The sequence below is a fragment of the Lysinibacillus sp. genome, from assembly GCF_032093475.1.
Lineage (GTDB): Bacteria > Bacillota > Bacilli > Bacillales_A > Planococcaceae > Lysinibacillus > Lysinibacillus irui.
Window position 1 is genome coordinate 1 of the sequence record NZ_DAMDAY010000016.1, and the last position, 45,019, is coordinate 45,019.

The window sequence follows — 45,019 nt, forward strand, 5'->3', positions numbered from 1 at the left end:
GCTGGACTTGTGCTATTTATCATGTTACGTCCTGATCCTTTAGAAATTGCCAAAGCTATTGAAGCACACAAGCACAAAATTAAAGCAAATAAAACACCAGCCATGCAAACATCAGGCAATAAAAAAGGCCTAGCAGTAGGGGCAACGGTTATGGTTTTAACGCAAATTGTCATGGTTGCGATTATGACGATGACACCAGTACATATGAAACATCATGGCCATGGTTTAGCAGAGGTAGGCATTGTTATCGGGTTTCATGTAGGTTCCATGTATCTTCCTTCACTCATTACAGGTATCCTTGTCGATAAAATTGGACGGACAGCTATGAGTATTGCCTCAGGTATTACACTGCTATTTGCTGGTTTAGTGGCCGCGTTTGCACCGAGCGATTCGATGGTGTTACTCATTGTGGCACTTTCTTTACTCGGATTGGGTTGGAATTTCGGTTTAATTAGTGGGACAGCTCAAATCGTCGATGCGACAGAGCCTTCCATACGTGCAAAAACACAAGGAAAAATGGATGTCTTGGTTGCATTGGCAGGTGCATCAGGTGGGGCGCTATCCGGTATGGTAGTGGCGAATGCAAGCTATGCAGCATTATCCTTAGCGGGAGGGCTATTGTCTCTAGTACTTATTCCTGTAGTTATTTGGTCGAGAAGAGCGGCTTAAAAAGGAGAGAAGAAATTGGCATCTAATCTAATTATCATTCGAGGAAATTCTGGCAGTGGCAAAACGACAATCGCTAAAAGTCTTCAACATCATCTTGGACATGGCACGCTTGTGGTCCCACAGGATGTGGTCCGTCGTGATATGTTAAAAGTTCATGACAGAGAAGGGAACCTTTCCATTGAGTTAATTCGCCAAATCGCGGAATATGGGAAAGGTCGATGCAAATTTGTCATTGTAGAGGGAATATTGAATGAAAGTCGTTACGGAGATATGCTGAAAAACTTAATCCAATTTTATGATCAAAAAGCCTTTGCGTATTATTTCGATTTAACTTTTGAGGAAACTGTTAGTCGTCATCATTCTAGAGCCAAAAAGAATGAGTTCGGAGAAGATTCATTACGTACGTGGTGGCATCCGAAAGATTATCTTGGCGTCGCTGGTGAAACGCTGTTGACGAATGATATGTCACAGGAAGATATATTAAAACTAATTTTAAAGCAGCTACAGAAGTAATTAATATGGATAGAACGGTATTTAGGTCTTACCCTGATCATTCTTAGGGTAAGATTTTTTCAATTGGAACTACTTTGAAGGGAAAAGCGTCACAATGTTAAATCGTTAGAAAGCTCAGAGTAGGTATTGATGTGGATTTAATAACAGAAAAATTAATCATGATTGCTTTATTCATTTTAATCATTCATGCTATTGAAACGCTTGCTTATGCAGTACGTTTATCAGGAGCACGGGTCAGATTACTAGCGTCAGCTTTATCTCTTTTTAATGTGATGGTGATGGTGTCGAGACTAGCAAATATGATGCAACAGCCATTTACAGGAAGCCTAGTTGATACTGCACCTGTTGATACTGCTTTGACACATGTCGAATATCAGTTTCGAATGATTATAGGAGCGGCATCATTTGGCACACTAGTAGGAATCTTATTAATCCCTACCTTTGTAGCCATTTTTTCAAGGGCCATTGTCCATTTGGCTGACGAGAGGGGTTCAATCCCAGCATTGTTGAAAAAAGGCTTTACGCTTGAATATGTGCGACGAGGTGTAAAGCATATTCATAAACCTCGTTTTACCTATCTAAAAGGCATCAGCTTACGAGATATACCAATTAAATTATTTGTCATTAATATTATCATTACGGCCATCTATACTATTGGGGTTTTATCTGCTTTGTACGCCACTTTATTAGTACCTGAATTAAAGACCACTGCGGTTATGGCGTCTGGATTAATTAATGGCATAGCGACAATCCTTTTGATTTTATTCATTGACCCTAAAATTTCTATTCTTGCCGATGATGTCATCAATAAAAGAGGAAGTTATATTGATTTAAAGAAAGCTTCCGTTATGATGATGTTTTCCCGATTTTTAGGAACGATTGTGGCACAGTTATTATTGATTCCTGGTGCTCATTATGTTGCGTGGTTTGCCAAGCTGATTGCTTAACAAAAAAACACCCTCATACTACATGAAGAGCAGGTAAACACTCGAAAGTCATCACATAGGATGGGGACAATATTTACACCATACAAATCCACAAGAAATTGTAAGGACGTTTATGGAAAATTAAAGTAAAAAATCTTATCTCTTCATTTTTAGAGGTAAGATTTTTTGATTCTTACAAAATCTTTCATTTCCAGGGTAGGTACATAATTCAACTTGGCAAAACGATCCTGCAAGACACAATACTAGTGAGAGGCAGAATAATATTGTCATTAGTAATGGTCACCTAAAGTGATAATCTTGAACGCGACATTAAAAAGCAAGGGCAGTAACAAGCTACTACGCGGCTGTTTGGCTCTATAATATATCGCAATCCTCCTCTAAATATAAAAGTAATGCCATTCACAAAAACTTTAAAATGTAATCCATACTTCGATGAGTGTTGAAATACTATCTGTTTATAATTAGCATATAGCAAGATTAAATTATGTGAGGAGCTAGTTATGAAAAACTATCAATTTATTGCTTTATTAGTGATAACAACCTTTTTAATGGGTTCATCATTTGCCATCGTAAAAATAGGATTAGTGTATTCTTCGCCTTTATTATTGGCTGCCTTTCGATTTATACTGGCAGGTATAATTATGGCTGTTGTTGTTAGGATCTTTAAAAGGCCACATCCTGCTTCAAAGGAAGAATGGTTCAAGCTTTGTATCATTGGGTCGTTTCAAACAGCTGGTGTCATGGGGTGCATTTTTTTAAGTCTTCGCACGATTACAGCCAGTGAATCTTCTATTTTAACCTTTACAAATCCCTTATTCGTTGTGATATTTGCCACCATTTTTATGAAAGCACGTTACCGCTTCTATCAATGGATAGGCGTTTTGCTTGGCTTAATAGGGGTGATTATTACCATGGGGGCTCATTTTGAATTAAAGATGGGTATTCTTTTTGGGCTTCTTTCAGCAATTTTTTGGGCCATTGCGACCCTATTAGTGAAAAAATGGGGCGTATTATTTGATACTTGGGTTCTATCAGCCTATCAAATGCTATTTGGAGGAGTACTCCTTTTGCTAGGTAGCACCTTGCTAGAGCAACCATTCTTTATTGTTCATCAGCAGTCCATCTTACTTTTGTTATGGCTTAGCCTTCTTTCTTCCATCATTCAATTTGCAGGGTGGTACTATCTTCTTCAAAATAGTGATCCAGGGAAAACAAGTGCCTATTTATTTTTAGCTCCTTTTTTTGGCGTGTTAACAGGCTGGGTGTTATTAAACGAACCGCTAAAACAATCACTCGTTATGGGCGGGTTGTTTATCATTAGTGGCATTTATTTAGTCAATCGGACGTTTAGTAAAGAAAAGGGCTAGGAGATAACCTCTTAGCCCTCTATTTTGTTAGCAATCTATTTGGAATATCTCTTTAAAACCTGTCCTACCTTTCTCTGTCACTTTGATGGCGCGAATAGAAGGTACTCGTGTAAGCCAGCCGAGGCTCAATAATTGGTTTAATAGTTCGCTACCAAGTGCACCAGCCAAATGGTATCGTCGTTCACTCCAATCTAAGCAGGCATGAGAAAAGGAGCGTCTTTTTCTTTTTACAGCAGCTAAATCAAGCCCAAATGTAGTGAAAAATAAAGTGCCTTCATCTGTTAAGACAAATTGCTTATCCTCTAATTTTATATAACCTGCATCCGTCAAGGCTTCCGTTAATTGGACTCCTAATTTACCTGCTAAATGATCATAGCAAGTGCGAGCATCCTGTAATAATTTCATTTGGCTCGATTGTTTTAAAGAACGGACCTCTGGTGGAGGTGAGATGGCTAAGAAAGACTCCAAAAATTGAGCAATATCTTCACCAGCTAATTGAAAATAACGGTGTCGGCCCTGTTTTTCAACTTTTATCAGCTTACCTTCAATTAATTTAGCAAGATGAAAGCTAGCAGTTTGAGGTTTGATGGCAGCCATATATGCCAGTTCACTAGCAGTATGGAAACGGCCGTCCATCATACTAGCAAGGATGGTGGCTCTTGATGTATCGCCGAGTAGTGATGCAACTTCAGCCATGTTTGGATTAATTCCCATATGTCACAATCCTTTCAATTTTCTATATTATGATTTTAGTTAAAGTTATTATCGTTTACAATAAAAGTTATAGAGGAGGAGAAATAAATGGAAACGTACTATGCAGTAATTTTTACATCGCAAAGAACCGATCGAGATGGGGAGGGCTATGGCGAGATGGCGGAAATAATAAACACATTGGCACAGCAACAGCCTGGCTTCCTGCGTGTTGAAAGTGTAAGAAACGATGAAGGTAGAGGTATTACGGTGTCCTATTGGGAATCACTAGAAGCTATTCAAGCCTGGAAAGACAATGCCAAGCATTTGACTGCACAACAATTGGGTAAAGGTAAATGGTACACAAACTATCAAGTAGAAATCTGCCAAATAATAAAAGAGTATTCTTTTGTAAAATAGAAATAGTGAATGAGAAGGGGGCCTACTTTATAATGATAATCGCGGACAAATGGCATGAACTTAGAAAAAATTTTAATCCTTCCAATCCAATAACGATTAATGAAATGCATGCTTTCAAAGATCAAGTAAAGCAGGAGCCACAAACTGAAGAAACGTTAAGGATACTAGTAGAGGTTTATTGCTTACTAAGAATGTATCCAGAAGCTTATCAATTATTTACAACTATTATGAATAAAGCAGATAAGAAAGATCTGAAAAAATATGGCGTTCTCCAAACCTACATAAATAAACCAAATTCCGTTAATCCTCTGTTACCAAGAAAAATTAGAGACCATCGGCAATTAAAAACGAAAATCCCAACGTTTAAATATTTACCAAACCCTCTCGAAGCTAAAATTTTTGAAACAGATGAATTCGTTGTATGTGATTGTTGCCAGCAGGAGGTTGATGTCTATTATACTGGTGGTATTTATGCAATTGAGGATGTAGATTATCTTTGTCCTTCCTGCATACATAGTGGGGAAGCAGCTCAAAAATATGATGGTTCTTTCCAGCAAGACTTACTAGATGATGAACAGGTTACGAATCCTAAGTTTGCCGAGGAAGTGCTCTATCGAACGCCTGGCTATGTAAGCTGGCAGGGCAATAATTGGGTGGCTCATTGTTCGGACTATTGTGCGTTTATCGGCTATGTCGGCTGGAGTGATTTAGTGGAGCTAGGGATAGACAATGAATTTGACAATTACACAGGCTTTTCGAAAGATGAACTTTCTGCATCCTTAATGAACAATGGTCATCATCAAGGCTATTTATTTCAGTGCTTAGAATGTGACCGATATGTACTATATTCTGATTTTAGCTAATAGTTTTTGGTTTTAAGGAGGTAGAAAAATGGAACAATTTCTTCAACGATATTTGTATTCTTGGCGCTTAAATGGTTGGTTAATCCACGATATTTTTTTATATGTCATATTGGGCTTAGGATTATTACTAGTATTGTTTATCGTTATAAAACGGAAACGGCTCATCACGTCTAGCATTTTGCTCATTATTTTTTTATTGATCAGCAATTTCTTAATGATTATTTTTGGCTTAGCAGGGAGAGCTTTTCCAATCAAATCAGATTCCGCCATTTATACAGATGATTCACAAAGTATTGCTGTTCAAATGGTGCGAGGCTCTGAAAATAACGGAACATCGAATGGTATTACACATATAATTTCTCATTATCTCCTCGTTGCAGTGAATATCGAGACAGGAGAAAAGCAGTGGACACAATCTTCCTCTTCTAAAGAAACACTTATTGGGAAATTTATGGGTGGTCTCCTTATTCATCATCGTGACGATGAATTTGGCCAATTGTCATTGCTAGATATGACAACAGGCAAAGAAATACTCTCTGAAAAAGAATTTCGTCAGCAGCATCAGCCATTAATAGATGTGTTGAGCAATGGTGCCCATCAGATGGTAGCCTTAGAAAATAATTTATATTTGGAGGGTGTCGATGGCAAATTCTATCACTATGATGGGAAGACGTTAAGCGAGGAGCCAAAAGCTAAAGACTATCTTTCAGCACGCTTCTTTATTGAAGCATCTTTACCTGGTTATTTTGCCACGCATCAACAGCCAGTAGAAGACGATCAAGTAATCAATAATCTTAGTCAAGCTGTCCTAACAGAGCCTGCCATACAAGCTTATCAAAATTTAGAACCTAAAGTGATTGATGTGGATATAGCCCAAAAAACGGCGATCGTTTCTTATCGAAAAACACAGCGAGAAAGTGCGGATCATATTTTACTACTGTACGATATGAACAAACATCAAATAATATGGGAAGAAAATATAGGGATCATCAACCAAGAGCAACAACAGCCTGGTGTTCGCATATTAGAGAATACCTATGTCATTCAAGCGGGTGATAGGCTAGTTGTTTTAGATAAGGAAACAAGGAAGAAGACCGTTCACTATCATCTACGATGGAATCGACCGATCGATTAAACGTGAACATATTGAACAAGGCCCTTGTATTAAGGGAAGTAAATAATCAAGGAGAATCATAGTTCTTTTTTCGATTCTTGTAAAATAGCGTATAATTTAAATAGGAAGAAACACTACTTAAAAGGATGACGACGAATGAACGAGCAATTAGTAGAATGGATTATTCGCTTTCAAAGAGATAAAGATATAGAAGCTCTCGCCAACTTAAAAGACTATTGTTATGAGATGATTGAGCCCTTGATTATGGAATTTACAGCGGAGTATGGTGAAGAGGCAGGAGAGCTATTACGTTTAAAATGGGACAAACGATTTTATTTTATTTTTACTAAATATCAGGTCAATGTGGGACTCCCATTAGAGACATTTGTCCAAAATACGTATCGCTTTTATTTCATGCAGGTATTAAAAAAGGCTGGTTATAAGAAGTGATAAAAAACCCTTCATTTAGGAACTGCTCGCTTTTTTAAGACAGTCAGCCCAAATGAGGGGTATTTATTTTTCTCTTTATAAATAAATACGTTTAGATGAATTGGCTATGTTCATTTCTTTACGATATTTTGAAACTGTTCGACGTGAAATTCGAACACCCTCCGCTTCTAATTCTTCCGTTAGTTGTTGATCTGATAGAGGGAATTTCCTATTTTCATTTTCTACTAATTCTTTAATGCGGCGTTTGACAAATGATACAGAATCAAGTTTTCCAGCGTCATTGATTATGCCTTTTGTAAATAGAGACTGTAGTGCAAAGACGCCATGTTCTGTACGGATATATTTATTTTTAACCGCACGACTTATCGTGGATTCATGCATATTTAATGCTTGTGCAACATCTTTTAAACGCATTGGAGATAAGGCATTTATTCCATGCTCAAAGAATGAAGCTTGCATATCAAGAAGTAATCGTGTCAGGCTGTATAATGTTTTATCACGCTGAGCAATCCCTTGCGTTAAAACAATGATATCGTTCATGCATTGTTGGTAATAGGCATAATCTTCAACGGATTCTTTTAGTAGATCTACGTAATTTTGATTAATTTCTATTTTAGGTAAAAACCGATTATTAACTTCTATAATCCATTCCCCATTCAGTTTACTGATGATTACATCAGGTATAATATATTCGTTATTCGTATGACTATCCAGTGAAATTGGGATTGGTTGTAGGTTTCGTATATATTGTATGGTTCTTTGCGTTTCTTCTATAGAAATGTCATAAGTCGTACTTAACAATTTAATTGATAAATTAGCTACTTGCTCTAAATGATGTTGTATGAATTGAGCTGCAAAAGGTGGGGCTTCTAGATCATTGTATATTTGAATTAATAAATATTCCTTAAAATCTCTTGCTCCAACGCCAAGAGGTTCGAAGGTTTGTAATAGTTCTAGCAGTATTTTTATATGGTCTAAAGAGATGTTAAAAGATTCAGCAACTTTGGATAGGTCTACATTTAAAAATAAGTGTTCATCGAGGTTACATATGAAATATTTTAAAATATCTCTATCATGCGGTGTAATATCTGGGTGGAAGGGTATTTGATCAAGTAGTTGGGTAATGTATGAATGTTGCTGTGTTAGCCGAGTTTGAATAAAATCATAATGTTGTTTTTGCTTAGGTTGAATACCTTTTATAGACATTGTGGCAAGGTCTACAATGTCCTTTGTATGATTCATATTTTTCTCAATTACAGTTAATAAAGGGTTTTCATTTGATTTCTCATAAATATGTTGTTCTAATTCTGAGCTGGAGTATTGTAGTAGTTCCAATTGATGAATGAGTTCGGTTGTCAACGTTTGGGTAATTTGTTGTGAGACGTTTAAATTCATTTTCAAGGGAATCACCTCATTTTCTCTATGTAATGTTATTATTATCTAATCTAGATTTTTTGTCTATAATAGATCAAATAGTTAATAAAGATTATTTGTAGGAAGCGAATGAAGACTACAAACAGAACGGTATATCACATAGTTAATGGATCTTAGGTTATCTGGTAATTTTATGCTCCTAATGATAGAGGATTCAACCATGGAACCGACTTGACATGTTCCCCTCTAATGCACTAATGTTTCATAGATTACAATATAAATAATTAAATTAGCTACCCATGTACTGCCCCATTAAGTATTAAGTTTTACTTTTATAGGGCCTCAATTTTGGGTGGCTTTTTTGTTGTGAATCCTACCTACAAGTTTTCTAATTGGAAAGGGATTCTATATTATCCTTACTGACAGAAAATTTTAAAGGTAAGATGTAACTTTTGGCGAATTAAAAAAGAGAAGATAATTGGGCTTCCGTTCCATATAACATAGTTTAATTAGGAGCTATTTTTTACTATAACTAAATTAGTATTATTACTTTTTTGATGTATGTGGAGGGATATGATGTTGAATGCCGAAAAATTAGTGCAATCTATGCTGGATGCTTTTGGTGAACTATTACAATTAGAAATGGCCTATTTCACTTCAAATGGTGAAGTATTTCTAGCAACAGAAGAATATAGAAAGCAAAAAGGGATAACAGTACACCTGCCGTTCTTCCAAAAATATTATTCTAAGTCTGTTCAATATTTACAAAAGCCTGGCCAAATGAAAGTGTGTTCTGGTTGTAGATTCCAAAATAATTGTCCATCTAAAGTGGAAATGATGATGAATTTAGTAAAAGGAGATCGTCACTTCGGATATTTGACATTTGTCAGTTTTACAGAGGAGGGGGAGAAAAAACTTTCTTCTGAGCAGAAGATATATCAGAATTGGTTAACTAGGTTGGGAGATATGATTATCAATGCCTTGAACAGTGAAGGATCCTATTTATTACTTGAAAATAAAAAAGGAACTGACACGAAATATGTATTAGGCAACGCACCTCACTTACAACTTATCAAGAGTAAGTTAAGTAGTATTGCAAATAGCCCATCGTCAATTGTCATAACGGGAGAGACGGGGACGGGAAAAAGTTTATTAGCTAAATATATCCATTCAAATAGCATTACACATAAAGGGAAATTTATAGAGCTGAATTGTGCAAGTATTCCTGAAAACTTGTTTGAAAGTGAGTTATTTGGCTATGATGAAGGGGCGTTTACAGGGGCAAGAAGAAAAGGAAAAATGGGCTATTTTGAAGTGGCAGACAAGGGCACTTTATTCCTCGATGAAATTACAGAATTACCATTACATTTACAGGCAAAGCTGTTAACGGTATTGCAAGATGGACTTATTTATAGAGTCGGAGCAATTGAGCCTAGAAAAGTAAATGTAAGAATTATTGCTGCTACAAATAAATCTTTAGAAGATATGGTGAGAAAAGGTGAGTTTCGTTCGGACTTATATTATCGTCTAAATGTTATCCCTTTAACGTTGCCCCCTTTAAAGGAAAGAACGGATGAAATTGAATATTTGATTGAAAAGCTACTTGAAAAGATTCAGCATAAAACAGGGAAATTTATTAAAGATTTTTCAAATGAATTTTTGGAGGAGTTGAAATTATACTCTTGGCCAGGGAACATAAGAGAGTTAGAAAATGTATTAGAGTACAGTATGGTAATGGAAAATTCCCTACAATTAACTAAGGAAAGCTTACCCAAATATATTATCGAAAAGAATAAAGCGAAAAATCTTTATAGCAATTCTACTATATTAAAAGATACAGAAATGGAGGTCATCTACCAAATGCTCGCTCGATATGGAGATGATACTGCTGGAAAAGAACGAGTTGCCGAAGAATTAGGAATAAGTACAAGGACGCTTTATAGAAAACTAAAAAGTGTAAATTTATAGTATAAATTAGTTTGACACAAATACCAAGCTTGTGGAAGATTTTTAAATTCCTCACCTCCTTTGAGTAATTTAAAGTGAACTTCCTAGGTATTTGTGTTTTTTTATGGTTAATTTTAATGACAAAAGTGACAACAGAAATGACAAATATGGCAAAAGGAAAGTGAGTATATTGTTAACTCTCCTATTGATCGCATTATGAAAAAGTAGCTTTAACACCTGAAGTTTCTGACTTTTCTGCAGATTGAATAGCTTTGTGAAATTAAGTTTTCTACAGTTGGCACGTATTTTGCTAGATATATAGTAAGGAAATGAAAGGAGGAAGATGTATTTGGAAGACTACTTTGAATTAGAAGGTAAAGTGGCTGTGATTACAGGAGGGGCCTCGGGGATTGGTCTTGCTACAGCTAAATTATTAAGTGAGTTGGGAACGAAAACTGTGATTCTAGATATAGATCAACAAAAAGGTGAAGATACAGAAAAAAATTTAAAAGAGGCTGGTTTAGATGTTGAGTTTTTAAAATGCGATGTGACGAATACACAAGACTGCCAAAATGTGGCTGATTCTATCCAGAAAAGATACGGAAAAGTAGATGTACTTTTTAATAATGCGGGTATTATTCGCAGAAAAACAGTAGTGGATCTAGACGAAGCGGATTGGGATGCTGTTATTAATGTTTCACTTAAAGGGGTTTATCTACTTTCTAAATACTTAATCCCACTCATGAGAGATAACGGTGGCAGTATCATTAATACAGGTTCAGGATGGGGAATCAAAGGTGGAGACAAAGCTGCATCTTACTGTGCTGCAAAAGCAGGAGTTGTAAATTTAACAAAGGCTATGGCCATTGACCATGGCCCTGAAAATATACGCGTAAATTGCATTTGTCCTGGAGATACTGACACGCCATTACTACGTGGGGAGGCAAAACAATTAAACATAGACGAATCAAGTTTTTTACGTAGTTCGGCTGTAGATAGACCGTTAGCAAGACTAGGAACACCTGAAGATATTGCGAAAGGGGTTCTATTCCTTGCAAGTAATTTATCAGCTTGGGTTACAGGAACTACATTAACAGTTGATGGTGGCGGATTAGCCTAAAATTAATAATAGAGGGAGGCATTTTAAATGAGTAAAAAGGTTCATCCATATATTCCTAATATGGTATCTGAGGTCAAACAAGAAATGTTAGAGGAAATAGGAGTTCAATCCGTTGAGGAGCTTTATTCGTGCATTCCGGAAAATTTACATTTTAAAGGTACGATGGATATCCCGAAAGCTTTGAATGAATTAGAGTTACGACGCCATATTGATGGGCTTTTAAATAAAAATATAAGCTCCAATGAATACATTAATTTTCTAGGAGCAGGTTGCTGGCAACACTTCATTCCAGCCGTATGTGATGAAGTGAACCAACGTGCGGAGTTTTTAACAGCTTATGCAGGAGAGCCCTATGAGGATCATGGTCGCTTTCAAGCATTATTTGAATATCAAAGCTTGATGGCGGAGCTTGTGGATATGGAAGTTGTTAATGTTCCCACATTTGATTGGGCTCAAGCTGCATCTACGGCGATTCGTATGGCTAGTCGGATTACAAAGCGTACGAAGATTTTACTTGCTAATACACTTTCTCCAGAACGCAGAAAAGTTATAACAAACTATGGTACACCCCAATTATCATTTGAAGGGGTCAAATTTAATATTAATACAGGATTAATGGACTTAGCCGATTTAGAAGCAAAATTGTCAAACGAGGTTGCAGCTATTTACTTCGAAAATCCATCATATTTAGGCTTCATCGAGTCGCAAGGACAGGAAATTTCACAACTAGCTAAAAAATATGGCGTACTGATGATTGTTGGAGTTGATCCAAGTTCACTAGGGGTTTTGGCACCACCAAGTCAATATGGGGCTGATATTGTTTGTGGAGATCTTCAACCATTAGGTATGCACATGAATTATAGTGGAGGGCAAGCTGGATTTATTGCAACCTATAACGACCCGAAATTTGTGAATGAATATCCATCCCGCTTGTTCGGTATCATTCCGACTGTTAAGAAAGGTGAATATGGTTTCGGTGACATTGCCTATGATCGTACTTCATTTGCGGATCGAGAAAATGGTAAGGAATCTGTAGGTACACAAACAGCTCTTTGGGGTATTACGGCAGGTGTGTATTTATCATTAATGGGACCTAATGGCATGTATGAGTTAGGTCAAGTTATCATGCAAAACAGTCAGTATGCAGTAATGCAATTGAATACGATTAAAAACATTCGAGGTTCAAGAATTACCTCACCATTTTTCAAAGAGTTCATTATAGATTTTAATGATACAGGATTAACAGTAGAAGAAATTAATTCACGATTACTAGAGCAAAAAATCTTTGGAGGTAAAGATTTATCGTTGGAGTTTCCTGAATATGGTCAAGCAGCACTCTATTGTGTAACCGAAGTTCACACAAAAGAGGATATCGATAAGCTAGTGAATGCTTTATCTACAATTACTGGAAATTAAATGGTGGAAAGGAGTTTTAACATGGATAAGATTGTAAGAGATAATGTAAATAAAGACTTTCATCAAGCTAAATGGAATGAACCTATTATTTTTGAGTTACATCAACCAGGAGAAGTCGGAGTAGAAGTTCCACAACCTTCAAATGAGGTAGTAGAAGCGGTCGGTGATGGTGTTTCATCTTTACCGCAAAATATGAAAAGGGTAGCTAAACTGAATTTACCAGAAATCGGTCAAGCACGTGTGCTACGACATTATGTAAGGCTTTCACAAGAAACATTAGGCTCTGATTTTAATGTTGAAATTGGGCAAGGTACTTGTACGATGAAGTATATTCCTAAAATTAATGAATTGCTTATTCGTAATCCTAAAATAATGGAACTTCACCCTTTACAAGATCCAAGTACTGTCCAAGGAATGCTCGAAATCATTCACAATATGGACTTAGCGATGCGTGAAATTTCCGGGATGGATCGCTTCTCCTTCCAACCAAGTGGTGGGACACAAGCATTGTTTGCCATGGCATCAATTGTACGCAAATATTTTGAAGTGAAAGGTGAGGCAGATCAACGTAATGAAATTATTACAACCATCTTCTCTCATCCATCTCAAGCAGCTACAGCAGTAGTAAAAGGTTACAAAATAATTACTATTCCCCCAGATGAAAATGGTTTCCCAGATATTAATAAATTGAAAGAAGTTGTATCAGAAAGAACTGCTGGATTTGTAGTAGCTAACCCTGAAGATACAGGAATTTATAATTCTAAAATTAAGGAATTTACGAAAATAGTACATGATGCAGGTGGAATTTGTTACTACGACCAGGCAAATGCCAATGGACTGTTAGGAATTACACGAGCAAGAGAAGCAGGCTTTGACATGTGTTTCTTCAATCTTCACAAAACATTTGCAGCACCTCACATGTGTGGAGGACCAGCAACAGGGGCGCTCGGGGTGACAGAAGAATTAAAGCCATATTTGCCAGGACCAATTGTTGAGAAGGTTGGAGACCAGTATGTGTTAAATGATCAATTAGAGCATTCGATTGGAAAAGTACGATCATTCCATGGGGTAGCACAAACTATTTTACGCTCTTATGCTTGGGTTAGAGCACTAGGAGCAGATGGTCTTAAAGCCGTGGCAGAAACAGCTGTATTAAATAATAATTATCTGTATAGTAAAGTATCAAAAATTCGTGGTGTAAGTGTGCCGTATATACAAGGGCAACGATTAGAGCAAGTTCGATATAGTTGGGAGCAACTGGAGAAAGAAACAGGTGTGACAACAGAGGATGTGCAGCGCCGAATGACTGACTTCGGTTTACATTACTGGACTAGTCATCATCCTTATATTGTTCCGCAACCATTTACACTTGAACCAACAGAATCCTATTCTAAAGCAGATTTAGATGAATATATTCAAGCGCTGGAGCAGATTTCTAAAGAAGCATACGAAACGCCAGAAATTGTTAAAGCAGCACCGCAAAATAGTACAATTCATCAATTAATTGAAGCAGATTATTTAGATGAGCCATCAAAATGGTGTATTTCATGGAGGGTATATCAACAAAAGATGAAAAATAAAAAGGAAGTATTAATAAATAATAGGTAGGGGGTGTTAGGATGAGAACCAATCATAGAAGTTTAAAAAATAAGAGAGTCGTCATCACGGGAGGCGCTAGTGGTATAGGATTAGCCACAGCACAACGTTTTATAGAAGAAGAATCGATAGTGGCTATTTTAGATATTAATAAAGAAGGTATTGAACAATCGATAAAAGAAAATCCCGGAATTGCTAAAGGATATGTAGTAGATGTTAGTAACCCTGAAAATGTAAATGCTGTTTTTGAGAATATAAAAAGAGATTTAGGTGGTGTAGATGTTTTTATTGCGAATGCAGGTATTAGCATTCGCAATAAGTTTCTTGATATTAGTCCTGAACAATGGAATAAAGTATTAAACATTAATCTAAACGGTGTATTTTATACTTCACAAGCAGCCGCAAAAATTATGGTGGAGCAGGGCAAGGGTGTCATACTTATGACAGCGTCTACAAATGGAGTGACAGGTCATCCATTCTATGCGGATTACAACGCTTCCAAAGCAGGTGTTAATCTATTAGCAAAAACAATGGCGTTAGAGCTTGCTCCAAATATCAGAGTAAATACGATATGTCCTGGATACGTGCTAACGCCAATGCAAATGGCTGAATATACACCAGCTATGTTGGAAGTTGTCAATGAAGGTATCCCCCTGAAACGACATGCAGATCCTCAAGAAGTCGGAGCATTATACGCTTTCCTTGCTTCGGATGATTCGTCCTATATTACCGGACAAGCCATTGCTATTGATGGTGGAGAACTAGCTTAATTAAATGGAAGGGGTTATTTGATGAAGAAAAATACATTCTATTTATTATTGGTGTTGGTCATTTCGTTGATGGCGGCATGTTCGGACAATAAAACAAATACACAAGTTGCGGCAACTGCGGATGCAAAAAGTGAGGATCAAGACAAAGGTGTAGCAACAGAAATGAAATTGGTTAAGGACGGAAAGTTAACATTTGCAATGAGTGGTTTACTAAAACCATTAAATTATAAGGAAAATCAAGAACTAGTCGGCTTTGATGTTGAGATCGGGAAAGAAATCTCAAAGAGGATTGGCCTTGAAGCAAATCCCGTAACCAATCCATGGGAAACGATTATTCAAGGGTTACGAGGAAATAAATATGATGCGATTATTGGTAGTATGACAGCAACTGAGGAAAGGTCTAAACAGGTTGATTTCTCAATCCCTTATTATGTTTCAGGTGCTACAGTATTTATCTCTAGTGAAAATAAGGATATTAAAACAGTAGAAGATTTAAAGGGAAAAACGATTGGTGTTATGCAAGCTAGTACTTATGTTGAAGATGCAAAGAATTATACAGATAAAATCAAAGAATTCCCTAGTGAAATTTATGCATTACAAGATCTTCCACCCGGTCGTCTAGATGCAGTGATTACAGATAGAATTGTAGGTATTTCAGCAATGCAAGAGTCAGGATTGAAGATTCAAGCCCTAGGAGAGGTCATTAAAAGAGAAGAAATAGCAGTGGCGATTAATAAAGATAACGAAGTTTTATTAGAGGCGATTAATAATGCGATTGAAGAGATGGTCGAAGATGGAACGTATAAAGAAATAAGTATGAAATGGTTTGGGAAAGACTTGTTAGAGTAACTGTTAAAAATAGCGTGCCTAGTATGCTAAAGATGTACTAGGCATAGAAAATAATTGAATTATAAACTAAGTAAATTGAAAATTCTTTCTATTTTACTTTCTAAATAAGTGTCTTTCATATCCACATCCTTAAAAGAGGTTAGGTGATTACTATGGATTTTCTCACAAATGTAACATCAATATTTCAAAAGCATGGCATGGAGTTTTTAAAAGCGACCGTTTTAACCATTGAGTTAACAATAGTTTCTTTATTTATTGCATGTGTGATTGGGTTAGTGTTTGCCTTTTTTAAAGTATCCAATATTAAAATCCTGGAAAGTATTGCCAATACTTATATTTTTGTTGTTCGTGGTATGCCTTTAATTGTACAACTTATGTTCTTATACTATGGAATTTCTAGTATCTTTACCTTAACAGACTTTGCAGCTGGGGCCATTGCGCTTGGAATCCATTCAGGAGCTTATATTGCAGAAATTTTCCGTGGATCCATTCAATCTATAGATAAAGGCCAAATGGAGGCTGGTCGATCTTTAGGAATGACCTATTTTAAAACAATGAGACGAATTATTTTGCCACAGAGTTTTAAAAGAGCTATTCCAGCATTAGCTAATCAATTCATCATAGGGTTAAAAGATTCGTCTTTAGTAGCCTACATTGCAGTATCTGAATTATTTAACCATGCACTATCAACCCAAGCTTACAATTATATGCCTCTTGAAACATACTTTGTTGTAGGAATTTATTATTTAATTTTAGTCTTATTATTCACATTGTTATTTAATAAACTTGAAAGTCGACTGGATGTTGGAAGGAGGAAAAAACGTGATAAAGTTGAAATCGCTTTCTAAATCATTTGGTGACTTGAAGGTTTTAAAAGATATAAACCTTGAAATTAATAAATCGGAAGTAGTTGTTCTCATAGGGGCTAGTGGCTCAGGGAAGAGCACTTTATTACGCTGTATGAATTTTTTGGAAATATTAGATTCAGGTACGATAAGCATTAATGATGAAATTATTGATGTAAAAAGAACTAATTTAAATCTTGTAAGAGAAAATATGGGTATGGTATTTCAACATTTCAATTTATTTCCCCATTTAAGTGTTTTACAAAATATAATAGAAGCACCTATTCAGGTAAAAAGGCAAAGTAAAGAAGAAGCAATTAAATTTGCTATGAGTTTGTTAGAACGAGTTGGTCTTGCGGATAAAGCTAATTACTATCCGGAACAACTATCTGGTGGTCAAAAACAACGAGTTGCTATTGCTAGGGCACTTGCAATGAATCCGAGTGTTATGTTATTTGATGAACCAACATCAGCATTGGATCCTGAGTTGGTAGGGGAAGTTCTAGAAACCATGAAAAGCCTTGCTAAAGACGGCATGACGATGGTCGTCGTCACACATGAAATGGGCTTCGCTAAGGAAGTAGCCGATAGGGTAATTATGTTAGCAGACGGTAAAATTATTGAAGAGGGCTCTCCAGTAGAAATTTTTAAAGCTCCAAAACAAGAAAGAACCATTAAGTTTTTACAGCAGGTTTTATAATTATTTCTGTAATTAGGGGATGATGATCGATGTTAAAAACGTATGAAGAAGTATTAAGGGTTACGAACGAGCTTGTAAATATTGAGAGCATTGTAAATACCGAAGGGGAAATTGATATTTCAAAGTCACTGGCTAAAACAATTTCTAGCCTACCTTATTTCCAGAAAAACTCCAGTTATGTATTTACTTCACGTACGATAGATGATGAGGTTGAAAGATACAATGTGTTTGCCTTTGTAAAAGGTACTAAAGGAGATAGTAATAAAACGGTTGTGTTAATGGGACATACAGATACGGTAGGTATCGATGATTATAATAGTTTGAAGGAGAAAGCTTGTTTACCTAATGAACTTCATGAAGCGTTAAAGAGTGAAAAAGTGCCGCCGTTGGTAAGAGAGCATTTAGAATCAAATGAATGGTTATTTGGTAGAGGAACACTTGATATGAAGAGTGGTGTTGCAAGCCATTATTATTTATTAAAATATTATTCTGAACATCCAGAGGAACTGAATGGAAACATTGTATTTTTTGCTGAGTGTGATGAGGAGGATAGTTCCCATGGAGTATTGTCTGGTTTAACGGATCTAAAAAGGTTAAAAGAAGAACATGGTTTTGATTACGCAGCATTAATTAACTCCGATTTTGTTGCTCCTAAGTATGAGGGGGATGAAAGTAGATATATATATAAAGGCAGCGTCGGTAAACTACTCCCTTCCTTTTATATTACTGGGGCGGAAAGTCATGTAGGTTCTAGTTTTGAAGGACTTGACCCTAACTATATTGCTGCAGAGTTAACTAGACAAATTGCATATAACCCAGAGTTATGTGATCAATCATTAGGAGAAACACCAATGCCACCTGTAAGTTTGAAGCAAACTGATTTTAAAGAAACATATACAGTACAGACAGCTCTTGCTTCCTATGTATATTATAATTTCTTTGTGCAATCCTGGTCACCTAAAGAGGTCTTAGAAAAGTTAAAAATCCATGCAGAAATGGCATTTGATAATGCAATCACTAATTTAAACAATCACTATAAGAGATATTGCGAAATAAGTGGTCAGGAATATGCAAAATTGCCATGGAAGACAAGGGTATTGTTCTATGAAGAATTAGAACAATCAATTATTGTAGAATATGGGGACGATTACAAAGAACATATAAAAATTTTTAAACAGGAACTATTAAAAAATAAAGCGTTAGATGTACGTATGTATTCTGCAAGAGTGGTAGAAGAAGTTTGGAAGTGGTCGAAAGATAAGAGTCCTGCAATAATTATTTTTTATTCTTCATTGTACTCACCATGTGTTGAAGTAACCGGGAAAAATGAAAAAGAAAAAAATTTACTAATGGCTTTAGACTATGCTGTTGAAAAAGTTCAACCATATTATGATAAGCCTATTGTTCAAAAAAACTATTTCCCTCATATTTGTGATATGAGTTGCGTCGCTATAAATGTCGATGAAGATAGTGTGAATTCAGTTATTAACAATAATCCTAGCTGGGGAAGCAAACATTATGTAAATTATGATGCCATTAGAGAATTAAATATCCCTGCAATCAATATTGGGCCATATGGATATGATGCACATAATAGATATGAAAGAACCGAATTGAAATATACTATGGAGATAATGCCCAATTTAACAAAGCTAGTAATAGATAAATTGCTAAATAATTAATGGATACATGCTCATGGTCATTCCTATTTTACTTCTTTTGATAGTTATCTAGCGACAGCCTTGATCTCTATGTAAGATACTCTTAATAGCTAATGATGTAGCTGAGAAATTGGCAGCTTACTCTTGTTCGCATAGAAAAAACACCTTCACGTTGATTGTTTGGTTAACCCATTATTCAACGAAAGGTGTTTTATTTGTCTCATTATATTACTGATAGAGTAAATCTTCTGCTAGGTGAGTAAACACTTCACCGATTATGGATTCCTCGGCATATACCGAGGAACCTGTATTTTCTTCAGGTTGAGCGAAAGGAATATGAGCTATTACATTGGTCTGCAATAAATCTGCTAGTTGCTCAGCGCCACCCTGTCCAAATAGATAATTTTTGTGACCATCGGGCCCTTCAAAATAAGCCATGTTTTCGACAACACCGAAAATGGTATGTTTCGTATGTTGGGCCATTAAGCCGGCACGTAAAGCGACATGAGAAGCGGCTAGATGGGGTGTTGTCACAATTAATTCCTGTGCCTGCGGAATCATCGCTGCCATATCAATCGCCACATCCCCTGTACCAGGTGGTAAATCTATCAGTAGATAATCTAAATCTCCCCATAGCGTGTTGACAAGAAAATTGCGAATCCACTTGTTCAGCATAGGTCCACGCCACATAACAGGCTGGTTATCCTTTGTAAAAAAGCCCATCGACATTATTTTAACGCCATGGCTCTCTACTGGAATAGCCGTTTGGTCAAGCATAGTAGGCTTTTGCTCAATATTCATCATGGCAGGAATACTAAAGCCATATATATCGGCATCTAAAATACCTACACGTTTCCCAAGACGGGCAAGTGCGACGGCTAAATTAATAGTCACAGTAGACTTTCCTACACCGCCTTTACCACTTGTTATAGCAATGAATTGAACGCCAGAATTAGGCAGTAACATATTCGGCATTCCTTGATCTGTTACATTTTTCGATTTTAACGTGGATGTTAATTCACCACGCTCTTGGTCCGACATAACCCCAAAGGTAATGGTAACATCGGAGGCACCAATTGCTTGTAGTGCCTTCTCGACATCTTGCTGGATAGTTGCTTTTAACGGACATCCTGGAATGGTTAACATAATATCCAGGGCTATTTGGGTGTCGTTTATTTGAATATTACGTACCATATTTAAATCTACAATACTCTGGTGCAGTTCAGGGTCTTCTACCTGTTTTAATGCGTTTATCACATCTTCTTTTACGAACATTAACGTAACCACCTTACTCTTTTAAGCCTTTACCAAGTCCTTTTAAGAAATGGACCCCGAAATTAAGTGCGCGATTGACATCTGGATCATTTAACATTTTTACGAGCTTAAAGGCACTTACTTTTTCATCGGACTCCAGTGCTTTGTTCGCTTCATCGACACCAGCGTTTAGGCCTTCAATTAGCTTTGTTGTTGTTTCAGGATTGAGGTCTGTCAATGCGCCTGCGACACCCATTAAATTGTTAATGATATTTGTGACTGGCTTGCGTGTTAATTGCCCAAGGGCAATATGAGCCACTTCCTCTTTTGCTTCTAATAGCTTAGTAGCTGCCTCTAATGCACCTATATCTTTTAATTCAGCCATAATGGTGAATACTTGATTGACTGCTTCTTCATGATCAGAAAGTAGTTGTTTTAAATTGTCTAATTTCTGTTCCTTCAGTTGTTCTTCTGTTAATTGTTGTTTTCTTATGTTTGTAATCGGTACAGCCATGCTCTCACTCTCTTTCGTTAGTAGTTGTTAAGTGAACGTAGCCAGGACGATTCCATTTCCGTTGTACCTCCACACCGTTTTGAGGATGACGTTTTTTATAGCGTGGATTTGTGCGTGGAAGTGGTGATTTTCCTTTTGCTTTTAACACTTCTACGCGTACCTTTGTTTGCTTATAGGCTGGTGTGGATGTATTCACATCTGCTGCAGGGCCCGTTAAGAAGTTGATGGCTGAATCTTTGCTTACCGAGTTCATTGGTAAAAATAATTCATTTCCTTGCACCCGATCTGTGACAAGAGCATTTAGCTTTAATGCACCATATGGAGACACTAATCGCAGTAGGGCGCCATCTGCAATGCCTCGTTCTTTCGCTAATTCTGGTGACACTTCCACGAAAATTTCAGGTACCTTCGATTGAATACCTTTCGATTTATTTGTTAGGTTCCCCTCATGGAAGTGCTCAAGCATACGACCATTGTTAATAAGACAATCATACTGTGCCTCAAACTCAACAGGTTGTACCCAATCATTTAAAGCAAAGCGAGCTTTTTTATCTGGGAAGTTAAAGCCATCTTCATATAATAAAGGTGTATCTTTTCCATCATGACTACCCCAACAGAAGCTACCCCAGCCTTCTAGAACATCATAGTTGGCTTGAGAGAATAGGGGAGACAAGCTAGCCATTTCATCAAAAATGTCACTTGGGTGGTTATATTGCCAATCTGCACCTAAACGACGAGCAACTGCTTGAAGAATTTCCCAATCGGCTTTTGATTCACCAAGTGTTGGTAAAGCTTGATATAGACGCTGCACGCGACGTTCCGTGTTCGTGAATGTACCTTCTTTTTCTAATGAAGGCGCAGCGGGTAATATGACATCCGCATATTGTGCTGTTCGTGAAAGGAAACAATCTTGAACCACAAAAAAGTCTAGTTGTGACAGCACCTCATCGACATGGTTGGCATTACAGTCTACAAGCGCCATATCCTCACCTACTAAATACATCGCTTTCATTTTCCCTTCCATGATCGCATCTAGCATTTGCATATTATTTCGACCTGGTTGTGATTGAATAGGGACACCATAGGCTTTTTCAAATTTTGCACGTGCCTCGTCATCCGTTACTTTTTGATAGCCTGGCAATAAATTTGGTAGTGTACCCATATCGCATGCACCTTGAACATTGTTATGACCACGAAGAGGGTAGGCACCTGCACCTGGTCGACGATAGTTACCAGTTGCTAATAATAGATTCGATATAGCGGCTGATGTATAAGAGCCACCTGTATTTTGTGTTACACCCATACCCCAAAGAACACAAGTGCCATCTGCATCACGAATCATTTCAGCAACCTGAATCAATGTTTCTTTAGAAATACCTGTCATTTCTTGTGCGTAATCGAGTGTGTATTTTTCCAGTACTTGTGTAAAATCACTAAAATGAAGGACGTTTTCTCGAATAAAGGCCTCATCGTGCCAACCTTGATCGATCATATATTTAGTAACAGCCATTAACCAAACTTGGTCAGTACCTTGTTTCGGACGCATAAAGATATCTGATCGTTCTGCCATTTCATGTTTACGAATATCCGCAACTATTAACTTCTGACCATGTAATTTATGTGCACGTTTCACACGTGTCGCCAGAACGGGATGTCCTTCAGCAGGGTTAGCGCCAACAATAATGACAAGACCAGCTTTGGCAATATCTTGAATAGTACCAGCGTCACCACCCATACCAACAGTACGTAATAAACCGTCAGTAGCAGGGGATTGACAATAGCGAGAACAGTTATCCACGTCGTTTGTTTCGAATAATTGACGCGCCATTTTTTGAATTAAGTAATTTTCCTCGTTCGTAATTTTAGACGAAGAAATAAAGCCAACAGAACCAGGGCCATATTGTTGCTGAATACCGCCGAGCTTAGAGGCAATTAAATCTAGTGCTTCATCCCATGACGATTCAACAAACTCTTCATTTTTACGGATAAGTGGTTTTGTAATACGCTCCTCTGAATTAATGAAGTCCCAGCCGAATTTACCTTTGACACAAGTAGAAATGGCATTAACTGGACCATCAGATGGTTGTACTTTTAAAATTTTACGTCCTTTTGTCCAAACTTCAAATGAGCAACCGACACCACAGAACGTGCAGACTGTTTTTGTTTTTTTAGTACGTTTACTGCGCATGGCTGCTTCAACTTCAGAAACGGCAAAAATACCACTATAGCCAGGTTCAACTTCCTTAATCAAATGAATCATGGGGTCCAACATATCCTGTTTAAGACCTGTCATAAATCCAGCTTCTCCAAGCATCGATTTTTCCATTAAGGCATTACATGGACAAACGGTTACACATTGACCGCAACTTACACAGGAAGAATCATTGATTGCAACACCCGTATCCCAAATAACGCGTGGTCTTTCAGCCTCCCAATCAAGAGATAATGTTTCGTTTACCTGTAAATTTTGACAAACCTCCACACATTGACCACAAGCAATACATTGGTTGGGATCGTAGCGGTAAAACGGATGTGACATGTCTACCTCATGAGGTTCAACTTTTGGCTTATAAGGATATTTCTGATGTTCGATTTCCATTAATTCAGCTGTGTTGTGTAACGCGCAATTCCCATTGTTGTTATCACAAACTGTACAGTACAATAAATGGTTTTCGAGTAGACGGTCCATTGCTTCTGTTTGTGCTGCTTTTGCTTTGTCTGAAGTTAAGTAAACATCCATGCCGTCTACTGCCTTTGTGGAGCAGGATCGAACTAATTGGCCATTGACCTCTACGATACATGTATCACATGTTTCAATTGGATCAACAGCTGGTACATGACATATTTGAGGATGTGGGATGTCATGTTGATTAATGGTATCAAGGATTGTAGCTCCTTCTTTTACATCATACGATACGCCATTAATTTTAATTTGAGTCAAGGTTACTTCCTCCTTTTGCACGTTGAGACTACTAGACAATATGTTACGCTTAAGACAAAAGGGAATAACAATTAGAGTTGGTTATTTCTGAAAAGTTTGTCTTGTTATCATTGTAATTCCCAATGGTTCTTAAAAGCTACCTCAAAATAGGTAAATTGCTAGATCGTAACAACTTAGCAAAGTCTTTGTTGTGAAAAAATAAAAAAATCCACCATGAAATCGCACGTCTAAGACATGCTAATGATTCATGGTGGATAAAATTCTTAGCAGGCCTTGCTAAAAACTCAATCTACTTTTATTTTTATACAATAGAATTCAAATATTAAAAACACTATGCTTTATATGACATAGGGAACAAAATACATCAATTCCATTTGTGATATAAATGATTATAGCCCTTTCCTTCAAAATGAACAATATTTATCATAAAATTTATTAAATGAGAATTGTTATCAAGAAATATTTTCTCTTTTATTTTTTTTCATGTTGCTATATCATTAACAAACTGTAAGGGTGACCCTCATCTCAATTTACTAAAAAATGTTAAAATACGATAGGAGAATCATTGCTATGTCTAAAAAAGTACATGAATTTAATGACATGATTCGAAAGTTGCGTAAGGAATTATTCGGTAAAGGACCAGAGCGTATCCATACCGTTTTTGTTGAAAATATGGCTGTATCTACTTTGTATGGAAATATTACCCCAACAGAAAAATTCATTGCCAGTACACCTGAAGGGTTAAAAATGGTACATGCTGCAAGAACAAGTATGATTCAAGATTTATATACGCAATCACCGCCAGAGGGAATGGAAGAATTGATGGGCAGTAAATTGCTTCACTTATTTTCAGATATAAAAATCGAAGAGGATTTTGCGATTTCCGTCTTTGTTTTTGAAAAGAACATCAGTGAGTAGGGGGAATGCCTGATGGATCGAGCGGTAACACGAAAAATTGTCCGTGTGGAAGGGCAGCAAGTAAAAGAAATAGATGATTTGATTGTCTCAGAATACGCTGTTACAGTAAAAATTAATCAGCAAGAATTTGTTACGATGGTGTGTACACCAGAGTATGTGGAAGATATGGTCATCGGTTATTTAGCTTCGGAGCGAGTTATTCGTAGCTATGAGGATATTGAGGAAATTTGGCATCAAGAGAAGGAAGGCTTTGTCCATATAAAAACTAAGCATGTCAATCCCTATTATCAGCAGACGCAAAACAAACGTTATATTACCTCTTGCTGTGGTATGAGTCGACAGGGCTTTGTGTTTACCAATGATGCATTAGTAGCGAAAAAAATGGAAGACGTTCATGTGCAAATAACAACAGAGGATTGCTTCCGTTTAATGCATGCGATGCAGGATGGGGCTGATATTTTTAAGAAAACAGGTGGTGTGCATAATGCCGCACTTTGTGATGTCCATGGCATCGTTTTAACCCGTATGGATATTGGACGACATAATGCTTTAGATAAAATTTACGGCTATTGTCTTCGCCATCATATTCGTATGCAAGATAAGGTTATCGTCTTTAGTGGGCGAATATCGTCGGAGATTCTTTTGAAAGTATCCAAAATTGGCTGTGAAATCGTTTTATCTAAATCAGCACCAACAGAATTAGCCTTGCAATTGGCCGAACAGCTAGGTATTACAACAGTGGGCTTTATTCGCCAGGATTCATTGAATATTTATACACATCCACAACGCATCCTATTACCAACTCAGAATGCACTGAAAGAAGGAGATTAGATGACGGATCTACAAGACCAACTTCACAGACCGTTAAGAGATTTAAGAATATCCGTGACAGATCGCTGTAATTTTCGCTGTCGCTATTGTATGCCAGCAGAAGTGTTTGGTCCAGATTACGCATTTTTACCGTCTGATAAAATATTAAATTTTGACGAGATTGAACGTTTAGTAAAAATTTTTGTGTCGTTAGGCGTTAAAAAGATACGTATTACAGGTGGAGAGCCACTGCTCAGACGGGATTTACCCGAATTAATCGCACGAATTAACCACATAGACGGTGTAGAAGATATTGCCTTAACAACAAATGGTTCATTATTAAAAAAATATGCCCAGCCACTGGCAAAGGCAGGATTATCCCGAGTTTCAATTAGTTTAGATTCACTCAATGATGAACGTTTTTTCGAGATGAATGGCCATCGAGGAAAGGTATTAACGGTGTTAGAGGGAATTGAAAAGGCAGCAGAAGCGGGTTTACAAGTAAAGATAAATATGGTTGTTCAAAAAGGCAAGAATGATCAAGATATTGTCACAATGGCTCAATTTTTTAAAGAAAAACAGCATATTCTACGCTTTATTGAATATATGGACGTAGGTAATTCGAATGGTTGGCGATTAGATGATGTAGTATCTAAAAAAGACATCATTGAGCAAATTCATTCGTTTTCTCCGATACAGCCAGTAGCTCCAAATTACAAAGGGGAAGTAGCAACGCGTTATCAGTATCAAGACGCACAGGGGGAAATTGGTGTCATCTCATCTGTGACGGATTCCTTCTGTTCCACATGTTCTCGTGCGCGTCTCTCTGCAGAAGGAACATTATACACTTGTTTATTTGCTACAGAAGGTACAGATTTAAGAGATTTATTGCGTTCAGGGCAAAATGATGCGGCCATTATGGACTGTATTACAACTGTTTGGACAAAAAGAAATGATCGCTATTCTGATGAACGCAATGAACAAACAATGGCAAAGAGGAAACATGCAAAAATCGAAATGTCTCATATAGGAGGGTAGAGCATAAAACAGAAAAAATCGGCAAAATGATGCCGAATTTTTCTGTTTATTTATGCACAAAAGTGCCACTTTTTCCACCTGTTTTTTCAACAAGGTAGGTTTCTTTAATGACCATTGTTTTATCAACGGCTTTACACATATCATAAAAAGTTAATGCAGCAATTGACACAGCAGTAAGGGCTTCCATTTCAACACCTGTTTTCCCGCTACATTTAACAGTAGCTTGAATATGGAGCTCATAGCCATGTTCTGCTTTTTCATAGTCAAATTGGAAATCTGTGCCTTGAAGCATGATGGGATGGCACATAGGAATGATATCGGCCGTTTTTTTTGCACCCATAATCCCTGCAATTTGAGCAACTTGTGTCGGATCACCTTTTTTAATGCCACCTTGTTGAATGGCTTCATAGACGGCATCAGATAAAGTAATCGTACTGCGAGCAATGGCTATACGTGTTGTGACTTCTTTTGCTGATATATCGACCATTTTGGGACGACCTTCCTCGTTCCAGTGTGTGAAATTATTCATTGTTAGACTCCTTTTTACTAGTTTGTGACCAATCTTGTTGGGCATTGATATTGATAAATGTTAGGCAATTGTCCTCAAAAGGGACATAGCAAACACGAACTTGCTCTAACAGCACTTTCATACTGCGTTTGTTTTGCTCCGTTAACTGTTGCGCCTTTGGTAAAGCAGTGCGCCGATATAATGCAGCTAATGGTTGATCGCGTTGGGCTTGTCTAGGAACAATAGCATCATATTCGTCATTAATTTTACTAAGCATTTTCTCAATAAAATCTGCATTCATATAAGGCATATCGCTCGCTACAACAAAGAACCATTCTACATCAGGATTGGCTTTCATTAAATGGTGCAGGGCAAAAAGAGGTCCTTGATGTGGCTGCTCTTCGATAACCCATTGGACATCTTCCTGCTCAAACATCTGTTGTAGGTGTGCGTTCGTAGCAATGATGAGAGGATCTAGCTGATTTTTTTGTAAGGCTATGAGACTATGTTTATATAAAGGCTGCCCAGCAAACAGTTCAAACATTTTAGGCTGACCATAGCGAGAGGATAGCCCGCCAGCTAACACAACACCTGCTATTTTCATAAGCGATTCAACTCACCGACAAAATGTTGGACTGTTGGAACAATAAGCTTTGTCATAGCTAGTGTCACTGCATTGGTGGAACCGGGTAATACATAGATAGCTGTTTGCTGACGGCTACCAGCTGTTGCCCGACTAAACATTGCTTTTGGACCAATTTCTTCAAAACTAAGTGTTCGAAACAACTCACCAAATCCCATCATTTCCTTTTCAAAAAGCGGCAGAATGGTGTCATAGGTTTGGTCTCTTGGTGTAAATCCTGTTCCACCTGTGACAATAACGGTATTGATTGTCGGATCACTGCACCAATTCTTCACATGCATGGCGATATCCTGTGGTTCATCCTTTGTTAGTTGATAGTCTCTTACTTCAAATGTAGCTTCTTGAAGCAAGGATTGAATACGCTGACCTGCATGATCATCTGCCTTTGTGCGTGTGTCACTAACGGTTAAAATTGCAACTTGAATGGGTTGCTGGTGATGTGTGGGATGCACAGTAAAAGACCTCCTTCATTCGTGTTTTACTGAAAAACATTGCTTTTATTATAATGCTATAAAGCAAAAGGTCAAACGAAAATTCATAGAAAGAAAGGCCCCATTGTTATGCAAAATAGATATTCTAGACAACAATTATTTAATTCTATCGGACAAGCAGGGCAGCAGTCCATCCAGCAAAAACATGTCCTCATTATAGGTGCGGGTGCATTGGGAAGTGCTAGTGCAGAAGCTCTTGTCCGTGCTGGTGTTGGTAAGCTGACGCTCATTGATCGTGATTATGTAGAATGGAGTAATTTACAAAGACAGCAATTATATACAGAACAAGATGCACAGGAAAAATTACCGAAAGTGATTGCTGCCAAAACAAGGCTCCAAAGTATCAACAAAGAGGTAGATATTCATGTCGCCATAATGGATGCTTGTACAGAGTCACTTCTGCCATTATTAGTAGGTGTCGATGTCATGGTTGATGCAACAGATAATTTTGATGTCCGCTTTGTGATGAATGATCTTGCACAAAAGCATCGAATTCCATGGGTGTATGGCTCTTGTGTTGGTAGCTATGGTGCGACCTATACGATTGTACCAGGTACAACACCTTGTTTGCATTGCTTGTTAAAGGTTATGCCCCATACAGGAATGACGTGTGATACGGTAGGAATTATTAGTCCAACAGTTCAGATCGTTGCTGCCTATCAAGTAGCAGAGGTTTTAAAGCTACTCGTTGGTGATGAAAAGGCCTTACGAAAAAGCTATTTAACATTTGATGTTTGGCAAAATCAACATTATGAAATCAATGTGGAAAAAATAAGGCAGGAGGATTGTCCCTCTTGTGGTAGCAAACCAATCTATCCTTATTTATCCTATGAATATCAAACGAAATTAGAGATTCTTTGTGGACGAGATGCAGTACAAATACGACCTCCGAAGCCGATTTATTATCAGTTGGAGCAGCTAGCCAACCAGCTTCGTCCCTACGGTGAAATTCAAAAAAATCCTTACTTGCTATCATGTCAAGCCGAGGATTATCGAATCGTTATTTTTCAAGATGGTCGTGTCGTTATACATGGAATACAAGATATACAAAAAGCTAAAAGCATTTACTATCGTTTATTAGGTTAAAGGAGTGTACCGAATGGTAGAAAAAAGACAACCAATTCCTGTGGCAGAAGCTGTTCATCGTGTAATGGATTATGCCTTTCAAGCAAAAAAGGAGCTTGTGCCATTAACGCACGTTCATGGACGTTTTATAGCAGAAGCTATTCGAGCTGACCATGATGTACCTGCCTTCGATCGTTCCCCTTATGATGGATATGCTATTCGTTCTATTGATAGCCGAGAAGCTTCCTCGCAGCAACCAGTCCGTTTTCAGGTCGTTGGGGAAATTGGTGCAGGCTATGTCTATGACGAGGTTGTTGGCGAACGACAAGCTGTCCGTATTATGACAGGTGCGCCTATACCACAAGGGTGTGATGTAGTTGTGATGCTGGAATTAACGTATACGTTTGAGGAAAATGACCAAAAGTATATGTCAATTAAACGGTCATTTGAGGCGGGTACCAATATATCCTACAAGGGAGAAGATGTGCAGCAAGGTGCCATCCTCATTGAACGAGGGCAATATATTAACCCAGGAGTCATGGCCTTACTCGCTACTTTTGGTTATGAGCAAGTGCCTGTTTATCGTAGACCTGTCATTGGTGTGATTGCTACTGGTAGCGAATTACTAGAGCCAGGTGAACCTTTACAGCCTGGTAAAATTCGAAATAGTAATGCGTATATGATGATGGCTCAAATTGAACGTGCTGGCGCAGAAGTAAAATATTTCGGCAAATTAAGCGATGATCTCAATTTATGTATTGAGCATGTGGAAAAAGCCTTACAGGAAGTCGATGTTCTCATTACAACGGGTGGCGTTTCTGTAGGTGATTATGATTACTTACCAGCCATTTATGAAGCGATCGATGCAAAGGTATTGTTTAATAAAATAGCAATGCGCCCAGGTAGTGTGACAACGGTAGCGGCTCGCAGGGGACAATTACTATTTGGACTTTCTGGTAATCCTTCAGCTTGCTATGTAGGCTTTGAGCTATTTGTACGCCCAATTATTCGTACTGCATGTGGCAATCAAAAACCACATTTACGTCGAGAGCAAGCGATTTTAGGAGCAGATTTTACAAAGCCTAATCCATTTACACGCTTCGTACGAGCGAGTGCCTACTATGAAAAAGGTCAGTTAGTTGCTGTCCCATCTGGGTTTGATAAATCAAGTGCGGTGTCATCTTTAGCGACAGCCAATGCTTTTATCGTTTTACCGGGTGGCTCACGGGGCTATGAAAAAGGGATGTCAGTAGCAGTCCTATTGTTAGAAGATAAACAAGGAAGTGAGTGGCCTTGGGACAAAATCGAAAAATCCTACAGATAGTTGGCTATCAAAATAGTGGAAAGACGACATTAATGGAGCAACTGATCAAGCAAGCTACAGCAGCAGGACTACGAGTAGGGACCATTAAGCATCATGGACATGGTGGAGTACCACACGTAGATGCTTCGAAGGATAGTGGTCGTCATGAGAAGGCGGGAGCAGATGTCACGGCAGTTGCGGGAGCAGGTACTTTACGGATGAGTATTCACCAAAATCATTGGCATCTGGCTGAAATACTAGAAATGTATGCATCCTTTCCACTGGATGTCATTCTAATTGAAGGCTATAAAAAAGAACATTATCCGAAGATCGTGCTCTTACGAACAGCACAGGATGAAGCTTTACTACAACAAGTTTCTAATATTATTTGTGTGCTCTATTGGCCAAGCTATCCACTTGATTCGTCACTAGCTATTCCAGCCTTTTCAATTCATGAAGAAGCACAGTATATGAAGTTTTTATGGAAGGAAATGAGGAAACCATCATGACGTCAGCATTATTTGAAATTATTGATAAACCTATTGATGTAGAGGAAGTAAGACAAAAAGTACTTAATCGAAATGCTGGGGCTATTACACTTTTCATTGGCACCGTGCGTGAAATGACGAATGGTAAAAAAACATTGCATTTAGAGTATCAAGCCTATCCTGCTATGGCAATTAAAATGTTTGAACAGATTGCAAAGGAAATACAAGAACAATGGTCAGAAGTGAAAGTGGCCATCACCCATCGTGTAGGTCATTTAGCTATTTCGGATATCGCTGTAGTCATTGCTGTTTCATCACCACATCGTAAAGTGGCCTATAGGGCGAATGAATATGCGATTGACCGCATAAAGCAAATTGTGCCGATATGGAAAAAAGAACATTGGGAGGACGGGACTGAATGGATTGGCGATCAATTAGAAAATGTCCCTTATCCGCAAGGAAAACCTGCCATTCAGGAGGAGGAAAAGTGTGATTAATATTTTATTATTTGCTCACTTACAGGAAGTAGTTGGGAAATCGAAGCTCACGGTAGAGCTCTCAGATGTGTCGGTTGCTCAATTGAAAGAGTGGATGGAACAGCAGTATCCGGAGCTATCATTACAACAAATGATGACAGCCATTAACGAGGAATTTGCGACAGATACAACGATTATCAACTCGGGTGACACGATCGCTTTTATACCACCAATCAGTGGGGGGTGACTGAAAAGAGGTAGTTGGTTGTAACCAACTACCTCTTTTATACTTTCAGGAGATGAATGCTAAGAAGCATAATAAAAGAAATGGCAACCATACACAAAACCCATGTCCAGGCAAGTGTCATGTTCCCTGAATCAAGCGCCATATAAATTGCAAGTGGGGTTGTTTGTGTCTTCCCTGGAATATTTCCCGCAAACATTAGAGTTGCTCCAAACTCACCCAAAGCTCTTGTAAAACTTAAAATTCCACCAGATACTAGTGACTTTAATGCGAGGGGAATGGACACATATAGAAAGACCTGCCATTCATTTGCGCCATCCATACGTGCCGCGTTTTCGATATCTTTTTCAACAGAGGCAAAGCCAGTTTTAGCGGACTGATACATTAATGGAAAAGCGACGATTGTAGAAGCAATGACGGCTGCCCACCAAGTGAACATGACTGGCTGATCAAAAAGCCACACAATTAAATTGCCTAGCATACTATTTTTTCCGAACAAAACAATAAGCAGGAAACCTACTACAGTAGGGGGTAAAACAAGTGGCAGCAATAACAAGGTTTCAAGCACTACTTTACCTTTAAAATGACGTGTAGCCATCCATTTGCCTATTAGAATACCTGCTACTATCGCCATTATTCCTGCGACAAAGGCAATCTCTATCGAAAGCTTGAGCGGAGACCAGAAATCAACGCTCATCTTTATTGGACTCCTTTAAATCCATATTTTTTAAAGACACTTATGGCCTCATCCGTCTGTAAAAATTGATAAAAATTTTCCGCCTCGTTAGTATGCTTACTAGCTTTTAGGACACCTACAGGATAAATAATCGGCGCGTGCATACCCTGATCCGCAGTGGCAACGATATCGACTTTATCGGAGACAAGGGCATCTGTTCGATAAACGATTCCAGCATCCACATTTTCTGTTTCGGTATAAGTAAGGACTTGCCGCACATCTTTTGTGTAGACCACTTTCGATTCAAGTAGATCCCAAAGCTGCATATTTTTTAATGTGTCCACACCATACTGCCCAGCAGGTACGGTTTCGGGTGTACCAAGCGCTAATTTCCCTGCTTGCTGTAGATCTTCAAAGGAATGAATTTGTTTCGCATTATGTTTAGGAACGACTAATACTAATTCGTTTGCTAATAAATTGATTCCTTGCTGTCGATCAATCATTCCTTCTTCTACAAGGGTATCGAATTTATCCTCTGCTGCTGACAAGAAAAGATCTACAGGAGCACCCTGTAAAATTTGTTGTTGCAGTGCACCTGAACCACCAAAGTTAAAGTGGATTTTGATGGATTCATGTTCTTTTTCATAAATTGTTTGAAGTTCTTTTAAGGCATCCTGTAAACTAGCTGCCGCAGAAATTGTTAATTCAACAGGATTATTTGCTGAGACCTCATTTTCTTGGCTACTACAGCCAGCTAATAGACCTCCTAGTATAAACACTGTTGCAAAGAAACTATAAAAGTATTTTCTCATGATGATGGTACTCCTTTTATAACTCGTTATAACAAGACATAACCAATTATAATAAGACATAAGTAAAAAGGAAAGATAGGATTGCTAGAAAACTTCAAGATGTTCATCAGACAATAAATACGTTACCATGTAAAAAGAGGCTTATAGGAGGAGAACTTTTACATGTCACAAGAACAATCCTATACGATTGAAGAAGTCGCACAATTATTAAAGGTTTCAAAATTAACAGTTTATGATTTGGTGAAAAAAGGAGATTTGCCCGTTTTCCGTGTCGGCCGGCAAATGCGGGTAGATCGTATGGACTTGCAAGCCTATATTCAAAAACGTAAAACAGGTACAACTCAAAAAGTGCCCGTGCCAAAGATAGGCAATCAAGCAAAACAATATCCTAAAATTATTATTAGTGGACAGGATTTAGTGTTGGATTTATTAGCAAAATATATTGAGAAAAGACAATCGATTAAAGTATTACGTTCCCATGAAGGTAGCTTTAATGGTGTCATGGCGTTGTATAACGGAGAATGTGATATTGCGAGTTTACATATGTTTGATGGTGATACAGGAGACTATAATACACCCTATGTAAAAAAGATTTTTGTGAGCCATCCTTTCATACTTTTCAATGTCATTTCACGTCGAGCAGGTTTCTATGTTCAAAAAGGAAATCCGTTGCAACTTCAATCATTTGAAGATTTTAAGACTACAGCGTGTAAGCTAATCAATCGTGAGAAGGGCTCGGGTGCTCGGACTTTATTAGATGAACAATTGCGAATTCACCACATCTCACCATCCACTATTGAGGGGTACCATAACGAAGAAATGAGTCATCTTGATGTTGCCTCTGCTGTAGCAAATGGTCATGCAGATGTTGGAATAGGAATTGAAAAAATGGCTAAGCTCATTAATGTCGATTTTATACCTGTAGTAACAGAGCGTTATGACATTGTGTTATTCAAATCACCTGAAAATCAACCATTAATTGATCTAGTGAAGGAAATTTTGACTGCACCAGATTTTCAGGCGGAAGTGGCTGCTTTAGGAGATTATGATATTTCACAGATGGGTCAAGTCATGTATGAAACGTTGTAATCTAAAATTTTTCATTGAGTTTCCCTACAACATCGATTACAATTTTACTGGGAAATTGTATGGTCGTTGTGTTATTCCTACATTGCTCAACGTCAACACAATTTCTATATAATACATGGTGAGATGGATAAATTAGTAGATAAAACTGCTTAGATATTAGCCCGCCATAAAATAGTTTGCGATTTATATGCGCAACTATTTTATGGTGGGCTTTTTATATAGGCTAAAAAATAGGAGTTGAAACATGTGACTTGGTCAGTTTTACACATCATTGGTATTATTGCATACGCGATTAGCGGAGCATTTGTGGCTTTACAGGCCAACTATTCGTTTATTGGTATATTTGTGCTTGGTCTAACAACCTCTTACGGAGGTTCCATCATTCGCAACGTTGTCCTTGATATACCTGTGTCAGATATATGGGAGCGTCATTCCTTACTCGTTGTCCTCATCACGCTAACGACCCTTTTATTTATCAAAAGGGATTGGATACATCACTGGAACCGATGGGGATATTTCTTTGATTCGATTGGCCTTGCTTCTTTTGCTATACAAGGAGGGTTATTAGCAAAAAGCTTGAATCATGATCTAGGCATCATTATCATCGCTTCGATGTTTACAGGTGTGGGGGGAGGAATGATTCGTGATTTATTAGCTGGTCGAACGCCACTTGCATTAAGAGAAGAAATACATGCCGTATTGACTTTTTTATGTGCTCTTTGCATATGGGCACGGTGGAGCAGCCCTCTTGAGTTGTCGATAATCGTTATTGCCATCGTGCTCATTCGAATGTTATCTGTAAATAATAAATTAAAATGGGAGCGTCCTTTTAAACAATCTCACTAGCATGATGTGAAGTGGTGATAAAATAATCAACATTCACAGGAAAAATGGACTAATTGTCGAAGTAGGAGTAGATAACTTTTTCAATATGAATGGGGGAATGAAAATATGACAATAAAACGTTTAAGTGAATGGCTGCAAACATCAACGAACACGGTCATTTTAACAGGAGCGGGCATGTCAACAGAAAGTGGAATTCCAGATTTCCGTTCAGCATCGGGCTGGTGGAAAAATATTGATCCTCGAGCTGTAGCGACAACTGAGGCATTGACAGAAAATTATTCTTTATTTCATGAGTTTTATAAAATGCGCCTTGAAAATTTAGAAAAAGCAGCACCTCACGAAGGTCATCAAATTTTAGCGGATTGGGAACAAAGGGGAATCGTTTCATTAGTGGCTACTCAAAATGTGGATGGTTTTCATCAATTGGCAGGAAGTCAAAAAGTAGAGGAATTACATGGTTCGATACGTTCCATTCGTTGTCACCGTTGCCAGCAGGCGGCTTCCATGGAGCATTTCTTGAGCAAGGCTAGTTGCAGTCATTGTGGTGGCAAACTTCGTCCAAATGTCGTTCTATTTGGAGAAAGTCTACCGCAAATTAGCTGGCACACGTCAATGGAGGCGATTAAAAAGGCTGAACTTGTCCTTGTCTTAGGAACAAGCCTTGAGGTATACCCCGTAAACCAGCTGCCGATGATGACAAGTGGGAAAACCGTTTATATTAATTTAGATATGTCGCAGCATGCAACGCCATTCGATTTAAAAATAGAGGGGAAAATAAAAGAAGTGTTGCAACAATTAGAAGTGTAAAAAGGCGCCCTTGCGAAAACAAGTGGCGCCTAAAACATTTGCGGTAAAAATTCCTTTGTGAATCGTTGATTTTTACGTAGCCATATTTTTAAAATCATCCGATGTGTTAGCAGTCTATGCCTTTTATTTGGCCTTTCCTTTGCTTCTAGTAAGCTTTGAAGTAGAATACAAGTTTCAGTTGCAAAAGCTTCAGTCTCCACGAGAATATCGAGCTTGTAATCGATGAGCTGAGCTGCCTGGACCTTAGTAAGGAGTTGAGCAAATCGCGTATTCATAGCTGCATAATTTTCTTCTAATTCTAGATCGATCAGTTCGTAAAGTGTATGTTCTATTTCAACTTCAAGTTCTTGTAGTAGTTCATTTAATGGCTGTGTCAAAAAATATCACCTCTTTTACACTACTAGATAACCAATAACAGCAAACAATATGCCAACTAACACGGTACTAACGATATAGCTAATGACCTGCCCCCATTTTTGCTGTTCAATCAGCTGGAGTGATTCAAATCCAAAAGTGGAGAATGTCGTATAGGCTCCTAAAAAGCCAATGCCAATCAGTTGCCATAACCAATCACTAAGCTGTAGAGCAAATACAAGTCCAAGTGCAAACGAACCTGTACTATTGATAATAAACGTTGCCCACGGGTATGGATGTGCTAGTAATTTACCTAGATAAAATCTTGTAAGAGCACCAAAGAATCCACCTATTCCTACAAAAATCATACTACATGCCCCCTAGCCACTCGAATTCCGAGCCATGCACAAGCTAGTCCACCTACGACACTAGCCACAACATAAAGTATAGCCTGAAGCCACTCGCCATTTTCTAGGAGTAATAGTGTATCTAAGGAAAATGTCGAAAAGGTGGTAAAGGCGCCACAAAAGCCCGTACCAATCCCAAGTACAATTGGTGTGCGCTTTGTAAAAGAAGTAAAAAGCCATGCTAAGCAAAAGCAACCAAGTAAATTGATAAACAGTGTCGTTAAAGGAAATGGTCCTGTATTTGGAATAATAACACTAAGACTATACCGACTAATGGCACCAAATATACCGCCAATTCCCACCGCTATAAATGACTTCAAAGTAAAGACCCCTAACTAAAAATGACTATAGTGAAAGTGTAGCATGAGTAGAAAATTTTAGAAATATTTCTACTCAACAACGCCAATCTATGTCCCTAAAACTAGCTTTTATCTGTATATAATGTTTAGAAGCTGTTTAGAAGGGAAGGGAAATTTTGATTTGGCTCTTTAATATATCAAAATATTAAATATGATGAAAGAGTTTTCATTTAAATAAGATTCTTAAAAACGTTGGCATGGCATTCGCCGTTTACGGAATACCCGTTAACGGCTTAACCGGAAACGGAAACCCCGCCACTACTAAGTAATAAATAACTAAATAATAAATAACTAATGATGATGATATATAAGGATTAGAAAGATGGAAGAAGATTGTGGCAAACATTGGCATCATTTTATGGCGTATTATCGGGGTATTTTTTATTGCATGTTTTTAATTTCAGCCTTTAGGTTAATGTAAGCAATCATCAATTATTGTAAAGTTATAGTCGATACTCGACTAACATATCTGCCTTTTGGTTCCATAAAGCAATTCAATGCTTTAAAGCGTTAACTATTTTCTAGGAATGATAAAAAATTACAGGAGGATAGTTGACAAATATTTCTATAGTGTGATAATCTTCAAGAACACTATAACAAATCAACCAAAGGAGGGCATGACAATGTTAATTTTACCAGTATCATATTCATTCACAGTTACATACATTGTCCATGCCTAACGTTTATTTAAGATTGCAGAAAAAGGTATGGATTCCGTTCTGCCTTTTATAAGAGACACATGCTCTTTGTAGGGTATGTGTCTTTTTTGGTGCCTAAAAAGGTTGTAGTGAAAATAAAAAAGGAGTGTATGTATATGCGAAACACAGTACAACGAATGATTTTCAAAAAGGAATTTCTTGAAAGTGGGTAGCTATCCGCAACAGCACGGAAGAAAGAGGGTTATGATGAATGTTTGACGTTTTAAGTAAATTAGGCTGGTTCTTTAAAAAATATTGGAAGCAATATACAGTTGCGATAGTGCTGCTGATGATTGCCAGTGGGCTGGAAGTTGTTCCTCCCTATTTGCTCGGTACTATTATCGATCTGTTGACTGCAGGAGAAATGACGCCAGCAATTTTAACAAAGTATATATTAATTTTCATTGGGATTATTATTGGGGGATATCTATTAAATTTTGTGTGGCAATTCCGACTATTTGAAGGGGCTATAAACCTGGAGAAAATTTTACGTCGCAATTTAATGCAGCATTTTTTACGGATGACCCCAACGTTTTATGAGAAAAACCGCACAGGGGATTTAATGGCACGTGCAACAAATGATTTAAATGCCGTCTCCTTAACAGCAGGCTTTGGTATTATGACGTTGATTGACTCAACGATTTATATGGGCTTTATCATTTTTGCGATGGGCTATATGATTTCGTGGAAGCTAACATTTTTTGCGATGTTGCCTGTACCTATAATGGCCATCCTAATTCAATATTTAGGGAAAATCGTTCATGAGCGCTATATGAAGGCACAAGATGCATTTGGTGAGCTGAACGATAGTGTACTTGAATCTGTAGCGGGCGTGCGAGTGGTGCGTGCCTATGTGCAGGAAAAAAAGGATGAGGCTAATTTCGCAGATATGAGTGAAACAGTCTATGCGAAAAATATTCATACAGCTAAAATTAACGCTTTATTTGGTCCAATAACAAAAGTTGGGACTGGGATTAGTTATGTTGTAGCGCTTGGCTATGGAGCTTACTTAGTGTCAACGGAGGCCATGACTGTTGGGCAACTGGTCACATTTAATGTCTATTTAGGGTTAGCTGTTTGGCCAATCTTCGCCATTGGAGAGTTAATCAATGTAATGCAGCAAGGGAATGCCTCACTTGATCGGGTGCAGGAAACATTGAACTATGAAGCCGATGTTCAAAATATTCCGAATCCACAAATGATTGCGACACCTAAAGCAATTGGTTTTGATGATTTAACATTCCAATATCCAATGAGTCAGGTGAAAAACCTACAGCAAATTTCACTATCATTAAAAAAAGGCCAAACGCTTGGCATTGTTGGTAAAACTGGAGCGGGGAAAACAACGTTCCTACGCCAATTATTACGAGAATATCCAATCGGTCAGGGTCAGCTTTTGATTGATGGTATCGATATTACGGCTCAAACGAAGGAACAGATTCTTGATTGGATTGGTTATGTACCACAAGATCATGTACTTTTCTCTCGTACTATCCGTGAAAATATATTATTTGGGAAAGAAGATGCGACCCAAGCTGAATTGCAGCAGGCCATTCGTGCCGCGTATTTTGAAAAAGATCTAGAAAACTTACCAATGGGTCTTGAAACACTTGTTGGGGAAAAAGGTGTATCTCTTTCAGGCGGTCAAAAACAACGTGTGTCTATTGCGCGTGCGTTGATTAAAGATCCTGAAATTTTAATGCTTGATGATTCGCTTTCCGCTGTCGACGCGAAGACAGAGGCAAGAATTATTGAAAATATTCAGCGTGAACGTCATGGTAAAACGACGATTATTACGACGCATCGCCTATCAGGCATCCAACATGCTGATGTCATTATCGTATTGGATGATGGGCAAATAGTAGAGCAGGGAACACATGAGGAACTTCTTTCACAACAAGGATGGTATAAAGAGCAATTTGACCGTCAGCAGCTAGAAGGAGGTGCCTCATGAGTACGAGTCAACGTTTAACTCGCTATGCGATGTATTTTAAAAAGCCAATACTTCTTGGCTTGTTCTTCCTAACAATCGCCGTTTTTACGGAGCTTGTTGGGCCATTTATTGCCAAACATATTATTGATCATTACATGACGATAGGTCATATTGAAATCAAACCGATAACATGGTTATTACTAGTTTATTTACTGTTAGCCATTGCAACAGCCATATTACGCTATTTTATGTATATTTATTTACAAATTGGCGCGAACCGCGTCATCCAAAAATTACGGAAAGATGTCTTTGAGCATATTCAAACTTTACCAATTCAGTACTTTGATAATTTGCCTGCAGGTAAAATTGTGGCGCGCGTAACAAATGATACAGAGGCGGTTCGTAATTTATATGTGCAGGTACTTTCCAATTTTGTAACGAGCTTTATTTCGATCATTGGCGTGTATATCGCACTCTTTATTTTAAATTGGAAAATGGCGATGCTTGCTTTAACAATGATTCCGATTGTTTACTTATGGATGATTTTATATCGAAAGTTTGCTTCAAAATATAATGACGTCATTCGTACGAAAATCGCAGATATAAACGCTATGATTAACGAATCCATTCAAGGTATGACAATTATTCAGGCGTTCCGTCGTGAGCAACAAATGACCAAGGAATTTGATGACATGAATAATGAGCATTATGCTTATGAACGTAAGCTACTAGTGCTTGACTCAGCCACTTCCTTTAACCTGGTGAATACGTTAAGGCTCATCATGTTTACGGTCTTTATTTTCTACTTTGGTACGCAATCATTTACAGCAACTCAAGTGATTTCCGCAGGGACATTATATGCGTTTGTCGATTATTTAACAAAGCTATTTAATCCGATCACGAATATTGTAAACCAATTTTCACAGCTTGAGCGTTCACTTATTGCTGGTAAACGTGTCTTTGAGGTACTAGATACGGATGGTGAGCCTGTTTCTGAAAAGAACTTACCAAGATATAAAGGAAATGTGGTCTTCGAAGATGTTTCCTTTGCTTATAAGGATAATGATTATGTATTGAAAAACCTATCATTTAAAGCGCATCAAGGTGAAACCATCGCTTTAGTTGGTCATACGGGCTCTGGGAAAAGTTCCATTATGAACTTACTATTCCGCTTCTATGATCCATCGAAAGGGAAAATCACAATCGATGGCATTGATATCACCTCTGTTCCTCGTCAAACGATGCGTGAACATATGGGGATTGTGCTACAGGACCCTTATTTATTTACAGGCACGATCGCCTCCAATGTGAGCTTAAACAACCCTAACATCTCACGTGAAAAAATTGATGCTTCTTTAAATGCAGTCGGAGGAGAACGTGTTTTAGCCAACTTACCAAATGGTTATGATGAGCCAGTTATTGAGAAGGGGAGTACGTTATCATCAGGACAACGTCAGTTGATTTCCTTTGCACGAGCACTTGCCTTCGATCCAGCGATTTTAATATTAGATGAAGCGACTTCGAATATTGATACGGAAACGGAAGAGATTATACAGCATGCCATGGACGTTCTTAAAAAAGGACGAACAACATTTATTATTGCCCATCGACTTTCTACAATTAAAAATGCGGACCGTATCCTTGTGCTTGATCGAGGGAAAATTGTTGAGAATGGTACACATGATGAGCTACTAGCCCTTGGCGGTATTTATGACAAAATGTATCAAATGCAAGCAAGTTCCTTACAGTAATACTGGATGAAAGAGCCCCACTTCATACATGGAAGTGGGGCTCTCTTGTTTATCTTACATATTTAAAGACATTCACAAAGAATAATAGGACGGACAGCGCTACAGCAATGCCACCACCTGATACAAATAATTCAAATAACCAGCGTGGTACATCAAGATAGACCATCATCATGCCAACAAGGAGGAATGGTAAACCAATATTATAAAGCCAAAATTGTGCCTTAGCGAGACCAGTTTCTGCAGCTTCTTTATACGTTGAATAAATTAAACCTATGAATCCAGTAGTCAGCCAACCTACCACACCGATATGAGCATGTGTCGCCTTCCATTGAAGTTGAACAGTATAATGCATAAACAGGCCAAAAGCAAAAACAATCAATAAATAAAAGACTGAAACCTTTATCCATTTAGCACCCATCATCCACAACTCCTTTCTTGAAAGTCTTTTTAGCTAGCTGCTACAGTATATTCTTGTCAAATTAAAAAGATGCTTGTGTAAATTTGAAAATAATTGTTGTTTGCAGGGGAAAAACCGAAATTTTTCATCAAGTTTGAAGATTATTATAGTCTTCTTTTCTATTGGGAATTTTCTTATAATATGTAAACTTTTTCTCGAGTTCTACGTTGTATAGGCAGAAGGGAGGTAGACATGGCAAAGCAATCATTGAATGAGTTTCTACAGCAAGTAGGAACTCTGTTATATCGTTATTTAAGAAAACGTGGATTAGCCCATGAGGATGCGGAAGATATCGTCCAAGATACTTGCTATAAGTTTTTATTACATAAAAATGGGATTCAGTCAGATAAAGCAATGAGCTGGTTATATCGCGTGGCAACCAACCAATTTTATGATCTCAAAAGAAAGGAAAAGCGCCATCCAACAACAGAATATGATGAATTTCAATTGACCTCATTAATAAATATTCCTGAATTTCAGGTTTTAAAAAAAGAAAAATTAAAGGACATAAGAGACACGCTTGACACGTTATCCATCTTGCATCAGGAAGTATTAATCCTCAAATATGAGCTGGGATTATCATATAAGGAAATTTCAGCATTAATGAATAAAAATGAAAACACTTTAAAAACGCATGTGAGACGAGCTAGGGAAGAATTTACTGTACGATTTAAGGAGGATATTTATTATGAATAAAGAACACCATAATTTTTTATTTGATGATAAACAAACGAAAAAAATAATGAGAAAGGCAAGGTTTTGGTCAACAATAAAAATGATTGGCATCACACTGATTGTTACGCCTATTGTTCTAATAGCATTTTGGTATGGTCTTAGACATTTATCGTTAAACAGTGCACAAAAAGTAAGTGATGACATTCATTTATTTAACGAAATAAGTGCTCCAAATGTTCAAATTAGTAATCAGAAATATGACGATAATTTACTCGGAGGAAAAATAATAACAACGACCTATAAGGTGCTCGGAGATCAGCATCGTCCCTATATTTGGACACCTATCGAAAGTGATTATAATTTATTTGGAACGCTTACACAAACTTACATTTCTAACTCTATCCAAATAGAAGGTTCAGAATCACTGGCAGAAACACATCAACTCGAACGGTTTAATGACTACACAGGTGATCGAGAAATGTTTTTTTACCATCCTAAGATTTCCTACGATCAATACAAAGATAAAATAAGTGAACTGAAACAATTGGAGAACAATACTTTAGTAGAATTAGCCATCTCTTTTGATAATGCCTATAGTTTTGATGAAATTAAAAGCAAGCTGCCCACTGAAGTGCAAGTAGATTGGTGGTGGGTGGATGCCTATACAGATGATACTTTAGATTTTTTTCAGCAAGGACAGAATACAATTCCAGCCAACTACCCATACATTTATGGTTTCCAATCAGAGCAATCAAAACCAAAACCTCGCCGTTCTTCAAGCAACGAGGTTGACACCTTTATTCGAAACATTGAGCTACTTCGGGAAAGTAAAAATTTTGAGTGGGAAACAAACGAGGTTTATCAAGCTTTAATAGGGGAAAATGGAAACTTGGAGACAAGTGATGTGAAAATAATTGGGGCAGTCGTAACTGGCACACCCGAGCAATTACAGTTATTACAAGGAAAATCCTATATTAAAGCATCTACTTTCGGGGTAATATCCAACCAAAAATAGAGAATGTAAGAGATCAAATAGTTCATTAAAAGGTAAAGCTTATTTTAGCCATTCATAAAATAAGCTTTTTCTGTGAAGTCTATTTAGTTTACAATTAAATAGTTTAATATTAAACTATTTGTAAATGAACAATAAGGAGATGTTGATAAATGACTAAACTACAAGATAAAGTAATTATCATTACTGGTGGTGCGGGTGGCATTGGTAGTGGAATGGCAAAAGCAATGGCAAAGGAAGGGGCCATCGTTACAATTGTTGATTTAAACAGGGAAGCCGGCGAGACAATGGAAAAAGAATTGCAAGCAATCTCTCCGAAATCTATGTTTTTGCAGGCAAATTTAATGGAACGCGATCATTTACCAAAAATTATTGATACAGTCGTAGAAAAATACGGTAAACTAGATGTGCTAGTTAATAACGCTCATGCTTCAAAACAAGTTACAATAGAAGAAATAACACAAGCAGATCTTGATTTATCATTTGGGACAGGCTTTTATCCAACCTTCTACTTAATGCAAGCAGCACTACCACACTTAAAAGAAACAAAAGGAAATATTATTAACTTTGCATCTGGTGCAGGCATACAAGGACATGAGACACAGGCAGCGTATGCAGCTGCTAAGGAAGCCATCCGAGGCATTTCTCGTGTAGCGGCAAATGAATGGGGTCGTTTTGGTATTAATGTTAATATCATTAGTCCACTTGCTGATTCACCAGGTGTTCAGGCATGGGCAAAAGCACAGCCAGAGTATTATGAAGCGGTTAGAAGTAAAATCCCGCTAGGTCGTTTCGGTAATGTTGAGCAAGATATCGGCCGTGTAGCTGTTTTCTTAGCATCCGATGATTCTCAATACATTACGGGTCAAACGATTATGGTGGATGGAGGTTCACTAATGCTTCATTAATTCTCGACGTTGAGGAGGATTTTTTTGAAACAGACAAATATTTTTAAACTGATTCATATGATTGAACAGGTGAATAATGCCAACATTATACGTTTTACAAAAGCGTTTCCATATCCTTTAGGGATTTCACCCATTTTAGTTTTAAATGAGCTACATGTGAAAGGCCCTCAAAAACAGGCAGAATTAGCTGAAACAATCGGCTATACAAAAGGAGCCATGACAAGCATTGCA

At 37.7% G+C, this 45,019-nt stretch carries 47 protein-coding genes and 1 pseudogene; 34 read left to right on the forward strand and 14 right to left on the reverse strand.

What is annotated here, in order from left to right; all coding sequences use genetic code 11:
• From RT445_RS05865 to RT445_RS05880, 4 genes are all read left to right on the forward strand, one after another.
• The coding region (locus tag RT445_RS05865; protein ID WP_313470097.1) for an MFS transporter at positions 1-669 on the forward strand (669 nt) is incomplete at its 5' end.
• Between the two features lie 15 nt (positions 670-684).
• Entirely contained in the window at positions 685-1,182 is a 498-nt protein-coding gene (locus RT445_RS05870) for a kinase (protein WP_274793449.1), read from the forward strand.
• 158 nt (positions 1,183-1,340) lie between these two features.
• Positions 1,341-2,129, forward strand: a complete 789-nt coding sequence (locus RT445_RS05875; protein ID WP_274797343.1) for a lipid II flippase Amj family protein — start codon at positions 1,341-1,343, stop codon at positions 2,127-2,129.
• Positions 2,130-2,629: 500 nt separating this feature from the next.
• Positions 2,630-3,496 carry a DMT family transporter gene (locus tag RT445_RS05880; RefSeq protein ID WP_274793448.1) on the forward strand — a complete coding sequence of 289 codons (867 nt, stop codon included), beginning with the start codon at positions 2,630-2,632 and terminating at the stop codon, positions 3,494-3,496.
• Between the two features lie 27 nt (positions 3,497-3,523).
• Here RT445_RS05880 and RT445_RS05885 read toward each other — a convergent pair whose 3' ends face one another.
• Positions 3,524-4,210, reverse strand: a complete 687-nt coding sequence (locus RT445_RS05885) for an ArsR/SmtB family transcription factor (protein ID WP_274793447.1) — start codon at positions 4,208-4,210, stop codon at positions 3,524-3,526.
• A gap of 87 nt (positions 4,211-4,297) precedes the next feature.
• Here RT445_RS05885 and RT445_RS05890 point away from each other — a divergent pair, with 87 nt between their 5' ends.
• From RT445_RS05890 to RT445_RS05905, 4 genes are all read left to right on the forward strand, one after another.
• A complete protein-coding gene (locus RT445_RS05890; protein WP_274793446.1) occupies positions 4,298-4,606 on the forward strand; it encodes an antibiotic biosynthesis monooxygenase family protein in 309 nt (102 codons plus the stop codon).
• A 32-nt stretch (positions 4,607-4,638) separates the two neighbouring features.
• Entirely contained in the window at positions 4,639-5,469 is an 831-nt protein-coding gene (locus tag RT445_RS05895) for a CbrC family protein (protein ID WP_274793445.1), read from the forward strand.
• A 28-nt stretch (positions 5,470-5,497) separates the two neighbouring features.
• A complete protein-coding gene (locus tag RT445_RS05900; RefSeq protein WP_274793444.1) occupies positions 5,498-6,604 on the forward strand; it encodes a PA2928 family protein in 1,107 nt (368 codons plus the stop codon).
• Positions 6,605-6,739: 135 nt separating this feature from the next.
• Positions 6,740-7,033 carry a hypothetical protein gene (locus RT445_RS05905; RefSeq protein WP_274793443.1) on the forward strand — a complete coding sequence of 98 codons (294 nt, stop codon included), beginning with the start codon at positions 6,740-6,742 and terminating at the stop codon, positions 7,031-7,033.
• Between the two features lie 75 nt (positions 7,034-7,108).
• Here the strand turns inward: RT445_RS05905 and rpoN are convergent, their stop codons facing one another.
• Positions 7,109-8,428: an RNA polymerase factor sigma-54 gene (rpoN, locus tag RT445_RS05910; RefSeq protein ID WP_274797342.1), complete on the reverse strand. Its 1,320-nt coding sequence runs from the start codon at positions 8,426-8,428 to the stop codon at positions 7,109-7,111.
• 555 nt (positions 8,429-8,983) lie between these two features.
• On the opposite strand from rpoN, the gene RT445_RS05915 reads away from it, so the two are divergent.
• The 9 genes from RT445_RS05915 to RT445_RS05955 all read left to right on the forward strand — a co-directional run bounded on the left by RT445_RS05915 (position 8,984) and on the right by RT445_RS05955 (position 19,332).
• On the forward strand, positions 8,984-10,375 hold the full coding sequence (locus tag RT445_RS05915) for a sigma-54 interaction domain-containing protein (protein ID WP_274793442.1): 1,392 nt from the start codon (positions 8,984-8,986) through the stop codon (positions 10,373-10,375).
• Between the two features lie 322 nt (positions 10,376-10,697).
• Positions 10,698-11,474, forward strand: a complete 777-nt coding sequence (locus tag RT445_RS05920) for an SDR family NAD(P)-dependent oxidoreductase (RefSeq protein ID WP_313470104.1) — start codon at positions 10,698-10,700, stop codon at positions 11,472-11,474.
• A 27-nt stretch (positions 11,475-11,501) separates the two neighbouring features.
• Positions 11,502-12,890: an aminomethyl-transferring glycine dehydrogenase subunit GcvPA gene (gcvPA, locus tag RT445_RS05925; protein ID WP_274793440.1), complete on the forward strand. Its 1,389-nt coding sequence runs from the start codon at positions 11,502-11,504 to the stop codon at positions 12,888-12,890.
• A 21-nt stretch (positions 12,891-12,911) separates the two neighbouring features.
• Positions 12,912-14,498 carry an aminomethyl-transferring glycine dehydrogenase subunit GcvPB gene (gene gcvPB / locus RT445_RS05930; protein WP_274793439.1) on the forward strand — a complete coding sequence of 529 codons (1,587 nt, stop codon included), beginning with the start codon at positions 12,912-12,914 and terminating at the stop codon, positions 14,496-14,498.
• Between the two features lie 11 nt (positions 14,499-14,509).
• Complete coding sequence (locus RT445_RS05935) at positions 14,510-15,256, forward strand: SDR family NAD(P)-dependent oxidoreductase (RefSeq protein ID WP_312506498.1); 747 nt, start codon at positions 14,510-14,512, stop codon at positions 15,254-15,256.
• 21 nt (positions 15,257-15,277) lie between these two features.
• Positions 15,278-16,105 carry a transporter substrate-binding domain-containing protein gene (locus RT445_RS05940; RefSeq protein WP_274793437.1) on the forward strand — a complete coding sequence of 276 codons (828 nt, stop codon included), beginning with the start codon at positions 15,278-15,280 and terminating at the stop codon, positions 16,103-16,105.
• Positions 16,106-16,257: 152 nt separating this feature from the next.
• Positions 16,258-16,953 carry an amino acid ABC transporter permease gene (locus RT445_RS05945; protein ID WP_274793436.1) on the forward strand — a complete coding sequence of 232 codons (696 nt, stop codon included), beginning with the start codon at positions 16,258-16,260 and terminating at the stop codon, positions 16,951-16,953.
• Positions 16,928-17,650, forward strand: a complete 723-nt coding sequence (locus RT445_RS05950) for an amino acid ABC transporter ATP-binding protein (RefSeq protein WP_274793435.1) — start codon at positions 16,928-16,930, stop codon at positions 17,648-17,650. Before RT445_RS05945 ends, RT445_RS05950 begins: the two co-directional genes overlap by 26 nt.
• Before the next feature lie 29 nt (positions 17,651-17,679).
• Positions 17,680-19,332, forward strand: coding sequence for a M20/M25/M40 family metallo-hydrolase (locus RT445_RS05955; protein WP_274793434.1), 1,653 nt, complete (start codon positions 17,680-17,682; stop codon positions 19,330-19,332).
• 207 nt (positions 19,333-19,539) lie between these two features.
• On the opposite strand, the gene RT445_RS05960 is transcribed toward RT445_RS05955, so the two are convergent.
• From RT445_RS05960 to fdhF, 3 genes are read right to left on the reverse strand one after another with little or no spacing between them, the layout of a single operon-like run.
• Positions 19,540-20,586: an Mrp/NBP35 family ATP-binding protein gene (locus tag RT445_RS05960; protein WP_274793433.1), complete on the reverse strand. Its 1,047-nt coding sequence runs from the start codon at positions 20,584-20,586 to the stop codon at positions 19,540-19,542.
• Between the two features lie 13 nt (positions 20,587-20,599).
• On the reverse strand, positions 20,600-21,079 hold the full coding sequence (locus RT445_RS05965) for a helical membrane plugin domain-containing protein (RefSeq protein WP_274793432.1): 480 nt from the start codon (positions 21,077-21,079) through the stop codon (positions 20,600-20,602).
• A 4-nt stretch (positions 21,080-21,083) separates the two neighbouring features.
• Positions 21,084-24,020: a formate dehydrogenase subunit alpha gene (gene fdhF / locus RT445_RS05970; protein WP_274793431.1), complete on the reverse strand. Its 2,937-nt coding sequence runs from the start codon at positions 24,018-24,020 to the stop codon at positions 21,084-21,086.
• Positions 24,021-24,590: 570 nt separating this feature from the next.
• Here fdhF and RT445_RS05975 point away from each other — a divergent pair.
• From RT445_RS05975 to moaA, 3 genes are read left to right on the forward strand one after another with little or no spacing between them, the layout of a single operon-like run.
• Positions 24,591-24,938, forward strand: coding sequence for a Na-translocating system protein MpsC family protein (locus tag RT445_RS05975; protein WP_274793430.1), 348 nt, complete (start codon positions 24,591-24,593; stop codon positions 24,936-24,938).
• A 12-nt stretch (positions 24,939-24,950) separates the two neighbouring features.
• Positions 24,951-25,769: a formate dehydrogenase accessory sulfurtransferase FdhD gene (fdhD, locus tag RT445_RS05980; protein WP_274793429.1), complete on the forward strand. Its 819-nt coding sequence runs from the start codon at positions 24,951-24,953 to the stop codon at positions 25,767-25,769.
• Positions 25,770-26,786 (forward strand): GTP 3',8-cyclase MoaA, encoded by a 1,017-nt coding sequence (moaA, locus tag RT445_RS05985; protein ID WP_274793428.1) that lies wholly within the window; start codon positions 25,770-25,772, stop codon positions 26,784-26,786.
• A gap of 46 nt (positions 26,787-26,832) precedes the next feature.
• Here the strand turns inward: moaA and moaC are convergent, their stop codons facing one another.
• The 3 genes from moaC to RT445_RS06000 are packed head-to-tail and all read right to left on the reverse strand — an operon-like array spanning position 26,833 to position 28,389.
• Entirely contained in the window at positions 26,833-27,315 is a 483-nt protein-coding gene (gene moaC, locus RT445_RS05990; RefSeq protein WP_274793427.1) for a cyclic pyranopterin monophosphate synthase MoaC, read from the reverse strand.
• Complete coding sequence (mobA, locus tag RT445_RS05995; protein WP_274793426.1) at positions 27,308-27,898, reverse strand: molybdenum cofactor guanylyltransferase; 591 nt, start codon at positions 27,896-27,898, stop codon at positions 27,308-27,310. Before mobA ends, moaC begins: the two co-directional genes overlap by 8 nt.
• A complete protein-coding gene (locus tag RT445_RS06000) occupies positions 27,895-28,389 on the reverse strand; it encodes a MogA/MoaB family molybdenum cofactor biosynthesis protein (protein WP_274793425.1) in 495 nt (164 codons plus the stop codon). Before RT445_RS06000 ends, mobA begins: the two co-directional genes overlap by 4 nt.
• A gap of 108 nt (positions 28,390-28,497) precedes the next feature.
• Here RT445_RS06000 and RT445_RS06005 point away from each other — a divergent pair, with 108 nt between their 5' ends.
• Genes RT445_RS06005 through moaD form a run of 5 tightly spaced genes read left to right on the forward strand, consistent with a single transcriptional unit; the run spans position 28,498 to position 32,007 of the window.
• Positions 28,498-29,514 (forward strand): thiazole biosynthesis adenylyltransferase ThiF, encoded by a 1,017-nt coding sequence (locus RT445_RS06005; protein WP_313470113.1) that lies wholly within the window; start codon positions 28,498-28,500, stop codon positions 29,512-29,514.
• 13 nt (positions 29,515-29,527) lie between these two features.
• Positions 29,528-30,817 carry a molybdopterin molybdotransferase MoeA gene (locus RT445_RS06010; protein ID WP_274793423.1) on the forward strand — a complete coding sequence of 430 codons (1,290 nt, stop codon included), beginning with the start codon at positions 29,528-29,530 and terminating at the stop codon, positions 30,815-30,817.
• Entirely contained in the window at positions 30,781-31,305 is a 525-nt protein-coding gene (mobB, locus tag RT445_RS06015) for a molybdopterin-guanine dinucleotide biosynthesis protein B (RefSeq protein ID WP_274793422.1), read from the forward strand. The genes RT445_RS06010 and mobB overlap by 37 nt, the downstream gene beginning before the upstream one ends.
• Complete coding sequence (locus RT445_RS06020; RefSeq protein WP_274793421.1) at positions 31,302-31,781, forward strand: molybdenum cofactor biosynthesis protein MoaE; 480 nt, start codon at positions 31,302-31,304, stop codon at positions 31,779-31,781. The genes mobB and RT445_RS06020 overlap by 4 nt, the downstream gene beginning before the upstream one ends.
• The gene (gene moaD / locus RT445_RS06025; RefSeq protein WP_274793420.1) at positions 31,774-32,007 is read left to right on the forward strand and encodes a molybdopterin converting factor subunit 1; all 234 of its coding nucleotides are present in this window, start codon (positions 31,774-31,776) and stop codon (positions 32,005-32,007) included. The genes RT445_RS06020 and moaD overlap by 8 nt, the downstream gene beginning before the upstream one ends.
• Before the next feature lie 37 nt (positions 32,008-32,044).
• Here the strand turns inward: moaD and modB are convergent, their stop codons facing one another.
• Together modB and modA are read right to left on the reverse strand one after the other, a co-directional pair.
• Positions 32,045-32,701 (reverse strand): molybdate ABC transporter permease subunit, encoded by a 657-nt coding sequence (modB, locus tag RT445_RS06030; protein WP_274793419.1) that lies wholly within the window; start codon positions 32,699-32,701, stop codon positions 32,045-32,047.
• Positions 32,702-32,703: 2 nt separating this feature from the next.
• A complete protein-coding gene (gene modA / locus RT445_RS06035) occupies positions 32,704-33,492 on the reverse strand; it encodes a molybdate ABC transporter substrate-binding protein (RefSeq protein ID WP_274793418.1) in 789 nt (262 codons plus the stop codon).
• Positions 33,493-33,654: 162 nt separating this feature from the next.
• Here modA and RT445_RS06040 point away from each other — a divergent pair, with 162 nt between their 5' ends.
• The 3 genes from RT445_RS06040 (at position 33,655) to RT445_RS06050 (ending at position 36,234) form a co-directional block, all read left to right on the forward strand.
• Positions 33,655-34,581 (forward strand): helix-turn-helix transcriptional regulator, encoded by a 927-nt coding sequence (locus RT445_RS06040; protein WP_274793417.1) that lies wholly within the window; start codon positions 33,655-33,657, stop codon positions 34,579-34,581.
• A gap of 246 nt (positions 34,582-34,827) precedes the next feature.
• Entirely contained in the window at positions 34,828-35,427 is a 600-nt protein-coding gene (locus RT445_RS06045) for a trimeric intracellular cation channel family protein (protein WP_274793416.1), read from the forward strand.
• A 105-nt stretch (positions 35,428-35,532) separates the two neighbouring features.
• Complete coding sequence (locus tag RT445_RS06050; protein ID WP_274793415.1) at positions 35,533-36,234, forward strand: SIR2 family NAD-dependent protein deacylase; 702 nt, start codon at positions 35,533-35,535, stop codon at positions 36,232-36,234.
• 29 nt (positions 36,235-36,263) lie between these two features.
• Here RT445_RS06050 and RT445_RS06055 read toward each other — a convergent pair whose 3' ends face one another.
• The 3 genes from RT445_RS06055 to crcB are packed head-to-tail and all read right to left on the reverse strand — an operon-like array spanning position 36,264 to position 37,315.
• Positions 36,264-36,611 carry a hypothetical protein gene (locus RT445_RS06055; protein WP_274793414.1) on the reverse strand — a complete coding sequence of 116 codons (348 nt, stop codon included), beginning with the start codon at positions 36,609-36,611 and terminating at the stop codon, positions 36,264-36,266.
• A 15-nt stretch (positions 36,612-36,626) separates the two neighbouring features.
• On the reverse strand, positions 36,627-36,956 hold the full coding sequence (locus tag RT445_RS06060; RefSeq protein ID WP_274793413.1) for a fluoride efflux transporter FluC: 330 nt from the start codon (positions 36,954-36,956) through the stop codon (positions 36,627-36,629).
• Positions 36,953-37,315, reverse strand: a complete 363-nt coding sequence (gene crcB / locus RT445_RS06065; protein WP_274793412.1) for a fluoride efflux transporter CrcB — start codon at positions 37,313-37,315, stop codon at positions 36,953-36,955. Before crcB ends, RT445_RS06060 begins: the two co-directional genes overlap by 4 nt.
• A gap of 948 nt (positions 37,316-38,263) precedes the next feature.
• Between crcB and RT445_RS06070 the strand changes: the two genes are divergently transcribed.
• Entirely contained in the window at positions 38,264-40,006 is a 1,743-nt protein-coding gene (locus tag RT445_RS06070) for an ABC transporter ATP-binding protein (protein ID WP_274793411.1), read from the forward strand.
• Positions 40,003-41,736, forward strand: coding sequence for an ABC transporter ATP-binding protein (locus RT445_RS06075; protein WP_274793410.1), 1,734 nt, complete (start codon positions 40,003-40,005; stop codon positions 41,734-41,736). The genes RT445_RS06070 and RT445_RS06075 overlap by 4 nt, the downstream gene beginning before the upstream one ends.
• Positions 41,737-41,785: 49 nt before the next feature.
• Here RT445_RS06075 and RT445_RS06080 read toward each other — a convergent pair whose 3' ends face one another.
• Complete coding sequence (locus tag RT445_RS06080) at positions 41,786-42,154, reverse strand: hypothetical protein (RefSeq protein ID WP_312506479.1); 369 nt, start codon at positions 42,152-42,154, stop codon at positions 41,786-41,788.
• A gap of 231 nt (positions 42,155-42,385) precedes the next feature.
• Here RT445_RS06080 and RT445_RS06085 point away from each other — a divergent pair, with 231 nt between their 5' ends.
• The 4 genes and pseudogenes from RT445_RS06085 to RT445_RS06100 all read left to right on the forward strand — a co-directional run.
• Complete coding sequence (locus tag RT445_RS06085; protein WP_274793408.1) at positions 42,386-42,889, forward strand: RNA polymerase sigma factor; 504 nt, start codon at positions 42,386-42,388, stop codon at positions 42,887-42,889.
• Entirely contained in the window at positions 42,882-43,883 is a 1,002-nt protein-coding gene (locus RT445_RS06090; RefSeq protein WP_274793407.1) for an anti sigma factor C-terminal domain-containing protein, read from the forward strand. The genes RT445_RS06085 and RT445_RS06090 overlap by 8 nt, the downstream gene beginning before the upstream one ends.
• Before the next feature lie 149 nt (positions 43,884-44,032).
• Positions 44,033-44,788 carry an SDR family NAD(P)-dependent oxidoreductase gene (locus RT445_RS06095; protein ID WP_274793406.1) on the forward strand — a complete coding sequence of 252 codons (756 nt, stop codon included), beginning with the start codon at positions 44,033-44,035 and terminating at the stop codon, positions 44,786-44,788.
• Positions 44,789-44,812: 24 nt separating this feature from the next.
• Positions 44,813-45,019, forward strand: a pseudogene (locus RT445_RS06100) (MarR family winged helix-turn-helix transcriptional regulator); the annotation flags it as partial.

Coding starts and splice junctions, on each gene's coding strand:
- RT445_RS05875 (WP_274797343.1), top strand. CDS start 1,341: ATGATTGCTTTATTCATTTTAATCATTCATGCTATTGAAACGCTTGCT.
- RT445_RS05880 (WP_274793448.1), top strand. CDS start 2,630: ATGAAAAACTATCAATTTATTGCTTTATTAGTGATAACAACCTTTTTA.
- RT445_RS05885 (WP_274793447.1), bottom strand. CDS start 4,210: ATGGGAATTAATCCAAACATGGCTGAAGTTGCATCACTACTCGGCGAT.
- RT445_RS05890 (WP_274793446.1), top strand. CDS start 4,298: ATGGAAACGTACTATGCAGTAATTTTTACATCGCAAAGAACCGATCGA.
- RT445_RS05895 (WP_274793445.1), top strand. CDS start 4,639: ATGATAATCGCGGACAAATGGCATGAACTTAGAAAAAATTTTAATCCT.
- RT445_RS05900 (WP_274793444.1), top strand. CDS start 5,498: ATGGAACAATTTCTTCAACGATATTTGTATTCTTGGCGCTTAAATGGT.
- RT445_RS05905 (WP_274793443.1), top strand. CDS start 6,740: ATGAACGAGCAATTAGTAGAATGGATTATTCGCTTTCAAAGAGATAAA.
- rpoN (WP_274797342.1), bottom strand. CDS start 8,428: ATGAATTTAAACGTCTCACAACAAATTACCCAAACGTTGACAACCGAA.
- RT445_RS05915 (WP_274793442.1), top strand. CDS start 8,984: ATGTTGAATGCCGAAAAATTAGTGCAATCTATGCTGGATGCTTTTGGT.
- RT445_RS05920 (WP_313470104.1), top strand. CDS start 10,698: ATGTATTTGGAAGACTACTTTGAATTAGAAGGTAAAGTGGCTGTGATT.
- gcvPA (WP_274793440.1), top strand. CDS start 11,502: ATGAGTAAAAAGGTTCATCCATATATTCCTAATATGGTATCTGAGGTC.
- gcvPB (WP_274793439.1), top strand. CDS start 12,912: ATGGATAAGATTGTAAGAGATAATGTAAATAAAGACTTTCATCAAGCT.
- RT445_RS05935 (WP_312506498.1), top strand. CDS start 14,510: ATGAGAACCAATCATAGAAGTTTAAAAAATAAGAGAGTCGTCATCACG.
- RT445_RS05940 (WP_274793437.1), top strand. CDS start 15,278: ATGAAGAAAAATACATTCTATTTATTATTGGTGTTGGTCATTTCGTTG.
- RT445_RS05945 (WP_274793436.1), top strand. CDS start 16,258: ATGGATTTTCTCACAAATGTAACATCAATATTTCAAAAGCATGGCATG.
- RT445_RS05955 (WP_274793434.1), top strand. CDS start 17,680: ATGTTAAAAACGTATGAAGAAGTATTAAGGGTTACGAACGAGCTTGTA.
- RT445_RS05960 (WP_274793433.1), bottom strand. CDS start 20,586: ATGTTCGTAAAAGAAGATGTGATAAACGCATTAAAACAGGTAGAAGAC.
- RT445_RS05965 (WP_274793432.1), bottom strand. CDS start 21,079: ATGGCTGTACCGATTACAAACATAAGAAAACAACAATTAACAGAAGAA.
- RT445_RS05975 (WP_274793430.1), top strand. CDS start 24,591: ATGTCTAAAAAAGTACATGAATTTAATGACATGATTCGAAAGTTGCGT.
- fdhD (WP_274793429.1), top strand. CDS start 24,951: ATGGATCGAGCGGTAACACGAAAAATTGTCCGTGTGGAAGGGCAGCAA.
- moaA (WP_274793428.1), top strand. CDS start 25,770: ATGACGGATCTACAAGACCAACTTCACAGACCGTTAAGAGATTTAAGA.
- moaC (WP_274793427.1), bottom strand. CDS start 27,315: ATGAATAATTTCACACACTGGAACGAGGAAGGTCGTCCCAAAATGGTC.
- mobA (WP_274793426.1), bottom strand. CDS start 27,898: ATGAAAATAGCAGGTGTTGTGTTAGCTGGCGGGCTATCCTCTCGCTAT.
- RT445_RS06005 (WP_313470113.1), top strand. CDS start 28,498: ATGCAAAATAGATATTCTAGACAACAATTATTTAATTCTATCGGACAA.
- RT445_RS06010 (WP_274793423.1), top strand. CDS start 29,528: ATGGTAGAAAAAAGACAACCAATTCCTGTGGCAGAAGCTGTTCATCGT.
- RT445_RS06020 (WP_274793421.1), top strand. CDS start 31,302: ATGACGTCAGCATTATTTGAAATTATTGATAAACCTATTGATGTAGAG.
- modB (WP_274793419.1), bottom strand. CDS start 32,701: ATGAGCGTTGATTTCTGGTCTCCGCTCAAGCTTTCGATAGAGATTGCC.
- modA (WP_274793418.1), bottom strand. CDS start 33,492: ATGAGAAAATACTTTTATAGTTTCTTTGCAACAGTGTTTATACTAGGA.
- RT445_RS06040 (WP_274793417.1), top strand. CDS start 33,655: ATGTCACAAGAACAATCCTATACGATTGAAGAAGTCGCACAATTATTA.
- RT445_RS06050 (WP_274793415.1), top strand. CDS start 35,533: ATGACAATAAAACGTTTAAGTGAATGGCTGCAAACATCAACGAACACG.
- RT445_RS06060 (WP_274793413.1), bottom strand. CDS start 36,956: ATGATTTTTGTAGGAATAGGTGGATTCTTTGGTGCTCTTACAAGATTT.
- RT445_RS06070 (WP_274793411.1), top strand. CDS start 38,264: ATGTTTGACGTTTTAAGTAAATTAGGCTGGTTCTTTAAAAAATATTGG.
- RT445_RS06075 (WP_274793410.1), top strand. CDS start 40,003: ATGAGTACGAGTCAACGTTTAACTCGCTATGCGATGTATTTTAAAAAG.
- RT445_RS06080 (WP_312506479.1), bottom strand. CDS start 42,154: ATGGGTGCTAAATGGATAAAGGTTTCAGTCTTTTATTTATTGATTGTT.
- RT445_RS06085 (WP_274793408.1), top strand. CDS start 42,386: ATGGCAAAGCAATCATTGAATGAGTTTCTACAGCAAGTAGGAACTCTG.
- RT445_RS06090 (WP_274793407.1), top strand. CDS start 42,882: ATGAATAAAGAACACCATAATTTTTTATTTGATGATAAACAAACGAAA.
- RT445_RS06095 (WP_274793406.1), top strand. CDS start 44,033: ATGACTAAACTACAAGATAAAGTAATTATCATTACTGGTGGTGCGGGT.